The sequence below is a fragment of the Coralloluteibacterium stylophorae genome (genome assembly GCF_018122625.2).
GTDB classification, from domain to species: domain Bacteria; phylum Pseudomonadota; class Gammaproteobacteria; order Xanthomonadales; family Xanthomonadaceae; genus Coralloluteibacterium; species Coralloluteibacterium stylophorae.
In genome coordinates, this window is record NZ_JAGQFT020000007.1 from 1 (window position 1) to 57,141 (window position 57,141).

The 57,141-nt window shown below is 70.9% G+C and carries 47 protein-coding genes, 1 other RNA gene and 1 riboswitch (1 of these 49 only partly in view); of the genes, 11 read left to right on the top strand and 37 right to left on the bottom strand.

What is annotated here, in order from left to right; all coding sequences use genetic code 11:
* Positions 1-528 precede the first annotated feature (528 nt).
* Both KB893_RS11320 and KB893_RS11325 read right to left on the bottom strand, forming a co-directional pair.
* The gene (locus KB893_RS11320; RefSeq protein WP_338026935.1) at positions 529-3,588 is read right to left on the bottom strand and encodes a spermine/spermidine synthase domain-containing protein; all 3,060 of its coding nucleotides are present in this window, start codon (positions 3,586-3,588) and stop codon (positions 529-531) included.
* A 117-nt stretch (positions 3,589-3,705) separates the two neighbouring features.
* Positions 3,706-6,771 carry a fused MFS/spermidine synthase gene (locus tag KB893_RS11325; protein WP_213173718.1) on the bottom strand — a complete coding sequence of 1,022 codons (3,066 nt, stop codon included), beginning with the start codon at positions 6,769-6,771 and terminating at the stop codon, positions 3,706-3,708.
* 308 nt (positions 6,772-7,079) lie between these two features.
* Here KB893_RS11325 and KB893_RS11330 point away from each other — a divergent pair, with 308 nt between their 5' ends.
* From KB893_RS11330 to KB893_RS11340, 3 genes are all read left to right on the top strand, one after another.
* Entirely contained in the window at positions 7,080-7,511 is a 432-nt protein-coding gene (locus tag KB893_RS11330) for a pilin (protein ID WP_211927250.1), read from the top strand.
* Positions 7,512-7,592: 81 nt separating this feature from the next.
* Positions 7,593-7,997 carry a pilin gene (locus tag KB893_RS11335; RefSeq protein WP_211927251.1) on the top strand — a complete coding sequence of 135 codons (405 nt, stop codon included), beginning with the start codon at positions 7,593-7,595 and terminating at the stop codon, positions 7,995-7,997.
* The gene (locus tag KB893_RS11340; RefSeq protein ID WP_211927252.1) at positions 7,990-9,861 is read left to right on the top strand and encodes a hypothetical protein; all 1,872 of its coding nucleotides are present in this window, start codon (positions 7,990-7,992) and stop codon (positions 9,859-9,861) included. The genes KB893_RS11335 and KB893_RS11340 overlap by 8 nt, the downstream gene beginning before the upstream one ends.
* 495 nt (positions 9,862-10,356) lie before the next feature.
* Here KB893_RS11340 and KB893_RS11345 read toward each other — a convergent pair whose 3' ends face one another.
* From KB893_RS11345 to KB893_RS11355, 3 genes are all read right to left on the bottom strand, one after another.
* Positions 10,357-12,381, bottom strand: a complete 2,025-nt coding sequence (locus tag KB893_RS11345) for a glycosyltransferase (RefSeq protein ID WP_211927253.1) — start codon at positions 12,379-12,381, stop codon at positions 10,357-10,359.
* A gap of 1 nt (position 12,382) precedes the next feature.
* A complete protein-coding gene (locus tag KB893_RS11350) occupies positions 12,383-12,991 on the bottom strand; it encodes a class I SAM-dependent methyltransferase (RefSeq protein ID WP_246505621.1) in 609 nt (202 codons plus the stop codon).
* 92 nt (positions 12,992-13,083) lie between these two features.
* Positions 13,084-13,938, bottom strand: coding sequence for a glycosyltransferase family 2 protein (locus tag KB893_RS11355; protein WP_211927255.1), 855 nt, complete (start codon positions 13,936-13,938; stop codon positions 13,084-13,086).
* A gap of 281 nt (positions 13,939-14,219) precedes the next feature.
* On the opposite strand from KB893_RS11355, the gene pilB reads away from it, so the two are divergent.
* The 4 genes from pilB to coaE all read left to right on the top strand — a co-directional run bounded on the left by pilB (position 14,220) and on the right by coaE (position 19,146).
* Complete coding sequence (gene pilB, locus KB893_RS11360) at positions 14,220-15,947, top strand: type IV-A pilus assembly ATPase PilB (protein WP_213173719.1); 1,728 nt, start codon at positions 14,220-14,222, stop codon at positions 15,945-15,947.
* 410 nt (positions 15,948-16,357) lie between these two features.
* Positions 16,358-17,614, top strand: a complete 1,257-nt coding sequence (locus KB893_RS11365; RefSeq protein ID WP_211927445.1) for a type II secretion system F family protein — start codon at positions 16,358-16,360, stop codon at positions 17,612-17,614.
* An 8-nt stretch (positions 17,615-17,622) separates the two neighbouring features.
* Complete coding sequence (locus KB893_RS11370; RefSeq protein WP_377731268.1) at positions 17,623-18,489, top strand: prepilin peptidase; 867 nt, start codon at positions 17,623-17,625, stop codon at positions 18,487-18,489.
* A gap of 33 nt (positions 18,490-18,522) precedes the next feature.
* Positions 18,523-19,146 carry a dephospho-CoA kinase gene (gene coaE, locus KB893_RS11375; protein WP_211927446.1) on the top strand — a complete coding sequence of 208 codons (624 nt, stop codon included), beginning with the start codon at positions 18,523-18,525 and terminating at the stop codon, positions 19,144-19,146.
* Positions 19,147-19,936: 790 nt separating this feature from the next.
* On the opposite strand, the gene KB893_RS11380 is transcribed toward coaE, so the two are convergent.
* The 4 genes from KB893_RS11380 to KB893_RS11395 all read right to left on the bottom strand — a co-directional run bounded on the left by KB893_RS11380 (position 19,937) and on the right by KB893_RS11395 (position 25,368).
* Positions 19,937-20,230, bottom strand: coding sequence for a GIY-YIG nuclease family protein (locus tag KB893_RS11380; protein ID WP_211927447.1), 294 nt, complete (start codon positions 20,228-20,230; stop codon positions 19,937-19,939).
* A gap of 13 nt (positions 20,231-20,243) precedes the next feature.
* Positions 20,244-21,203 carry a Nudix family hydrolase gene (locus KB893_RS11385; RefSeq protein ID WP_211927448.1) on the bottom strand — a complete coding sequence of 320 codons (960 nt, stop codon included), beginning with the start codon at positions 21,201-21,203 and terminating at the stop codon, positions 20,244-20,246.
* 274 nt (positions 21,204-21,477) lie between these two features.
* Complete coding sequence (gene secA, locus KB893_RS11390; RefSeq protein ID WP_213173720.1) at positions 21,478-24,216, bottom strand: preprotein translocase subunit SecA; 2,739 nt, start codon at positions 24,214-24,216, stop codon at positions 21,478-21,480.
* Positions 24,217-24,438: 222 nt separating this feature from the next.
* A complete protein-coding gene (locus tag KB893_RS11395; RefSeq protein ID WP_213173721.1) occupies positions 24,439-25,368 on the bottom strand; it encodes a M23 family metallopeptidase in 930 nt (309 codons plus the stop codon).
* On the opposite strand from KB893_RS11395, the gene KB893_RS11400 reads away from it, so the two are divergent.
* Positions 25,355-25,837, top strand: a complete 483-nt coding sequence (locus tag KB893_RS11400; RefSeq protein ID WP_213173722.1) for a DciA family protein — start codon at positions 25,355-25,357, stop codon at positions 25,835-25,837. The two genes, KB893_RS11395 and KB893_RS11400, sit on opposite strands and share 14 nt — an antisense overlap.
* A 140-nt stretch (positions 25,838-25,977) precedes the next feature.
* Here the strand turns inward: KB893_RS11400 and lpxC are convergent, their stop codons facing one another.
* The 17 genes from lpxC to rsmI all read right to left on the bottom strand — a co-directional run bounded on the left by lpxC (position 25,978) and on the right by rsmI (position 44,671).
* On the bottom strand, positions 25,978-26,898 hold the full coding sequence (gene lpxC / locus KB893_RS11405; RefSeq protein ID WP_211927725.1) for a UDP-3-O-acyl-N-acetylglucosamine deacetylase: 921 nt from the start codon (positions 26,896-26,898) through the stop codon (positions 25,978-25,980).
* Between the two features lie 201 nt (positions 26,899-27,099).
* On the bottom strand, positions 27,100-28,332 hold the full coding sequence (gene ftsZ, locus KB893_RS11410) for a cell division protein FtsZ (RefSeq protein WP_211927726.1): 1,233 nt from the start codon (positions 28,330-28,332) through the stop codon (positions 27,100-27,102).
* A 125-nt stretch (positions 28,333-28,457) separates the two neighbouring features.
* Positions 28,458-29,693 (bottom strand): cell division protein FtsA, encoded by a 1,236-nt coding sequence (ftsA, locus tag KB893_RS11415; protein WP_211927727.1) that lies wholly within the window; start codon positions 29,691-29,693, stop codon positions 28,458-28,460.
* Entirely contained in the window at positions 29,690-30,493 is an 804-nt protein-coding gene (locus tag KB893_RS11420) for a cell division protein FtsQ/DivIB (RefSeq protein WP_211927728.1), read from the bottom strand. Before KB893_RS11420 ends, ftsA begins: the two co-directional genes overlap by 4 nt.
* 187 nt (positions 30,494-30,680) lie before the next feature.
* Entirely contained in the window at positions 30,681-31,640 is a 960-nt protein-coding gene (locus tag KB893_RS11425; protein WP_213173723.1) for a D-alanine--D-alanine ligase, read from the bottom strand.
* Complete coding sequence (gene murC, locus KB893_RS11430) at positions 31,637-33,067, bottom strand: UDP-N-acetylmuramate--L-alanine ligase (protein WP_211927017.1); 1,431 nt, start codon at positions 33,065-33,067, stop codon at positions 31,637-31,639. The genes KB893_RS11425 and murC overlap by 4 nt, the downstream gene beginning before the upstream one ends.
* Positions 33,064-34,143 (bottom strand): undecaprenyldiphospho-muramoylpentapeptide beta-N-acetylglucosaminyltransferase, encoded by a 1,080-nt coding sequence (murG, locus tag KB893_RS11435; protein ID WP_211927018.1) that lies wholly within the window; start codon positions 34,141-34,143, stop codon positions 33,064-33,066. The genes murC and murG overlap by 4 nt, the downstream gene beginning before the upstream one ends.
* Positions 34,140-35,420, bottom strand: a complete 1,281-nt coding sequence (ftsW, locus tag KB893_RS11440) for a putative lipid II flippase FtsW (protein ID WP_211927019.1) — start codon at positions 35,418-35,420, stop codon at positions 34,140-34,142. The genes murG and ftsW overlap by 4 nt, the downstream gene beginning before the upstream one ends.
* 2 nt (positions 35,421-35,422) lie before the next feature.
* Positions 35,423-36,505, bottom strand: coding sequence for a phospho-N-acetylmuramoyl-pentapeptide-transferase (gene mraY, locus KB893_RS11445; protein ID WP_211927020.1), 1,083 nt, complete (start codon positions 36,503-36,505; stop codon positions 35,423-35,425).
* Positions 36,495-37,877 (bottom strand): UDP-N-acetylmuramoyl-tripeptide--D-alanyl-D-alanine ligase, encoded by a 1,383-nt coding sequence (locus KB893_RS11450; protein WP_211927021.1) that lies wholly within the window; start codon positions 37,875-37,877, stop codon positions 36,495-36,497. The genes mraY and KB893_RS11450 overlap by 11 nt, the downstream gene beginning before the upstream one ends.
* Entirely contained in the window at positions 37,874-39,352 is a 1,479-nt protein-coding gene (locus KB893_RS11455; protein WP_211927026.1) for a UDP-N-acetylmuramoyl-L-alanyl-D-glutamate--2,6-diaminopimelate ligase, read from the bottom strand. The genes KB893_RS11450 and KB893_RS11455 overlap by 4 nt, the downstream gene beginning before the upstream one ends.
* Positions 39,353-39,363: 11 nt before the next feature.
* Positions 39,364-41,190, bottom strand: a complete 1,827-nt coding sequence (locus KB893_RS11460; RefSeq protein ID WP_377731265.1) for a peptidoglycan D,D-transpeptidase FtsI family protein — start codon at positions 41,188-41,190, stop codon at positions 39,364-39,366.
* A 32-nt stretch (positions 41,191-41,222) separates the two neighbouring features.
* Positions 41,223-41,492 carry a cell division protein FtsL gene (ftsL, locus tag KB893_RS11465; RefSeq protein WP_211927023.1) on the bottom strand — a complete coding sequence of 90 codons (270 nt, stop codon included), beginning with the start codon at positions 41,490-41,492 and terminating at the stop codon, positions 41,223-41,225.
* Positions 41,489-42,424 carry a 16S rRNA (cytosine(1402)-N(4))-methyltransferase RsmH gene (gene rsmH / locus KB893_RS11470; protein ID WP_246505614.1) on the bottom strand — a complete coding sequence of 312 codons (936 nt, stop codon included), beginning with the start codon at positions 42,422-42,424 and terminating at the stop codon, positions 41,489-41,491. The genes ftsL and rsmH overlap by 4 nt, the downstream gene beginning before the upstream one ends.
* Before the next feature lie 14 nt (positions 42,425-42,438).
* Complete coding sequence (gene mraZ, locus KB893_RS11475; RefSeq protein ID WP_211927025.1) at positions 42,439-42,885, bottom strand: division/cell wall cluster transcriptional repressor MraZ; 447 nt, start codon at positions 42,883-42,885, stop codon at positions 42,439-42,441.
* 364 nt (positions 42,886-43,249) lie between these two features.
* An RNA gene (gene rnpB / locus KB893_RS11480) (RNase P RNA component class A) lies at positions 43,250-43,605 on the bottom strand.
* A gap of 238 nt (positions 43,606-43,843) precedes the next feature.
* The gene (gene rsmI, locus KB893_RS11485) at positions 43,844-44,671 is read right to left on the bottom strand and encodes a 16S rRNA (cytidine(1402)-2'-O)-methyltransferase (RefSeq protein WP_213173724.1); all 828 of its coding nucleotides are present in this window, start codon (positions 44,669-44,671) and stop codon (positions 43,844-43,846) included.
* Between the two features lie 75 nt (positions 44,672-44,746).
* Between rsmI and KB893_RS11490 the strand changes: the two genes are divergently transcribed.
* The 3 genes from KB893_RS11490 to KB893_RS11500 are packed head-to-tail and all read left to right on the top strand — an operon-like array spanning position 44,747 to position 48,094.
* Entirely contained in the window at positions 44,747-46,336 is a 1,590-nt protein-coding gene (locus KB893_RS11490) for a penicillin-binding protein activator (protein ID WP_211927314.1), read from the top strand.
* On the top strand, positions 46,323-46,688 hold the full coding sequence (locus KB893_RS11495; RefSeq protein WP_211927313.1) for a YraN family protein: 366 nt from the start codon (positions 46,323-46,325) through the stop codon (positions 46,686-46,688). The genes KB893_RS11490 and KB893_RS11495 overlap by 14 nt, the downstream gene beginning before the upstream one ends.
* A gap of 14 nt (positions 46,689-46,702) precedes the next feature.
* Entirely contained in the window at positions 46,703-48,094 is a 1,392-nt protein-coding gene (locus KB893_RS11500) for an FAD-binding oxidoreductase (RefSeq protein ID WP_211927312.1), read from the top strand.
* On the opposite strand, the gene KB893_RS11505 is transcribed toward KB893_RS11500, so the two are convergent.
* The 11 genes from KB893_RS11505 to creD all read right to left on the bottom strand — a co-directional run.
* The gene (locus tag KB893_RS11505) at positions 48,095-48,610 is read right to left on the bottom strand and encodes a phosphatidylglycerophosphatase A family protein (RefSeq protein ID WP_211927311.1); all 516 of its coding nucleotides are present in this window, start codon (positions 48,608-48,610) and stop codon (positions 48,095-48,097) included. It lies immediately after the preceding gene.
* The gene (gene thiL / locus KB893_RS11510; RefSeq protein WP_211927310.1) at positions 48,607-49,587 is read right to left on the bottom strand and encodes a thiamine-phosphate kinase; all 981 of its coding nucleotides are present in this window, start codon (positions 49,585-49,587) and stop codon (positions 48,607-48,609) included. The genes KB893_RS11505 and thiL overlap by 4 nt, the downstream gene beginning before the upstream one ends.
* Positions 49,588-49,695: 108 nt before the next feature.
* The gene (gene nusB / locus KB893_RS11515; protein WP_211927309.1) at positions 49,696-50,151 is read right to left on the bottom strand and encodes a transcription antitermination factor NusB; all 456 of its coding nucleotides are present in this window, start codon (positions 50,149-50,151) and stop codon (positions 49,696-49,698) included.
* On the bottom strand, positions 50,148-50,642 hold the full coding sequence (ribH, locus tag KB893_RS11520; protein WP_211927308.1) for a 6,7-dimethyl-8-ribityllumazine synthase: 495 nt from the start codon (positions 50,640-50,642) through the stop codon (positions 50,148-50,150). Before ribH ends, nusB begins: the two co-directional genes overlap by 4 nt.
* Positions 50,643-50,819: 177 nt before the next feature.
* The gene (ribB, locus tag KB893_RS11525; protein WP_211927307.1) at positions 50,820-51,926 is read right to left on the bottom strand and encodes a 3,4-dihydroxy-2-butanone-4-phosphate synthase; all 1,107 of its coding nucleotides are present in this window, start codon (positions 51,924-51,926) and stop codon (positions 50,820-50,822) included.
* Positions 51,923-52,528, bottom strand: coding sequence for a riboflavin synthase (locus tag KB893_RS11530; protein WP_211927306.1), 606 nt, complete (start codon positions 52,526-52,528; stop codon positions 51,923-51,925). Before KB893_RS11530 ends, ribB begins: the two co-directional genes overlap by 4 nt.
* Positions 52,529-52,650: 122 nt before the next feature.
* Positions 52,651-52,799: riboswitch (FMN riboswitch) on the bottom strand.
* Positions 52,800-52,889: 90 nt separating this feature from the next.
* Positions 52,890-54,008 carry a bifunctional diaminohydroxyphosphoribosylaminopyrimidine deaminase/5-amino-6-(5-phosphoribosylamino)uracil reductase RibD gene (gene ribD / locus KB893_RS11535; RefSeq protein WP_213173725.1) on the bottom strand — a complete coding sequence of 373 codons (1,119 nt, stop codon included), beginning with the start codon at positions 54,006-54,008 and terminating at the stop codon, positions 52,890-52,892.
* Positions 54,009-54,212: 204 nt separating this feature from the next.
* A complete protein-coding gene (nrdR, locus tag KB893_RS11540; RefSeq protein WP_213173726.1) occupies positions 54,213-54,752 on the bottom strand; it encodes a transcriptional regulator NrdR in 540 nt (179 codons plus the stop codon).
* A gap of 45 nt (positions 54,753-54,797) precedes the next feature.
* A complete protein-coding gene (locus tag KB893_RS11545; protein WP_211928190.1) occupies positions 54,798-55,163 on the bottom strand; it encodes a four helix bundle protein in 366 nt (121 codons plus the stop codon).
* 78 nt (positions 55,164-55,241) lie between these two features.
* Positions 55,242-56,495: a serine hydroxymethyltransferase gene (glyA, locus tag KB893_RS11550; protein WP_211928192.1), complete on the bottom strand. Its 1,254-nt coding sequence runs from the start codon at positions 56,493-56,495 to the stop codon at positions 55,242-55,244.
* A gap of 88 nt (positions 56,496-56,583) precedes the next feature.
* Positions 56,584-57,141 carry the final stretch of a cell envelope integrity protein CreD gene (creD, locus tag KB893_RS11555; RefSeq protein ID WP_213173727.1) on the bottom strand. Its footprint extends 780 nt past the window's final position, so only the last 558 of its 1,338 coding nucleotides appear in the window; its start codon lies beyond the right edge, outside the window; the stop codon is at positions 56,584-56,586.

The following is a 57,141-nucleotide window of genomic DNA, read 5'->3' on the forward strand; positions in this document are numbered from 1 at the left end:
TGCGCCAAGCAGATCATCTGCGCCGCCATGCGCAGGCTGCTGCGCATCGTCTACGGCGTGCTCAAGTCAGGTCAGCCATTCGATCCTGCAAGAGCCGTTGCCAGGTAGGAGGCAAGACGGTATCTACACAAGGCCGAATCCCTAATCGTGGCTCTGTGGAGGGGCTTCAGCCCCGACTGCGCCTCCGCGCCAAGGCAAGCCTCGGTCGCGGCTGAAGCCGCTCCCACAAACGACGAGCCCTCTGTAGGAGCGGCTTCAGCCGCGACCGGGCCGCGCTCCCAGACGACGCTGGTCGCGGCTGAAGCCGCTCCTACACAAGGCCGGATCCCTGATCGCGGCCCTGTGGGAGGGGCTTCAGCCCCGACTGCGCCTCCGCGCCAAGGCAAGCCTTCGTCGCGGCTGAAGCCGCTCCTACAGGACGCCGAGACCCTCAGCCTCGACCGCCGTCCAGGTCCCGATTCCCTCTTCCCGCTTCACCACCACCGCTTCATCCACGCCCGTCGCGGCTGAAGCCACTCGCACAGGCGACTACGAGGCAGGCTGGGTCCCCGCCCACACGCGCAGCAGGTGGCGGACCATCCGCATCCGCTCGGACGCGGGAATGTCATTGCCGTGGATGCGCTGGAGCGTCTCCACCTCGCGCGGCGCGCCGCTGCCGATGGCGCCGAGCTGCGCGATCACCAGCGCCTGTTCGCGCGCGGCGGCAGGCAGGCCTGGCGGCAGCCGCAGCACGCGTTCGCCTGCCGTGTGCATGGCGCGAACGTCGCGCCGCGCCGCTGCCGCCCACATCGCCAGCAGCGCGCGCACGGCCTCCGGCTGCGCCTGCGCATCGATCCAGGTCGGGGCGAGCCATACGCCCTCGAGATCGTCCGCCGGCAGGTGGCCGATCGTCGCCGCCGCGCTCGCCGCGGCCAGGGCCGCCCAGCCGGTGACGTTGCGCACCGGCTCGCGCGAGAGTTCCAGCAGGCGCTCGGCATCGAGCGAGGCGCTGCCGGCGTGTCCGCCCGCGACCTCCGGCACCCGGCCGGTGCGCAGCAACGCCGCGACCCGCACCGCCGCATGGTGTGCCTGCACGAAGCGATGCCCCTGCAGCTCGACGATCCCGGCGCCGGCGCCGACCGGCACCCGGCCCTCCAGCACGTCGAGCACGGGCATCCCGTTGTCGACCAGGTTCTGGAAGGTGTCGGAGATGCTGCCGCGGAAGCGCGTCGCCGGCGCCTGCAGCGCCACGGTCGGGTGGAAGTCGCTGTGCGGCGGCGCACGCCAGGCGCGGACGAAGGTGCGCAGCACCTCGCCGCCGGCGATCCGCCGCAGCGCGACCTCCCCGCCGTTCCCCAGCCCCACGCGTTCGAGCTCGATCCGCGGCGGCCCGTCGGCCAGCCGGGCGTAGTCCGGCTCGCGGTGGGCGCCGGCGTGGGCGACCACGACCAGGTCGACATCGTTGGCCAGATAGAGCTCGGCGTCGGGGAAGGTCTCCAGCAGCGCCGCGAGCATGGTCGCGATCAGGCGGTCGTCGATCTCGTAGGCCTGCAGCCACTGCAGCAGCAGGCCGTCGGCGGCCAGGTGCGCGCGCAGGAAGCGGTAGAACTCCGCGGTGAACAGGCTCGCCACCCCGCTGACCCAGGGATTGGACGGCTCGGAGACGATCACGTCGTAGCGCCGGTTGCCTGCGGCGAAGAAGGTGCGCGCGTCCTCGAACACCACCTGCGAGCGCGGGTCCTGGTAGGCCCGCGCCACGCGCGCGCCGAACAGCCTCGCCGCGTCGAACACCACCGGCTCGATCTCGACCGTCTCCACCCGCCCCACGCGCGTGCTGCCGAGCAGCGTGTGCGTGGTCAGCCCGGAGCCCCAGCCGATCACGCCGACCGCCTCCGGCGCCGGATGCATCAGCAGCGGCAGGGTGCCGATCAGGGTCATGGTCAGTTCGTCGGTGCGCGGCGGCTGCGCGAGGTCGAGCACCATCGCCGCGTCGGACTTGCCGTTGGAGGTGATCGCCGCGGAATCGGCCTCGGCATTGCGGACGATGCCGACCGTCGCGGTCTTGCCGTCGCGCAGGAAGGCGACATCGGCGCTCTGGTGCAGGCTCGGCACGCCGCTGCGGAACACGCCCGAGACCTGCTCGCGCGGATCCGGGCGGCCGAACGCGAAGCTCGCCAGCGCCGCGGCGGCGACGATGCCGCAGGACAGCGCGACCCGGCGTATCGGCAGCACCGTCGGCGCACGCGCCAGCAGCCACACGCCGACCGCCGCGTCACCGAGCGCGGCCAGGCCGACGCCGACGCGCACGCCGACCAGCGGGATCAGCGCATGCACCATCAGCAGCACGCCGGCGATCGCACCGAGCGTGTTCGCCGCATAGATCCGCCCGATGCCGGACTCGCCCGCCCCGGCGCGCAGCAGCGCCATCGTGAACAGCGGCAGGGTCATGCCGGCGAAGAAGGCGGCGGGGAACATCACCGCCAGCGAGATCGCCGCGCTGCCGAGCGCATACAGCGCGTAGCCGGCATCGTCACGCGGCAGGCTGCGCACCAGCCAGCCGACCCACTCGAACGAACGCGCGAACAGCAGCACCGACAGCAGCGCGGCCAGGCCCATCCACAGCTGCGCGAAGCCGGCGACCACCAGCGCATCGCCGATCCGCCGCCCGCGCCGCCGCACCCACAGCCCGCCGAACGCCAGGCCCAGCAGGAATGCCGCCAGCATCAGCTCGAAGCTGTGCAACGTCGTGCCCAGCGCCTGGTTGAGCATGCGCACCCAGCCGATCTCGTAGACGAAGGAGAAGGCGCCGGACAGGAAGGCGGCCGCCAGCAGCAGGCGGCCAAGGGGCGCGGGTCCGGCTCCGCCGGCGCCCTGTCGCGCCCCTCCCCCTGCCCCATCATCCCAGCGCACGCCGGGATCCAGGACCTCACCCGAAGCCGAAGACGCCACCTCCGCACCCACGCCCGCCCCAGAGCCGCCAAGCGCCCCCGCACGCACCGCCCCGCCTTCCCACACCCGCGACACCCACCACGCCCCGCCCGCCACCAGCAGGTTGCACGCGCCCGCCACGACGACCGCGCCCGGCATGCCCACCGCCGGCAGCAGCACGAAGGTCGCCACCAGCGCCCCGCCGGCCGCCCCGATGCTGTTGGCGAAGTACAGCCCGCCCAGCACCCGCGCGTCCTCGGCCGGCGCCAGCCGCAGCACGCCCGCGCTCAGCAGCGGGAACGTCGCCCCCAGCAGCACGCAGGCCGGCAGGATCAGGAGCGCCCCGGACACCCATGGATACAGCCGCGCCAGCGCCCCGTCGCCGAGCGCCGGCAGCACCAGGTCCTGCGACAGCGCCGTATACCCCAGGAACAGCGGATGGAAGGCCAGCCCGAACAGCCCGATCAGCCCTTCGGCGACCGCGTAGGCCAGCAGCAGCCGACGCCAGCGCAGCCCGCGCCGGCCCACCGCCCACGCGCCCAGCGCCATCCCGCCCATGAAGATCGCCAGCACCAGGGTCTGCGCGTACGCCGCGTGCCCCAGCGTCAGCCCCAGGTAGTGCGACCACAGCGCCTGGTAGACGAGCCCCGCGAACCCGCTGAGCACGAACAGCCCCAGCACCGTCGCCCCGAACCTCCCCCGCCCCTGCCGCATCCCGCTCCCCACGGTCGACCCGAGCCGCGACCATACCGATGCGTCCGGTTCCGCGCCGCGTGCGGTGCAGCAGGTAGCCCTGATTCAGTGGGGCCCCAGTCTCCCTCTGCCTCCACCGGGGCTACAGCCGCCGTGACCGTTGGCGGCCCATGCCTGCAGGAACTGACGCACCGAACCGAGCTGCGAGCGCGGGATCCGAGCGCCATACTCCACCTCCAGTGCTGCAGCCAAATCGTTATGGTCGCTGGCTATCGCCCCAGTGATGGCGATCACGAGCATCTGCTCCCGCAACAGCCCCGGGATGCGGTCATCTTGCAACTGCAGCACGCGCTGGGCGTTGATCAACATCGCGCGTGCATTCCGCTCCGCAGCAGCTTGAAACGCCGCGAGGATTGCCGCCTTCTGTACCGAACCCTCCACGCGACGCCCCCACTCAGGCGAAAACCAGACGCTCTGCTGATCCTGCGGCAGCAGGTGACCGATCGTCGATTGAGCGATCGTAGCGACAGCCATAGACCACAAACGGAGGTCCTGATTTGGTTCAGATGGCCATGCTGCGCGGAGCATCGTGTTAACGGCAGCCGCGTCGGCCATCGAGCGCAGCTGCAATACCGCAGTTGCTGCGCCATCGTCAAACGATCGCGCGACCTCACGAGCGAGATGGTGCGCGTCTGCGAAAAGCCCGAATTCCGCGTCAGCGATCTGGTCGGTGATCGCCGGTGGGCTTCGACAGTCGATCATATCGAGCACGGGGAGTCCGCTCATGACCAATCGCTGGAACAGATCAGATGACCTCCCCACATATCGCGCCTGAGGCGCACCCAGGGCAACTTTTGGAAAGTAATCGGAGTGAATTGGCGCGTTGAACATGGAAACGAAGTTGCGCAGCAGAGTGCCCCCACCGATACGCCGCAGCTCCAATTCTTGAGGACTCCCCAACCCAACCCGCTCCAGCTCGCCGGCGAGCGCAGCTTCACTCCATACTTGCCGGTCCAGCCCTTGCCCCTCTCCTTTCCTGGCGAGTATGAGTAGATCCGCCTGGTTCGTGAGATAGATTTCCGAGTTCGGGAAGACCTCTATCAGCGCCGCAATCATAGTGGCAATCAGAGAGTCATCGATCTCATAGCTCTGCAGCCATTGCACGAGCACGCCGTCATCCTTCAGATGACCATTCAGAAAGCGGTAGAATTCGACGGTGAACAAGCTCGCGACTCCACTAACCCATGGATTCGACGGCTCCGAGATAATGGCGTCGTACCGCCTCGCCCCCGCTGCAAAGAACGTCCTGGCATCGTCGAAGTGAACACGCGATCTGCTGTCGATGTACGCGCGAAGGACGTTCCCGCCGAACATTTCAGCCCCTTCAAACATCGCCCGCTCGATTTCGACAGAATCCACGACTTGGGGCTTGCCGCTCCCGAGAAGCGTGTGAGTCGTTAGCCCTGAGCCCCACCCAATTACTGCAACCTCTTCTGGCGCAGGATGCTTCACGAGGGGCAGCAGGCCGGCCATGACCATTGTGACTTCGTCCGCCGTGGGCGCATCACTCAAGGGAGCGATCGACGCATCAGGTTTGCCATTGGTCGAGATGATTGTCATACCATCGCGACCGGTGACAGAGACCGTCGCCGTCTTCCCGTCCCTAAAGTAGAAGACTTCGGTTCCGGGAAGCGTCGCAACTCCAGTCCGAAAAACGCCCGAAGATTGTGCAAGCATGTCCGGGCGGCCCAGGACAAGACTGAGGAGTAATGCGACAGCCGCGATCACCCCGGCACCACCAAGCCTCACGTCGCCCCATCTGCTGAACGCGCTCCCCGTCGCTCGCAGGAGGAGGAGACCGATCACCGCATCCACCAGCGCCGCAAGCGTAACGGTCAAGTGGACGCCCATGGCGGGTATCAGCAGATGGACCGCAAGCATTACGCCCAAGATTCCCCCAACCGTATTTGCGGCATAGATGCGACCAATGGCTGATTCGCTTGAACCCGCTCGCAACAGCGCCATCGTGAACAGTGGTAGCGTCATGCCCGCAAAGAACGCAGCTGGAAACATCACAAGCAAGGAAAGGACCGCGCTTCCAAGGGAGAACAGCAAGTATCCCGATTCACTGCGCGCAAGGGCACCCATCATCCAGCCCACCCATTCGAAGCTTCGTGAGAAGACAGGGATGGAGATCAATGCAGCCACGCCCATGCACAGTTGAACCCAGCCCACGGCGCGCACGGCGTCGCCAATCCTCGCCGAGCGGCGACGCACCCACAGGCCACCGAACGCGAGACCGAAGACGAAGGCCGCAAGCATCAGTTCAAAGCTGTGGATCGTGGTACCCAATGCTTGGTTCAACAGGCGTACCCAGCCTATCTCATACACAAAGGATGCCGCTCCCGAGGCGAAGGTCGCTCCAATCATGCCGATACTAAGGCGACGCAGCGAGCTCGGATCGCGTGCGGACGCGGCAGTCGAGGACGAATCATTGCGCAAGCCCACAGCTGAACCGCGCACCTCCTCACTCTGCTCAAGAGCCCTGCCGAAAAACCAGGCAAACAGTGCAACCAACATATTGAGCAAGCCGGCGGTGAGGAGACTGCCCGGCATCCCGACCGCCGGAAGCAGGAGAAACGCTGCAAGTAAAACGCCGACAGACGCACCGAGGCTATTGGTAAAATAGAGACCTCCGAGCATCCTCCCATCGTCGCCTGGAATAGCGCGACGAAACCCGCCACTCATGAGCGGGAAGGTCGCACCCAGCAGAATGCTCTGCGGCATGATTAACAACGCGGCCGAAAACCACTGGTAGGCGTGAGCGAGGGAGAGACTGTCGATCATGGGCAAGACCGTCCGCTGAGACGAATCCACATAAGCCTCGAACACCGGATGGAACGCCACCCCCCCTAGGCCGATTAGCAGCTCAGCGATCGCATATGCTTTGATTAGCGACCGCAGGCGTGCGCCGTACCGACTCACCAGAGCAGCACCCACGGCCATGCCGCCCATGTAGATCGCTAGCACCAGCGTTTGCGCGTAGGCGGCGTGGCCGAGGACTAGCCCAAGGTAGTGAGACCACACCGCCTGATAGATCAGTCCTGCAGATCCAGACAGCAAGAACAGGCCGAGCAGCGCTCGTCCCAAGAAACGCGCATTAGATGTCATGGTCACTCCCCAAGTTGACGGGAGCTTAGCGAGCCGAGGAGCAGCGCGACATCCTCGGAAGTCAGGTTGCACGCTGACCACGATCGCAGCGGGCCGATATACCTGACACTCCAGGTCACTTTGTGACACAACACTCTCGCGTGGAGAGCGTGCTGACGTGACAGCTATCACAACCTGACCCAAACAGGAGCTTGGCACGGTTGTTGCTGCTACATTCCCGCACGTGCCCCTCGGCGCACGGCACCCGTCTCGGACGTCCGGCGTCGGGCACTGTTGAAAATCCTGTCCAACCCAATGGGGAACCACCTATGAACATCCAGAAGCGCACCGCGCAGAAGGGCTTCACCCTGATCGAGCTGATGATCGTCGTCGCGATCATCGCGATCCTGGCCGCCATCGCGCTGCCGGCATACCAGAACTACGTCGCCAAGTCGCAGGCGACTGCGGGGCTTGCCGACATCCGTGGCGGCGTGACCGCCTTCGAGGAAGGCATCCAGTCCGGCAAGACCGGCTCGCCGACCGTGACCGATATCGGCCTTGCGGCTAGCACCCCGCGCTGCGGCATTGCGACCACCGGCGCTTACACTGCAGCGAGCGGCCAGGTGATCACCTGCACGCTGAAGGGCAACCCCAACGTTGTCGGTAAGACCATCACCCTGACCCGCAACGCCAGCGGCCAGTGGATCTGCGCCAGCAACATCGCCAACGACAACCACAAGCCGAACAACTGCGGCGTCTAATCGCTCAGCCTGTTGAGCGGCACTTGGAAGCCCCGCTCGCGCGGGGCTTCTTCTTTAGGACCCGGTGGAGGATGAACTGCCATGCGCAGTCGCGGATTCACGCTGATCGAGCTGATGATCGTCGTCGCCATCATCGCCATCCTGGCCGCCATCGCCATGCCGGCCTACCAGACCTACGTGGTACGCAGCCAGGTGGCCGCCGGACTTGCCGACATCACCTCCGGAAAGGTGCTGTTCGAGTCACAGGTTGTCGCTAACAACGAGACCGTATTCACTGCGGCCAAGCTCGGACTGTCCTCGAGTACCCCGCGCTGCAGCGCGATCAACGTCGACGGCACGCCCACCGGCTACATCGAGTGCGTCCTGCGCGGCAATCCGTTGATCACGGGTGGCACGCTTCGCATCAGCCGCAACAGCTCCGGCACCTGGACCTGCACCGCGCCCTCGGGCGTTCCCGACCATTACAAGCCTGCCCACTGTGGATAAGGCTGCTCCGGAGGCGCGCACCCTGCCGAACAACTTGCTCAGGCGCTGGGCTGCTGCCCTGGCGCTCCTGCTGCTGACTGCTGCCGTCTACTGGCCGGGAATGAGCGGCGGATTCATCTTCGACGATCTGCCCAGCATCGTCGACAACGAACGGCTCCACATCGAGACGCTCGGACCGCAGGCGTTGGCGAGGGCCGCATCCTCTTTCGAGCCGGGCGGGCTGGGGCGCCCACTGGTCATGACCACGTTCGGCATCGACCACGCCATCGGTGGGCTCGATCCGCGGGGCTACAAAGTCTCCGGATTGCTGGTGCACCTGATCAATGGACTGCTGGTACTCGCCCTCAGCAGCCGCCTGTTGCGGATGGGCGGCATCGCCGCCTCACGTGGTGGGATGGCAGCCACAGCCGTGGCGCTCGTCTGGGCGACGCACCCGCTGCAGGTCTCGACGGTCCTGTACGTGGTGCAGCGCATGGAGACGCTGTCGCTCACGTTCGTGCTGGTCGCGCTGTTGGCCTACCTCCGCGGACGGGCGCAACAGATGCAGGGCTCGCGTGGCTGGCCGTGGCTGTTGGCCTGCGTCCCGCTCGTGGCCCTCGGCCTGGCCAGCAAGGAGACCGCGGCACTCTTCCCAGCATTCGCGCTCGGGCTGGAGCTGACGCTGTTGCGTTTCGGCGCCGCGTCACCCGCCACCGCTCGGAACTGGCGCTGGACGTACGCGGTTTTCACCGTCGGCGCGCTGGCGGCATTCGCCCTGCTCGTGGTCCCGCGCTATGCGAACCCCGACTCCTACTTCATCCGCGACTTCAACGCCGCCGAGCGCGTATTGACCCAGCTGCGCATCCTCCCGATGTATCTGGGCCAGATCCTGCTGCCGCTCCCGCAGACGCTCACCTTCTACTACGACGACTTCAGCCCCTCGCGTGGCCTGCTGCATCCGCTCACGACGGCACTCGGGGGGGCGCTTCTGCTTGGACTTTTCGGCGCTGCCCTCGCGCTGCGACGGCGCATGCCGCTGTTTGCGCTCGGCATCCTCTGGTTCTTCGCCGCCCATGCATTGACGAGCAGTGTGATTCCGCTCGAACTGGCGTTCGAGCACCGCAACTACTTCGCGCTGCTGGGCATCCTTCTGGCAGTCGCCGACCTGGTGCGGCGCATCCCGATGAAGGATGGGCCCGCACTGAAGTACGCCGCAGTCGGCGCGGTGGTTTGTGGGCTCTGCGTCCTCACCGCGATCCGCTCTGCCACCTGGGGAGACCCGTTCCTGCTCGCGACCGATCTCGCCGACCGCAATCCTAGCTCCGCAAGGGCCAGCAACGACCTTGCGGCCATTTACCAGCAGATGACCGACGGATATCCAAACTCGCCGTTCCAGGATTTCGCACTGCGTGAGTTCGAGCGGGGCGCCGGCCTGCCCGGATCGTCCATCGTCAGCGATCAAGGGCTGATTCTCACTGCCACCGCTGCTGGGCGCCCTGTTCCTGACGCTTGGTGGGAGCGCCTGATCCAGAAGCTGCGCCACGGCAGGATCACGCCCGAAACCAGCATGGCGCTGTTCGGACTCCTGGGCAACCGCTACCGCGGCGTGGAGCTGGACGACGAGCGCCTCACCGAGGCTTTCCTGACACTCTTCCAGCGCACCACGCTGCCTGCACATAGCTATGCGCAGTTCGGGGACTACCTGCTCAAGTACGCAGATGACCCGGCGCTTGCCGAGCGCATGTTCGCGAAGGCCGTGCGTGAGAGTGCAGACAATCCTGCATACGCACAGCAGGTGGTCGACGTTCTCGACCAGGAAGGCTACAGGGAGCAAGCTGCGCACGCTCGAGGTGTGGCGAACGAGGCCGGGATAGTCCTGCGCTAGAGGAGGAAATAACAGCGCACTCGGCCACTGCCCCACCTCGCTGGAGCTCGAGCTTGACTCTGGCCGAACCACTTCCTGAGCCGTAGCAGGCTCCTCTAAGCGGGATCTTGCCTTAGCACCATAGACGCCTATGTGCCGTCTGGCATCGGCATGCTATGCAGGCTCAATGGCCGGAACAGACGCAGCACCCGAGCAGTGCCTTCGCCAACTTACGGCAGTGCACCTTCGTGATTTGGCGCTATATCACCTGGAACTGCGCAACGACTTCCGCCGGAATCCGCGGAGCCTCTTCACCAACGGGGAGCGCCGGCTAGATCAACGCCGCCGGATCTTGAGGCGCCACTAGCGCCAGGGATGCCTTCAACAACGCAACCTGCTCAATCTCCTCGAGAACAGCACGCTGGCTATCACGACATCGCGAAGCGTCAGCCGCACCGCTCGTCACTCGTTGTGGAGGCCACTGAGGCATTGCGGGGGGCGACGTTGCCCTGCGTCCTAGAGAAGGCCGCTATCACCTACGCAGCTATCTACCAGGCCGCTCCACAGAAGGCGCCGCCGCTCATCTCCTAGATGCCGCTCGAAGAATCGCCTGCCCGCTTCGCCCAGACGTCTGACCGCTTCCTGATCCGCCGCCAGTTCCTCCAGCGACTGTGCCAAGGCTGCGGGGGTCGGATCGACCGCGACCAGCGGTGGTTCCGGCACGCCCTCCGGGAGTGAAAGCTCCCGCTGGGTCACTACCGGAAGACCGGCCGCGAGCGCCATGTACACCTTGAAGGGGAGGACACGCGACGCCTTGCCAGGTCCACCGAACACGCCCAGCGCGACATCGGCCTGCCGAAAATGTCGCGCCACGGCCTCGCCATCCTGCCAGTCGCGGATCCACCGGACTCGCCCATCCGGCAGTCGCGCGAGCACGGGCGCCAGCAGGTGGGCGTCCTGCCCGGTTCCCACGATCGTCCACTCGACCGCCGGATTCGAAGCCAGACGTTCGATGGCACCGGCCACCACGTCGATGCCATGGAGGGGGACGAGCGTACCCACGAACAGGACGCGCAGCGGCGCTCGCGCCCGGTGCGGGCGGACGAGCGCCAGCAACCTTCGCGCATCGATGGCGAGCGGCCATGCCATCACGCGCTCCGGATCGAGGCTGAAGAGCGCGATCATCCAGTCGCGATTGGCGCGGGTATCGACGATGACGCGCGTCGCGGTCCGCAGCGCCCTGCCTTCGCTGCGCCGAACCACACGGGCCAGCCAGCCCTCCTTCCCGCCGCGCCGTCTGTCGCGGAAGGCGGAGTCCCAGACCGAGATGTAGGCGTCGGCGATGACCGTCGGCCGGAAGCGACGCGGGACCCACGACAGCCACCAGAGGGCGAACACCGCCGGATACGGCACATAGCAGACGTGGCCGCCCGCTCCCAAACCCTCGATCGCGGCACGCAGACTGCCCGAGCCCAGGATCCACGCGAGCCCCAGCCGCTCGCGGAGCGGGCCACGGAACACGCGCCACAGGTGGATATCGACGGGCAACCACCGCACCCGGTCGCTCACCGCCACTCCGTCGATGCTACGCAGCGAGCGCAGCACACCCTCGGCATTGGGATAGCCGTCGCCTCGCAGGCCGACGCCGAGCGCCACCACCTCGACCGCGTTTGAGGTCTCATGCGCCTCCTCACGCCAGCCCGCGAAGCGGGCGCGTGCGCCGCCTGCCCTCCAGGCTCCGACCCCGGTCAGCACCACTTCGCTCGCCACGATCAGGAGTCGCGCGACCAGAGCGATCGCCAGGAGCCCCGGCAGATCCTGCAGCGCCGCGGCAAGCACGCTCTCCCTCACACCGACCCCCCCGGGCGTCACGAAAACCGCGACGCCGCTGGCCGTGCCGGCGAAGAGCCACCCAAGGAAGGTGCGCACGTCCGGCGGCGATGTCAGCATGAGGTAGCCTGCCGCGAACGGCAGCATCGCCAATGCGTACAGGAAGATGGCCGCTGCGATTGAGCGTGCACGGCGGGCGCGAGGAGGCGCCGGCACCAGCCAGGCAGCCACGACCGCGATGCCGGCCACCACTCCTGCCACGGCGACACCACCCAGCACGCCGCCCGCACCCGGCGCCAGCAGCGCCAGCGCGATCATCGACGCGCTGCCGAGTGACGCGGTCTGCTCGATCACGCCCGTCGCCAGCACCGCTGCCGGACGCACGCCCAGCCGGCTGAGCAGTGCACCGCGGGCGACGATGTGCCAGACGCTGCCCGGCACGTACTTGGTCAGCACGCTCGCAGCCCACGCCGCCGCGCCGTCGCCGACGCGTGCCTCGCCCGAGAAGCCCTGCAGGAGCGCGCCGAACGCGCATGCGTTCAACGCGCCGTGGCACAGGAACGCGGCGAACGCCAGGCCTGCGGCAGTCGGATCCAGCGTCCCCAGCCCCGCAAGCGCCTCGCTCCAGTCCACATCCATCGAAGCGAGGGCGACGATGACCGCAACGCCGCCGATGCCGTAGCCAAACGCAAGCCGCCGCAGCCTGCTCATGTCAGCGGTGCGGCGTCGCGAGGTCCCAGCGATGCAGGTACTGGAACGTCAGGAAGGGCCGGAATGGCCAGAAGTCCAGCAGCTTGGCGGCGGGCAGACTCCACGCCGCCGCCTCCAAGAGGCGCATGTTCCTGCGCTCGCGGCGCATCCGGAAGCCGCAGGAGGCGCCGAGGTCGAGGATGTCGCGTCGCGCGAAGAAGCGCAGGTGCGTGGCGTCATGGATTCCTCGCGTGCGCCGCGGCCAGGTTCCGAGAACCCCGAGGCTCCAGAACGTCGAGACGTGCCTCACGTTCGGAATGCTGGTGACCAGCTGCCCCGCCGGCGCCAACAGCTCGCGCAGCTCGTGCAGCGCCTTCCAGGGATCCTGCAGATGCTCGAGAACATCCGCACAGATGATGAGATCGAATCTGTCGTTCTCCAGATGTACCGACGCACGCTCCACAGGCGCCTCGATCACGGTGACGCCCTGAGCTCGTGCCAGCTCCGCCAGTGCGGCATCGGGCTCGACGCCGACAACCACCGCATCCGGGAACCGCTGCCGTAGCAACACGGCAGTTCCTCCGGCGCCGCAACCCACGTCCAGGACGCGGCGCGGCGGATGCTCGATCATCCTGATCACGTCGGGCCGTGCTCCGGAGTAGCCGCGCCGACGCCGCCGAAGCGCCGCCTGCCCCCCTCGCTGCGTGGATGCCGACGCCACCCTCAGTCCCTGGGCCGCACGTAGGTCAGGGCGGTGATCTGCTCGCTGATCAACCCGATGAGGAAAACGATCACGGCAGCACTGAAGAGCAGCGCGCTCATGTTCGTGAAGCGCTGGAACGCGACATAGGTATAGGCGTAGTAGCCCAGGCCCAGGCCGAAGAACGCCACGCTGGTCGGCACGAACAGCTTCAACGGCGAATACAGCGTGGCGATCTTGAAGATGATCAGCAGGAACCGGATGCCGTCGCGCATCGGGCGCAGGTGGCTGCGGCCGATGCGGCGGGCGACGACGATGGGCTCGTAGGCCACCGAGTAGGCGCTGCGGAAGAAGGCCATGGTGCTGGTGGTCGGATAGGAGAAGCCGTTCGGCAGCAGGTGCAGGAACTCCCTGAACTTGTCGGCCCGGACGGCGCGGAAGCCGGAGGTGAGGTCCATCACCCTGAAGCCGGTCATCCAGCTCGCCAGGCGGTTGTAGATCACGTTGGCGACGCCGCGGTGGGCGCTCGCCTGCCCTGCCCAGGCGCGGGCGCCGACGACCATGTCGTAGCCCTCCTCGAGGCGCGCCAGCAGACGCGGGATGGCCGCGGGGTCGTGCTGGCCGTCGGCATCCATGAACACCAGGATCTCGCCCCGGGCGGCGCGGGCGCCGCGCTTGATGGCCGCGCCGTTGCCCATCGAGTAGGGACTCGACAGCACCTTCGCGCCGGCGGCGCGCGCCACCTCCGCGGTGGCGTCGGTGGAGCCGTCGTCGACCACGATCAGCTCGGCATCCGGGATCAGTCCGTGCAGCGCCGGCAGGGTCTTGCGCAGCCCTTCCGCCTCGTTCTTGGCCGGCAGGATGATCGAAATCGACATGCGGTGCGGGTCCCCAGGTTCAGCCCGGAAGCGTAGCGGGGATGGGCGCAGCAAGTCTTGCGCCGCCTCACGCTGCGGGGCGAGACCCGGCCGGCGTCGCACTCCGGCAGCGATGGAACGACCGAAGCGCGACGCATTCTGACGCGCCGCGTCACCTCATGCGCCAGTGGCAGACCACGCCCGCACGGAACCGGCGGCACGACACTTGCTTCCGACACCTGTCATCGACGTCGTGGCGCTGCGGCGCCGCTACCATTGCACCGTCGCCCCGAGGAACACCCATGAACGCCGTCGCCACTGCCAACCTCGTCGGCATCACCGGCATCGTCCGCCGGCTGGTGCTCGACGGTGCCCTCAACGACGTCGACGCGCGCCAGGCCATGGAGCGCGCCAGCGCCGAGAAGAAGCCGGTCCACGTCTACCTGCAGGAGCACCGGCTGGCCACGCCGGTGCAGATCACCGCCGCCAACTCGATGGAGTTCGGCATCCCGCAGTTCGACGCCTCGGTGCTCGACTTCAACCAGGCGGCGGTCAAGCTGGTCAGCGAGGAGCTGATCCAGAAGCACCAGGTGCTGCCGCTGTTCAAGCGCGGCAACCGCCTGTTCGTGGCCACGTCGGACCCGACCAACAGCCGTGCGCTGGACGAGATCAAGTTCGCCGCCAACGCCTCGGTCGAGCCGATCCTCGTCGACGAGGAGAGCCTCAAGCGTGCCATCGACCAGGGGCTGGCCGCGGCCGACCAGATCGGCTCGGAATTCGACGACGAGTCGATGGACGGCCTGGAGGCGGTCGGCGCCGACGGCGAGGCCGCCGACAGCGGCAGCGTCGACGCCACCAAGGGCGACGACACGCCGGTCGTGCGCTTCGTCAACAAGATGCTGGTCGACGCGATCAAGCGCGGCGCCTCGGACATCCACTTCGAGCCCTACGAGACCGAGTACCGGGTGCGCTTCCGCATCGACGGCGTGCTCAAGATCGTGGCCAAGGCGCCGGTGGCGCTGAACACGCGCCTGGCCGCGCGCCTCAAGGTGATGGCCTCGCTCGACATCGCCGAGAAGCGCGTGCCGCAGGACGGCCGCATCAAGCTCAAGCTGTCCAAGACCAAGGAAATGGACTACCGCGTCAGCACGCTGCCGACCCTGTTCGGCGAGAAGATCGTGCTGCGCCTGCTGGATTCCAGCTCCGCCAAGCTCGGCATCGACAAGCTCGGCTACGAGGACGACCAGAAGCAGCTCTACCTCAACGCGCTGTCGAAGCCCTACGGCATGATCCTGGTGACCGGCCCGACCGGCTCGGGCAAGACCGTGTCGCTCTACACCGGCCTGAACATCCTCAACACCGAGGGGCGGAACATCTCCACGGCGGAGGATCCGGTCGAAATCCGCGTGCCGGGCATCAACCAGGTCCAGCAGAACACCAAGCGCGGCATGACCTTCGCGGCGGCCCTGCGCAGCTTCCTGCGCCAGGACCCGGACGTGATCATGGTCGGCGAAATCCGCGACATCGAAACCGCCGAGATCGCGATCAAGGCCGCGCAGACCGGCCACCTGGTGCTGTCGACCCTGCACACCAACGACGCGCCGCAGACCATCTCCCGCCTGATGAACATGGGCGTGGCGCCCTACAACATCACCTCGTCGGTGAGCCTGGTCATCGCCCAGCGCCTGGCGCGACGCCTGTGCACGCAGTGCAAGCGCCCGGTGAACCTGCCGGACAACGCGCTGCTGGCGGAAGGGTTCACCCCGGACGAGATCGCGCAGGGCATCACCATCTACGAGGCCGTCGGCTGCAGCGACTGCACCGAGGGCTACAAGGGCCGCGTCGGCGTCTATCAGGTGATGCCGATGAGCGAGGAGATCCAGAAGATCGTGCTGGCCGGCGGCAACGCCATGGCCATCGCCGAGGCCGCGGAAGCCGCCGGCGTGCCCGACCTGCGCAAGTCGGCGCTGAAGAAGGTCAAGGACGGACTGACCAGCCTGGCCGAGATCAACCGCGTCACCAAGGACTGATCGCCTGAGTTCCCTCTCCCCTCGCGGGAGAGGGTTGGGGTGAGGGGGCGCGGCGACAGCCGCGGGCTGTGGCTCGGCTGGCGAGGTCGGCGCGCTGCGCGCCTCCCCCCATCCCAGCCTTCCCCCGCAAGGGGGGAAGGGGCTTGAAGCGGTGAAACGGGAGGGTCGGCGGATGGGCGCGAGCACGGGCGGCGTCAAATCGGTGACGCCAATCGCTTGCCCGCCAACCCGGGCAGGTTAGACTCGCGCAATCGTGCCCGGGTAGCGGGCAGGGGAGCGGGCGTCGGGCTGGGGAAGGGCCGGCGGCCGGGAGAGCGGCGATCGGCGCCACGTGCCGGCGCGGCATGGGGATGTCGACCTACGCAGTACCACCGGCCGCTCGCGGCCAACCGGGACACCAGGATCATCTAATGGCAACGATCGCCGCTGGCCGCAAGCCTGCCACTACGCCGCGTGAGAATCCGCTCAGCGATTTCGTCTGGACCGGCGTCGACAAGCGCGGCACCGTCATCAAGGGCGAGACGCAGAGCAAGTCGGTCAACCTCGTCAAGGCGGAGCTCCGGCGCCAGGGCATCACGCCGCGTGTCGTCAAGGCCAAGCCCAAGCCGCTGTTCGGCAAGGCCGGCAAGTCGATCAAGCCGCAGGACATCGCGATCTTCAGTCGGCAGCTCGCGACGATGATGCAGTCGGGCGTGCCGATGGTGCAGGCCCTCGACATCCTCGCATCCGGTCAGAAGAACCCCCGCATCGCTACGCTCATCGGCAGCATCCGCGACGAGGTCTCCGGAGGCTCGGCCCTGTCGGAGGCGCTGTCGAAGCACCCTCTCTACTTCGACGACCTGTACCAGAACCTCGTGCGTTCAGGCGAGGGCGCGGGCGTGCTGGACACCGTGCTCGACACGATCGCCACCTACAAGGAGCGCATCGAGGCGCTGAAGGGCAAGATCAAGAAGGCGCTGTTCTACCCTGCGGCAGTGATGGCAGTGGCCATCCTGGTGTCCTGCATCCTGCTGATCTTCGTGATCCCGCAGTTCCAGTCCGTCTTCCAGGGGTTCGGTGCGGACCTGCCCGCGTTCACTCAGATGCTGGTCAACCTGTCGGAGTGGATGCAGTCCTACTGGTGGCTGCTGCTCCTGGTTGTCGCCGGTTCCATCTTCGGCCTGATCGCCGCCAAGAAGCGATCCCGCAAGTTCGCCCAGTTCCTCGATCGGATGGTGCTCAAGATCCCGGTGATCGGACAGATCATGCATCAGTCCGCGATCGCGAGATTCGCGCGCACGCTGGGTATCACCTTCCGCGCCGGTGTTCCGCTGGTCGAGGCCCTGGAAACCGTCTCCGGCGCCACCGGCAACATCGTCTACGAGAACGCGGTCAGGCGCATCCGGGAAGACGTCGCCGTCGGCTATCCCGTCAACATGGCGATGAAGCAGGTCAACCTGTTCCCGCACATGGTGGTGCAGATGACCGCCATCGGCGAGGAGGCCGGCGCGCTGGATACGATGCTGTTCAAGGTGGCGGAGTTCTACGAGCAGGAGGTCAACAACGCCGTCGACGCCCTGACCAGCCTGCTCGAGCCGCTGATCATGGTCGTCATTGGCGTGGTCGTCGGCAGCATGGTGGTCGGCATGTACCTCCCGATCTTCAAGCTTGCCGCAGCAGTGGGTTGACCGTGTTGCTGCAGGTATTGGTCGCCTCCCCGGCGCTGGCTCTCGCCAGCGCCTTTGTTTTGGGCCTGCTGGTCGGCAGCTTCCTCAACGTGGTGATCCTGCGGCTGCCGCCACGGATGGAATGGCAGTGGCGCCGCGACAGCCGCGAGATGCTGGAGCTGCCTGCGGTCGACGAGCCGGAGCCGCCGGGCGTGGTGGTGCGGCGCTCGCACGATCCGCACACCGGGGCGCAGCTCGCCTGGTGGGAGAACATCCCGCTCGTGAGCTGGGCGCTGCTGCGCGGGCGTTCGCGCCACAGCGGGCAGCGGATCTCGCTGCAGTATCCCGCGGTCGAGCTCCTGACCGGCCTGCTGTTCGCCGCCTGCATCTGGCACTTCGGGCCGACGCTGCAGGGCGTGGGGGCGCTCGCCTTCACCGGCCTGCTGGTGGCGATGTCCGGTATCGACCTGCGCACCACCCTGCTGCCCGACCAGCTCACCTATCCCCTGCTCTGGCTCGGCCTGCTGGCCGCGGCCTTCGGCGTCTACGAGGTGACGCCGGTCGCGGCCATCGCCGGCGCGGCCGTGGGCTACCTGGCGCTGTGGTCAGTGTACTGGGGCTTCAAGCTCCTCACCGGCAAGGAGGGCATGGGCTACGGCGATTTCAAGCTGCTGGCCGCGCTGGGCGCCTGGTGCGGCGTCGGCAGCCTGCTGCCGATCATCCTGATCTCCTCGGTGGTGGGCGCAGTCGTCGGCAGCCTGTGGCTGGCCTTGCGCGGACGCGACCGCGCCACGCCGATCCCCTTCGGCCCCTACCTCGCCATCGCCGGGTGGATCCAGTTCCTGTTCGGCGACGCGATAACGGCTGCCTACCTGCGGCTGGTGGGGCTGGCTTGACCCGGTACGGCATGCTCGGGCGTAGTGTCGGACATGGCTGATTTCGTGGTGGGCGTGACCGGGGGCGTGGCGTCGGGAAAGTCCGAGGTCACGCGGCGGTTCGAGGCGCGGGGCGTGCACGTGACCGACGCCGACGTGGTCGCGCGACGCCTGGTCGAGCCCGGCGCCGAGGCGCTGGCGGCGGTCGTCGATCGCTTCGGGCCGGACCTCCTCACCGGCGAGGGGCATCTCGACCGTGCGGCGCTGCGCACCCTGATCTTCCATGACGCCGAGGCCAAGGCCGGGCTGGAGGCGATCCTGCACCCGCGCATCCGCGCCGCGCTGGAAGCGGAGTGCCGGGCCGCACCGGGACCGTACGCAATGGCCGCGATCCCCCTGCTCGCCGAGGGCGGCGGGCGGACGACCTACCCGTGGCTCGACCGCATCCTCGTCGTCGATACGCCGGAGGACGTCCAGATCGCGCGGCTGATGCGTCGCGACGGCGTCGACCGCGACTTGGCCGGACGCATGCTCGCCGCCCAGGCGACGCGCGCCGAGCGGCTCGCGCTGGCGGACGATGTCGTCGCCAACGCCGGGCCGGTCGATGCGCTGGATGCGGAGGTGGCCGCGCTGCATGCCCGATATGTCGCGCTGTCGAAGGATGCCCGCCGGAGCTGAGGTGCAGGGCCGGTTCGCCGAGGGGGGTTGCAGGGCGGTCCGCTCATACCGCCCCTGCCTCCAGGCCACGGCGTACGTCCTGCCGTCCTGCCTCGCTCCGCACCTCGTGACGCCCACTCCGTCATCCCCGGGAAGGCTGGGATCCAGTGTCGGAGTGTTGCCCTGCGCACCTGGATCCCGACTTGCGTCGGGATGACGGTAGGAGGTGGGTGCGCAGGATCGGGCGGCGGCGCATTGCGCGGCGGCGGTGCACTGCGCGGCGGTGGTGCATCGCGCGGCGGCGGCGCCCACCACTCCGTCATCCCAGCGAAGGCTGGGATCCAGTGTCGGAGTGATGCCCTGCGCACCTGGATCCCGACTTCCGTCGGGATGACGGTAGGAGGGCGGTGCGCAGGATCGGGCGACGGTGCACCGCGCGGCGGTTGCGCCCCGCACTCCGTCATCCCAGCGAAGGCTGGGATCCAGTGTCGGAGTGATGCCCTGCGCACCTGGATCCCGACTTCCGTCGGGATGACGGTAGGAGGTGGGTGCGCAGGATCGAGCGGCGGTGCACTTCGCGGCGGCGGCGCATTGCGCGGCGGCGGTGCACTGCGCGGCGGTGGTGCATCGCGCGGCGGCGGCGCCCACCACTCCGTCATCCCAGCGAAGGCTGGGATCCAGTGTCGGAGTGATGCCCTGCGCACCTGGATCCCGACTTCCGTCGGGATGACGGTAGGAGGGCGGTGCGCAGGATCGGGCGGCGGGGCGTTGCGTGGCGGCGCCTCCCTCCCGTCGCTCACCGCGCAGGCGCTCAGCCCAGCAGGTCCGGGTACAGATCCCGCCACTGTGGGTTCGTGCGCTCGATCAGCGCCAGCTTCCACGCGCGGCGCCACGCCTTGAGCGCCTTCTCGCGCGCGATGGCGCTGGGCATGTCCGGATGCAGTTCGTACCAGACCAGGGCGTGCACGCCATAGCGGCGGGTGAAGCCGTCGACCGCGTTGCTGCGGTGCTCGTGGATCCGCGCGATGGGACGGCTGGTCACGCCGATGTAAGGCGTGCCGTTGCGGCGGCTGGCAAGCATGTAGACGCAGGGCTGGCGGTCCATGCCGGCCGCCGGCTCAGCCGGGCCAGAGTCCGCGGATGGCGGCGATGCCCTGTGCGCCGTGGCGGCGGGCTTCGGCGAGGTCCGCGGGAGCGAGACCGCCGAGGGCCCAGATCGGCAGGCTGACGCGTTCGCGCAGGCGTGCGAAGGCGCCCCAGCCCAGCGGCGTCGCCTGGGGATGGCTCGCCGTCGCCTGCACCGGCCCGAGCACGGCAGCGTCGCAGCCGAGGGCCTCGGCGCGCGCCAGTTCGGTCGCGTCGTGGCAGGAGGCGATCACCGGTTGCGTGGCCGGTAACGGGCGGCTGGCCAGCTCGGCCAGCTGCGCCGCACGCAGATGCACGCCGACGCCCAGGGCGCGCGCCAGCGCGATGTCCGCATTGACCAGCAGACGCACGCCGGCGCGGAGGCAGAGCGCGCGCAGGTCGAAGGCGAGGCGCTCGTGCGAGGCGGCATCGAGACCACGGTGGCGCAGCTGCACGCAGCATGGCGCGCGTGCCAGCGCCTCGCGCACGCCGGCGAGGATGGCCGCCGGCTCGATCTCCGGAGTGATCAGGTAGGTCGCAGGCCCGGTCAGCGCGCCGATGACAGGGATGTCCGCCGGCGGAGTCGGGTAGCCGGCGAGCTTGTCCGGCGGGGTCCAGGCGATCGCCTGCTTCTCCAGCGCACGCACCCTGCCCTGCCACTCGGGCACCTCGTAGACGTCGAGCAGGATGCGCTTGCCGGGATAGGCGTGCGGCACCCGGATCAGCGGTGTACTGGCCGGGCCGATCTCGATGCCGATCTCCTCGCGCAGCTCGCGCGCCAGCGCCTCGTGCGGGGTCTCGCCGCGCTCCACCTTGCCGCCCGGAAACTCCCAGGCGCCGGCGAAGTCGCGCCCCTCGGTGCGGCGGGTGAGCAGGATGCGGCCGCGCGCATCGCGCAGCACGGCGGCGACCACGTGGACGGGAGGGCGCGCCGGGTCGGGATCGAGGGACATCGGTCCTGGAGGTGGAAGTGCCGGGGCAGTGTAGCGGCCGATGCGGGGCGGCCGGCAAGGTCGCCGGTCGTCCCCTGTAGGAGGGGCTTCAGCCACGACCGGGGCGGAGGTCTGCGGCCGGGCCGTCGGGGCTGAAGCCCCTCCCACAGGGGTTCGACACAGATGCTCACCACACAAGCTGGTCGCGGCTGAAGCCGCTCCTACGGAGCTTGCAGGGGTCTGGAACGACGACGGCGCCCGTGGGCGCCGTCGTGGCGTGCAGGAACCGGGCGGATCACTCCAGCCGGCCGTGGCACTGCTTGTACTTCTTCCCGGAACCGCAGGGACACGGATCGTTGCGACCGACCTTGGGCGCCTCGCGCTGGACCGGACGCGGCGGACGCGGGATCTCGCCATCGGCCTGCATCTCGGCGACTTCCTCCTGCGAGCCGTAGCCGCCGGCGTCGGCGTGCTGGAACTCCATCGCGCGCGCCTGCGCGAGCTGGCGCTGGCGCTCGGCCTCCTCCAGGCGCTGGACCTCGTCCTCGCTGCGCACCCGGACCCGGGCGAGGATGGTCACCACCTCGCGCTTGACCCGGTCGAGCATCTCCGAGAACAGCTCGAAGGCCTCGCGCTTGAACTCCTGCTTGGGCTGCTTCTGCGCATAGCCGCGGAGGTGGATGCCCTGGCGCAGGTAGTCCATGCGCGCGAGGTGCTCCTTCCAGGCCTGGTCGAGCACGGTCAGCATCACGTGCTTTTCCAGCGCGCGCATCATCTCGGGCCCGACCTGCTGCTCCTTGTCGGAGAAATGTTGGGCGGTGGCCTCGTCGACGAGCCGCGCGATGCCCTGCGCGTCGAGCTCCTCGTGCTCGCGCACCTGGGTCTGCAGGTCGATCTGGATGCCGTAGTCGTCGGCGAGCGTGCGCTCGAGCCCGGCGATGTCCCACTGCTCGCGGATGCTGTTGGCCGGCGCGTGCAGCTGCACGAGGTCGGCTACCACGTCGGCGCGGATCGCACCGACCGCCTCGCTGATCGACTCCGCCTCGAGCAGCTCGTCGCGCTGCTGGTAGATGACCTTGCGCTGGTCGTTGTTGACGTCGTCGAAGTCGAGCAGGTTCTTGCGGATGTCGAAATTGTGCGCCTCGACCTTCTTCTGCGCCTTCTCGATCTGCCGGGTGACCAGCTTGTCCTCGATGACGTCGTCCTCCTTCATGCCCATCATCCGCATCGCCTTCTGCACCCAGTCGGCGGCGAAGATGCGCATCAGGTTGTCGTCGAGCGACAGGTAGAAGCGCGAGGAGCCCGGGTCGCCCTGGCGGCCGGAACGACCGCGCAGCTGGTTGTCGATGCGGCGGGATTCGTGGCGCTCGGTGCCGATGATGTGCAGTCCGCCGGCCTCCTTGACCGCGTCGTGGCGGCGCTTCCATTCGGTCCTGATGCGGAAGCGCTCGTCCTCGCCGGCCTCTTCGCCCAGCGCGGCTAGCTCGGCCTCGAGGCTGCCGCCGAGCACGATGTCGGTGCCGCGGCCGGCCATGTTGGTGGCGATGGTCACCGCCTTGGGGCGGCCGGCCTGGGCGATGATGATCGCCTCGCGCTCGTGCTGCTTGGCGTTGAGCACCTCGTGCGGGATCTTCGCCTTCTTCAGTTCGGCGGCCAGCAGTTCGGAGGTCTCGATCGAGGTGGTGCCGACCAGCACCGGCTGGCCGCGCTCGTGGCAGCCCTTGATGTCCTCGACCACCGCCTGGAACTTGTACTGGCGGCTGAGGAACACCTGGTCGGGATGGTCCTTGCGGACCATCGGCCGGTGGGTCGGGATCACCACCACCTCCAGCCCGTAGATCGACTGGAACTCGTAGGCCTCGGTGTCCGCCGTACCGGTCATGCCGGCCAGCTTCCTGTACATGCGGAACAGGTTCTGGAAGGTCACCGAGGCCAGGGTCTGGTTCTCGCGCTGGATCGGCACGCCTTCCTTCGCCTCGACCGCCTGGTGGAGGCCGTCGGACCAGCGCCGCCCGGCCAGGGTGCGGCCGGTGAACTCGTCGACGATCACCACCTCGCCGTCGCGCACGATGTAGTCGACGTCGCGCTGGTACAGCGCGTGCGCCCGCAGCGCCGCGTTGAGGTGGTGCACGACGGCGATGTTGTTGCCGTCGTAGAGCCCGTCGTCCTCGCCGATGATGCCGGCGCGGCGCAGCAGCGCCTCGACGTTCTCCATGCCCTGCTCGGACAGGTGCGCCTGCTTGGACTTCTCGTCGACCCAGTAGTCGCCCTCGCCTTCCTCCGATTCCTGGCGGACCAGCTCGGGGACGATGCGGTTGACCTTGACGTAGAGGTCGGGCGATTCGTCGGCGGGGCCGGAGATGATCAGCGGCGTGCGCGCCTCGTCGATCAGGATCGAGTCGACCTCGTCGACGATCGCGTAGTTCAGCCCGCGCTGGTAGCGCTCGTTCTTCGACAGCGCCATGTTGTCGCGCAGGTAGTCGAAGCCGAACTCGTTGTTGGTGCCGTAGGTGATGTCGGCCGCGTACGCGGCCTTCTTGTCGCCATGCGGCATGCCCGGAAACACCACGCCCACCGACAGGCCCAGCCAGTTGTAGAGGCGGCCCATCTGCGCGGCGTCGCGGCGCGCGAGGTAGTCGTTGACCGTGACCACGTGCACGCCGTCGCCGGCGAGCGCGTTGAGGTAGACCGGCAGCGTGCCGACGAGGGTCTTGCCCTCGCCGGTGCGCATCTCGGCGATCTTGCCCTCGTGCAGCACCATGCCGCCGACCATCTGCACGTCGTAGTGGCGCATGCCGAGCACGCGCCTGGAGGCCTCGCGCACCGTGGCGAAGGCTTCGGGCAGCAGCGCGTCGAGCGTCTCTCCGTTGGCGATGCGCCCCCTGAACTCCTCGGTCTTGGCCTGCAGCGCAGCGTCGTCGAGCTTCTCGAACTCCGGCTCCAGGGCGTTGATCCTGGCGACCGACTTGTTGAACTGCTTGACCAGCCGCTCGTTGCGGCTGCCGAAGACGCGGGTGAGGACGCTATTGAGCATGTCGGATCGCTGAAGTCGAGGAGGGCGCGGCGCGGCGCGGCGCGCAGCCGCCGGGGCGGGCGCATCGCGCAGCGGGTCTCGCGGAGGCGGCCGGGGCCGCGCGCGAACGGAGAAGTCTAACGTGGGGGCGCCGGAGGTCCTATCAACGCCCCGCCCGGCGCTCCCGGCCCCGAACGCAGCACGGCCCGCCGAGGCGGGCCGTGGCCGGGGCGGGCGTACGGATCAACCGCGGGAACTGCGGCGTCCGACCTTGCCCTGCAGGTACTTGAGCGGATCGACGGGGCGACCGTTGGCGTGCACCTCGAGGTGCACGTGGTTGCCGGTCGAGCGGCCGGTCGAGCCGACCTTGGCCAGCACGTCGCCGGCGCGCACCAGGTCGCCCACCTTCACCAGGTTGCGGCTGTTGTGGCCGTAGAGCGTGGTGTAGCCGTTGCCGTGGTCGACCTCGACGACGTTGCCGTAGCCGCTGCGACGGCCGACGAAGCTGACCACGCCTTCGGCGACGGCGAGCACGTCGGAGTTGTAGGGGCTGGCGAAATCCACGCCCATGTGCCGCGAGAGGCCGCCGCCGAACGGGTCGGCGCGACCGCCGAAGCCGGAGGAGATGTAGCCGCGCGCCACGGGCCAGCGACTGGGCATCTGGTTCTGGGCGAGGTCGCGGTCCACCAGCAGCGTCTCGAGCAGGTCGAGCTGCGAGCCGGAGGCCGAGAGTTCGCCCGACAGCGCATCGAGCTGGCCGAGCAGCTCGTCCCTGGCGATCGCGCGCTGCGGCGCCTCGGCGCCGCCCTGGCCGCTGGGTTCGGTGAAGTCGAACTCACCGTCGTCGATCTTGCCGATCCGGGTCAGGCGCTCGCCGAGCGCGTTGAGGCGGTTCGCCTGCGCCTGCAGCTCGCCGACCCGTGCGGCCAGTGCGTTGACCTCGCGCTGCGCCGCGTTCTGCGCATCCGCCAGCTCGGCCTGCTGCGCGTCGATCCGCGCCTGCATCTCGGCCACGCGCCGCGCCTGCGCGCCGCCCTGCACCAGCATCCCGAGGCCGACCCCGAGCCCCAACAGCAGCGCGAGCGCGCCGCCTGCGGCGATCTGCACGCGCCGCTCGCCCAGCGAGAACTTCTTGGGCGTCCTGAAGCGTTTCGATACGATGATGAAGTTCATTATGTCCAGACAGTCCGCACATCGTGGTGTCCCGCCGCCCGCGACACCGGCCGCACCGCGCCGGCCGCTGGACGCGGCTGGCGGGACGGAACTCGGGCCGCTGATCGCGCGCGCCCGTGAACTGGACGAACTCGATCGACGACTGCGTGGTTGCCTGCCCACTCCCCTGGCGGACCATTGCCGGCTGGGCAACGTCCGCGACGACAGGCTCGTGTTCCTCGTCACCTCGGCAACATGGAGCACAACTCTGAGGCTGCATGCCGACGAGATCCTCTCGGCGGCGCAGGCGCTCGGCCTACCGGGCCGCATACTGGCCGTGAAGATCGTGTCGAAGCAACCCGTTGACGTTAAGCAAAAACCGTGCTTGCCACTTTCGGGATTCGCGCGCGAGTCGCTCAAGGCGGCGGCGGCAGGTGTGTCCGACCCGGGGCTCAAGGCACAGCTCCTGAAGCTGTCCGAGGTGCCCTGACGCGGGTCGTGCCCGCTCGGGTGGTGCCAGGCGCCCGTGGGTGGTGGGGCGCCGTGGTCGGGGCAGTCTAGAGGATCGCCCAACGAAAAACCGGCGCTCGCGGCGCCGGTTCCTCGTGAAGATTCAGTGCAGCGACAGGCTCAGATGGCCTGCGCCGGATGCGCGTAGGAAATCGGCGCCACCGCCGCGGCGTCCTCGAAGGTCACCTCTTCCCAGGCGCTGCGGTCGGCCAGGAGGGCGCGCAGCAGCTGGTTGTTGAGGCCATGGCCGGACTTGTGCCCGTAGAAGGCGCCGATCAGGCTGCGCCCCATCAGGTACAGGTCGCCGACCGCATCGAGGATCTTGTGCTTGACGAACTCGTCCTCGTAGCGGAGGCCGTCCTCGTTGAGCACGCGGTAGTCGTCGAGCACGATCGCGTTGTCCATCGAGCCGCCGAGCGCCAGGTTGCGTTCGCGCAGGAACTCGATGTCCTTCATGAAACCGAAGGTGCGTGCGCGGCTGACTTCCTTGATGAAGGAGGTCGTGGAGAAGTTGATCTCGGCCTGCGAGGTCGACTTGGTGAACACCGGATGCGCGAAGTCGATCGACAGGCCCACCTTGAAGCCGTCGAACGGTTCGAAGCGTGCCCACTTGTCCTCGTTCTCGTCGCGGACCTCGATCGGCTTGAGGATGCGGGCGAAGCGCTTGGGCGCCTTCTGCTCCTCGATCCCGGCCGACTGCAGCAGGAACACGAACGGGCCCGCCGAGCCGTCCATGATCGGCACCTCGGCCGTGGACAGGTCGACATAGGCGTTGTCGATGCCGAGGCCGGCCATGGCCGACATCAGGTGCTCGATGGTCATCACCCGCACGCCGTCCTGGACCAACGCGGTGCACAGGCTGGTGTAGCCGACGAGGTCGGCGCGACCGGGAATCTCCACCGGCGGATCGAAATCGGTGCGGCGGAAGACGATGCCGGTGTCCGGGGCGGCCGGGCGCAGGGTCATGAAGACCTTCTCGCCGCTGTGCAGGCCCACGCCGGTCGCGCGGATCGTGTTCTTGAGGGTGCGTTGTCTGACCATGGAGTGCGCTCTCCGCATCGGAGCGTCAGCAAGAACGCGATGTTAACACGCGCTCGACTGAACCTCCGCGAAAACGCCGGGATTGCCCGCATCAGCAGAACAATCCCGGAAGCATTCTCAGCTGGCATCGCCGGCTGGTGGGCCGGATGTTACAAAAGAGTTAACGCCACCGCCACAGTGGTGTCACCCGTTTCCAAGCGTTCAGTCGGCCTGACGACGCAGGAACGCCGGAATGTCGAGATAGGCGTGCTTGCTGTCCTCGCCCGACGCCGCCGGGGCGGGCGATGCGGCCGGCGCCGCCGGGGCCTCGGCGCGGGCACGCAGGCCCATGTGCGGCGGCTGCTGCCCGGCCACGGCGTTGGCCATGTTCATGTTCGGGTACTCCACCGCCCCGGTGGTGGCGTTGCGGACCAGCTTGACCTGGGCGCGCTGCGGCTCCTTCTCCGGCGTGCGCACCGGCTGCCGCGCGACGTTGCGGTTGAGGCCGGTGGCGACCACGGTGACGCGCACCTCGTCCTGCATGTCCGGGTCGAGCACGGTGCCGATCACCACGGTCGCGTCCTCGGCGGCGAACTCCTCCACCGTGCGGCCGACCTCGTCGAACTCGGCCATGGTGAAGTCGGGACCGGCGGTGATGTTGACCAGGATGCCGTTGGCGCCCTGCAGGTTGACGTCGTCGAGCAGCGGGTTCTGGATCGCGGCCTCGGCGGCGGCCTGGGCGCGGTCGTCGCCGCGGGCCGAGCCGGTGCCCATCATCGCCAGGCCCATCTCGCTCATCACCGTGCGCACGTCGGCGAAGTCGACGTTGATCAGGCCCGGGCGCACGATCAGGTCGGCAATGCCCTGCACCGCACCCTGCAGCACGTCGTTGGCGGCGCGGAAGGCCTGGATCATGGTGGCGTTGCGGCCGAGCACGGTGATCAGCTTCTCGTTCGGCACCGTGATCAGCGAATCGCAGTGCTGCGACAGCTCCTCGATGCCCTTGAGCGCCACCTGCATGCGGCGGCGGCCCTCGAACGGGAACGGCTTGGTCACCACCGCGACGGTGAGGATGCCCATCTCCTTGGCGAGCTGGGCCACCACCGGCGCCGCGCCGGTGCCGGTGCCGCCGCCCATGCCGGCGGTGATGAACACCATGTCGGCGCCGGTCAGCGCCTCGATCAGGCGCTCGCGATCCTCGAGAGCGGCCTGGCGGCCGACCTCGGGATTGGCGCCCGCGCCCAGGCCCTTGGTGACGTGGGCGCCGAGCTGCAGCTGCAGCTTGGAGCCGTTGCTCTTGATCGCCTGCGAATCGGTGTTGGCGGTGATGAACTCGACGCCCTCGATCGCGCTGTTGACCATGTGCGCGACCGCGTTGCCGCCGCCGCCGCCGACGCCGATGACCTTGATCACCGCGTTGGGGGCGATGTGTTCGACCAGTTCGAAATGTGCCATGTGGATGTCCTCCGGAGACTTTGATGCCGATGAATGCCGAATGCGTTGCCGTCGTTGTTTTCGTATGTGCCGCTGGGTCCCTCTCCACGCGCGCCAGGTGACGCCGCGCGCGTGCGCATCGCGAACTAGAACTCCCCGCGATACCAATTCCTGAGCTTGTTCCAGAGCGTCCCGGCGCGACCGGTGGGCACCACCGGCCGCCGCGGATGCTCGATCTGCGATCCCCACAGCAGCAGGCCGACGCCGGTGGCGTGCACCGGGTTTCCCACCACTTCCCCAAGCCCGCTGACGTGCTGCGGGATGCCGACGCGAACCGGCATGTGCAGCATCTCCTCGGCGAGCTCGACCACGCCCTCCATCTTCGAGGCGCCGCCGGTGAGCACGAGGCCGGCGCGCACCAGCTCCTCGAAGCCGGAGCGGCGCAGTTCCGCCTGCACCATCTCGAAGATCTCCTCGTAGCGGTTCTGCACCGCCTCGGCCAGCGCCTGGCGGGCCAGGCGCCGCGGCGCACGGTCGCCCACGCTCGGCACCTGGATCGACTCCTCGGCGGTCGCCAGCTGCGCCAGCGCACAGGCGTAGCGGACCTTGATCTGTTCCGCCTCCGGGGTCGGGGTACGCAGCAGGTGGGCGATGTCGTTGGTGACCTGGTCGCCGGCGATCGGCAGCGAGGCCGAGTGCCGGATCGCGCCCTGCACGAACACCGCGATGTCGGTGGTGCCGGCGCCGATGTCGACCAGCACCACGCCCAGCTCCTTCTCGTCGGCGGTCAGCACCGCGGTCGACGAGGCCAGCGAAGCCAGGATCAGGTCGTCCACCTGCAGGCCGCAGCGCTGCACGCACTTGGTCACGTTCTGGGAGGCGCTCAACGCGCCGGTCACCAGGTGCGCGCGCACCTCCAGGCGCACGCCCGACATGCCGACCGGATTGCGGATGCCCTCCTGCGAGTTGTCGACGATGTACTCCTGCGCGAGCGCGTGGATGATCTTCTGGTCGGCCGGGATCGCCACCGCCTTGGCCGCGTCGAGCACGCGGTCGAGGTCGGCCCAGGTCACCTCGCCGTCGCGGATCGGCACGATGCCCGGCGAGTTACGGCACTGGGTGTGGCCGCCCGACATCGAGGCGTAGACCGAGCGGATCTCGCAGCCGGCCATCAGCTCGGCCTCCTCGATCGCGCGCTGGATCGACTGCACTGTCGACTCGATGTCGACCACCACGCCGCGCTTGAGCCCGCGCGACTCGTGGCTGCCGATGCCGATGACCTCGATCGGGTTGCCGGGCGAGTACTCGCCCACCAGCGCCACCACCTTGGAGGTGCCGATATCCAGTCCGACGATCAGCGACTTGTCGCCCTTGCGGTTCATGTGCGTGCCTGTGCGTGCATGGGAGTCCCGGGCCGCGTGCGGGCGGCGACGCGCGGGGACGGATCGAGCGCGGCGCCGGCGGCACCGGGCGCCTCGGGTTCGGCATCGCCCCAAACGAGGGCGAAGCCGTTGGTGTAGCGGAGGTCGGCGCGCAGCAGCGGGCGTCGTTCGGCGGCCACCACGTGCGGCAGCAGCCTGGCGAAGCGGGTCATGCGCGCCTCGGGCTCGGTGCGCCCGAGCACCACCTCGGTGCCGCCGTCGAGGGCGAGCGTCCAGCTGCCGCGCGCGCTGAGGTCGACGCGCTCCAGGCGCCGGCCGCTGCCGGCGAACAGCGGCGCCGCGGCCTTGAACAGGCCGACCACCTCGGCCACGCGCGACTGCGGGCCGTGCAGCTGCGGCAGGCCGTCGGGAATCGCGCTGTCGCCCGGGGTGGCGAACAGCCGCCCCTGTTCGGACAGCAGCTGGTCCTCGCCCCAGCGCGCGAACGGCCGGTGCTCGCTGATGGCAACTTCCAGCACGTCCGGCCAGCGCTTGCGCACCGCGACGGTCTCGACCCAGGGCAGGCCCGCCACCGCGACCCGCACCTCGAGCGGATCCACGCCGAAGAAGCCGCCGTCGGCGTGCGGCAGCACCGCGCCGCGCACCTGCTCCTCGCTGACCCGCTCGAACGCGCCGGTGACCAGCAGCCGCCGCATCGGCCAGCGGTCGCCCGCGATCCAGCCGTTGAGCACCGCCACGATGGGCAGGGCCACGAGCGCGATCGCGAGCGTCCAGGCGACGAGGCGGACGAGGGCGTTCATGGCTGGGCCTCGGGCGGAGAGGCGGGAATCGGGAATCGGGAATCGGGACCCGAGGCGCTGCACCGGCTCACCGCGCGCGGCGATACGGCCGCGCCGACGCGTGAGGTCGGAGCGAACTCCTGGGTGTCCACGCGGGCCAGCAGGTCCCGGTTCCCGACTCCCGATTCCCGCGGCATCGACCCGAGGTTCACGTCCGCACCTCCCCGGTCAGCGCGGTCTCCAGCACCGCCCAGCACAGATCCTCGAACCCGATGCCGACCGCGCGCGCGGCCTTGGGTACCAGGGAGTGGCTGGTCATGCCCGGCGCGGTGTTGACCTCGAGCAGCCAGTCGCGGCCGTCGCGATCGCGCATGATGTCGACCCGCCCCCAGCCGCTGCAGCCGGCGGCGCGGAAGGCGGCGAGCGCGAGCTCGCGCATCGAGGCTTCCGCGGCGCCGTCGAGGCCGGGGCAGAGATAGGTGGTGTCCTCCGCCACGTACTTGGCGTGGTAGTCGTAGTAGGCGCCGGCGGGGACGATGCGGATGCTCGGCAGCGCGGCGTCGCCGAGGATGCCGACGGTGTATTCGCCGGCATCGGCGCCGTCGGTCTCGATCAGCTGTTCCATCAGCAGCTCGCCGGGGTAGCGCGCGGCCAGCGCCATCGCTTCGTCGAGGTCGGCATCGTCGAACACGCGGCTGACGCCGACGCTGGAGCCCTCGCAGGCCGGCTTGACGATCACCGGCAGGCCGAGCTCGCGCGCAGCGGCGTGGACGTCGTCGCCCGGCGCCAGGCGCACGTAGCGCGGCGTGCGCAGGCCCAGCGCCAGCCACACCTGCTTGGTGCGGATCTTGTCCATCGACAGCGCCGAGCCGAGCACGCCGGAGCCGGTGTAGGGCACGCCGAGCGCGTCGAGCAGGCCCTGCAGCACGCCGTCCTCGCCGCCGCCGTGGCTGCCGTGCAGCACGTTGAAGACGCGGTCGACGCGCCCGGCACGGATCGCCTCGATCAGCGCCGGCACGCCGTCGACGGCGTGCGCGTCGATGCCGCGCGCCTGCAGCGCGGCCAGCACGTTGCGGCCGGAGTCGAGCGACACCTCGCGCTCGCTGGAGGTCCCGCCCATCAGCACCGCGACGCGGCCGAAGGCGCGGGGGTCGGTGACGCGGCTCATGCCCTGGCTCCCTTGAATCCGGTGGTGGCCAGTTCCGCGGCGACCTGGCCGATGTCGCCCGCGCCCATCACCAGCAGGAGGTCGCCGTCGGCGAGCACGTCGGGCAGCAGCGCCGGCAGCTCGGCGGCGGGGCCGACCAGCACCGGATCGAGGCGCCCGCGCGAGCGGATCGCGCGCGCCAGCGCCTTGGCGTCGGCATTGGCGATCGGCGCCTCGCCGGCGGGATAGACGTCGGTCAGCACCACCGCGTCGGCGCTGGAGAGCACCGCGGCGAAGTCGTCGAGCAGGTCGCGGGTGCGCGAATAGCGGTGCGGCTGGAAGGCCACCACCAGGCGCCGGTCCGGCCAGCCGCCGCGCGCGGCGGCGAACACCGCGGCCAGTTCGCGCGGATGGTGGCCGTAGTCGTCGACGACCAGCGCGCTGCCACGGCCGAAGGCGATCTCGCCCAGCGCGTTGAAGCGCCGGCCCACGCCCTGGAAACCCTCCAGCGCCCGCGCGATCGCGGCGGCGTCGACGCCGAGCTGCCAGCCGATCGCGGCCGCGGCCAGTGCGTTGAGCACGTTGTGGCGGCCCGGCATGTTGAGGGTGACGTCGACGCACTCCGACTCCGGCAGGCACAGCCGGAAGCGGGTGCGGCCGCCTTCCGGCGAGACGTGCTCGGCGCGGACGTCGGCGACGTCGGCCAGGCCGTAGGTCATCATGTGCCGCGGCATCGCCGCGGCCAGCTCGGCGACCTCCGGGTCGTCGATGCACAGCACCGCCAGGCCGTAGAACGGCAGCCGGTGCAGGAATTCGGAGAAGGCCGCACGCACCCGGCCGAAGTCGCCGCCGTAGTTCTCGAGGTGGTCGGCATCGATGTTGGTGACCACCGCGATCAGCGGGTTCAGGCGCAGGAAGCTGCCGTCGCTCTCGTCGGCCTCGGCCACCAACCACTGTCCGGTGCCCAGGCGCGCGTTGGCGCCGGCCGACAGCAGCTGACCGCCGATGACGAAGGTCGGGTCGATGCCGCCTTCCGAGAGCACGCTGGCGATCAGGCTGGTGGTCGTGGTCTTGCCGTGGGTGCCGGCCACCGCGATGCCGCGGCGGAACCGCATCAGCTCGGCCAGCATCTCCGCGCGCGGCACCACCGGGATGCGCTGCGTGCGTGCAGCGATGAGCTCCGGGTTGTCCTGGCGGATCGCGCTGGAGATCACCACCACGTCGGCGTCGCCCAGGTGCTCCGGCGCGTGGCCGCGCTCGACCCGCGCACCCAGCGATGCGAGGCGCCGGGTCACCCGGTTGTCGGCCATGTCCGAACCCGAGACCACGTAGCCCAGGGTGCACAGCACCTCGGCGATGCCGCTCATGCCGGCGCCGCCGATGCCGATGAAGTGCACGCGCGAATGCGCGCGGGCGAGATCGCCGGTCTGCTGCAGGCGCCGGTTCATGCGCTCGCCTCCGCCAGCACGACGTCGGCCACGGCGTCGGCGGCATCGGGCCGCGCGAGCGCGCGCGCAGCATTGGCCATGCGCCGGGCGATCGCGCGGTCGGCCAGCAGCTCCGCCAGCGTGCCGGCCAGCCGGGTCTCGAAGTTCTCGCCCTGCGGCAGCAGCCGTGCCGCGCCGCGCTCGACCAGGTATTCGGCGTTCCGGGTCTGGTGGTCGTCGACCGCGGCCGGGAACGGCACCAGCACGCTGCCGACGCCGGCGGCGCACAGCTCGGCCAGGGTCAGCGCGCCGGCGCGGCAGACGACCAGGTCGGCCCAGGCATAGGCCGCGGCCATGTCGGCAATGAAGGGCTCGACCGCGGCCGGCACGTCCGCCTCCGCGTACGCCGAACGCGCCTCGTCGGCAAGCTTCTCGCCGCACTGGTGGCGCACCTCGACCTCGACCCGCGCACCCAGCGCCGCCAGCGCGCGTGGCACGCCGGTGTTGAGCGCGCGCGCGCCCTGGCTGCCGCCGAGCACGAGCAGCCGCAGGCGCCCGTCGCGGGTGGCGAAGCGTTCGGCCGGCGGCGCGATCGCGGCGATCTCGGCACGCACCGGATTGCCCACCGGCTCTTCCTTCACCGCGCCGCCGAAGCTGTCGGGGAACCCGGTCAGCACGCGCCGGGCCAGGCGCGACAGGGTGCGGTTGGTGACGCCGGGCGCGCGGTTCTGTTCGTGCACGACGAGCGGCCGGCGCAGCAGCCACGCGGCCAGGCCGCCGGGGCCGGCCGCGAAGCCGCCGAAGCTGATCACCGCGCGCGGGCGCCGCGCGCGCAGCAGCGCGAGCGCCTGCGCCAGCGCACGACCGAGCTTCAGCGGTGCGGCGACGAGCGTCGCCGCGCCCTTGCCGCGGATGCCGCCGATGGCCAGCGTCTCGATCTCGATGCCGCGCGTCGGGACCAGCCGCGTCTCCATGCCGCCGGCCGCGCCGAGCCACAGCACCGGCACGCCGCGGGCCTGCAGGGCCTGGGCGACCGCCAGTCCCGGGAAGATGTGGCCGCCGGTGCCGCCGGCGAGGATCAGCACGGGACCGCTCATGCGCCACCTCCCCACACCGGCGCGACGCGCGCGCGGCCGGTGCGCAGCGGCACCGGCGGCTGCGCGTCGGCCTCGTCCGCGGGCGCCGCGTCCTCGACCACGGCCTCGCCGCGCCGCAGCGCGACCTGGCGCGCGGCGCGCTCGACCTCGTAGCTCACCCGCAGCAGCAGGCCGATCGCCACGCAGGTCATCAGCACGCTGGAGCCGCCGGAGGAGATCAGCGGCAGGGTCAGGCCCTTGGTCGGCAGCAGGCCGAGGTTGACCCCGATCGACACGAAGCTCTGCAGGCTCAGGCAGGTAGCCACGCCGAAGGCGACGTAGGCCGAGAACAGCCGGCGCATCTCGATCGCGCGCAGGCCGATCGCGAACGCGCGCCAGGTCAGCAGCGCGAACAGCCCCACGACCAGCACCACGCCGGCGAAGCCGAGCTCCTCGGCGATCACCGCCATGATGAAGTCGGTGTGCGCCTCCGGCAGGTAGAACAGCTTCTGCACGCTGGCGCCCAGACCCACGCCGAACCACTCGCCGCGGCCGACCGCGATCAGCGCCTGGGTGAGCTGAAAGCCGTCGCGGAACGGGTCTTCCCAGGGATTGAGGAACGAGGTCAGGCGGCGCACGCGGTAGGGCTCGGCCACCGCCACCAGCGCGATCGCCGGGATCGCCACCAGCACCGGCGCGAACAGGCGCGGGATGCTCGCCCCGCCCAGCAGCAGCATGCAGCCGGCCACGCACACCAGCAGCATCGCCGAGCCGAAGTCCGGCTGCGCCAGCAGCAGCACGACCATGGCGCCGGCCACGCCCAGCGGCTTCAGCACCGCGACCCAGCGCCGCTGCAGCGCATCGCGGTAGCGCACCAGGTAGCTCGACAGCCACACGATGAACAGGATCTTGGTCGCCTCGACGGTCTGGAAGTTGGAGATGCCGAGGTCGATCCAGCGCCGCGCGCCGTTGACCGTCTTGCCCAGGCCCGGCATGAACACCACCAGCAGCGCGAGGAAGCCGAGCAGCAGCGCGAGGTGCGCGTTCTGCTCGATCACCTTGAGCTCGGTGCGCATCACGATCGCGGCCAGCACCAGCCCGCCCGCCAGGAACACCAGATGGCGGACGAAGAAGTAGAACGGCCCCACGTCGAGGCCCTCGGCGATCGCGATCGAGCTGGAGCCGACCATGACCACGCCGAGGCTCGCGATCGCCAGCACGATCGCGACCAGCGCGGGGTCGAAGCGGCCGCGGATCTCGTCGGCGCGCATGGCCTGGTTGGCGGCGGCGTCGTGCATCGTCAGCGCACCTTCAACGTGGCCAGGCCGACCAGCACCAGCACCACGGTGATGATCCAGAAGCGGACGATCACGCGCGGCTCGGGCCAGCCCTTGAGTTCGAAGTGGTGGTGGATCGGCGCCATCCGGAAGATGCGCTTGCCGGTGAGCTTGAAGCTCGCCACCTGGGCCATGACCGACAGCGTCTCGATCACGAAGATGCCGCCCATGACCACCAGCACCAGCTCCTGGCGCACGATCACCGCCACGCAGCCGATCGCGGCACCGAGCGCGAGCGCGCCGATGTCGCCCATGAACACCTGCGCCGGATAGGTGTTGAACCACAGGAAGCCCAGCCCCGCACCGGCGATGGCGGCGCAGAAGATGGCGAGCTCGCCCGCGCCCGGCACCTGCGGGATCTGCAGGTAGACCGAGAACTCGGCATGGCCGGAGGCGTAGGCGAACACCCCCAGCGCGCCGGCGACCAGCACGCTGGGCATGATCGCCAGCCCGTCGAGGCCGTCGGTGAGGTTGACCGCGTTGGAGAAGCCGACGATCCAGAAGTAGGCGATGGCGATCAGGCCGGCGCCGAGCGGGAACACCGCGTCCTTGAGCAGCGGCAGGAAGAACTGGGTGTTGGACGGCGCGTCGGCCGAGAGGAACAGGAACACGCCGGCGGCCAGGCCGAACACCGACTGCAGCGCGTACTTGGTGCGCGAGCGCAGGCCGTTCGGATCGCGCTTGGCGAGCTTGATCCAGTCGTCGAGCCAGCCGATCGCGCCGAAGGCGACCAGCACCGCCAGCACCACCCACACGTAGCGGTTGCGCAGGTCGGCCCAGAGCAGGGTCGACAGCGTCACCGCCAGCAGGATCAGGGCACCGCCCATGGTCGGCGTGCCGGCCTTGGAGAAGTGGCTCTGCGGCCCGTCGCTGCGGATCGGCTGGCCGCCCTTGATCAGCGCGAGCCTGCGGATCAGCGCGGGGCCGAGCAGCAGCGCCAGCGCCAGCGAGGTCAGCGCACCCAGGATGGCGCGCAGCGTGATGTAGCCGAAGACGCTGAAGAAGTTCTCCAGTCCCTGCAGCCAGCGCGCCAGCTCAAGCAGCATGCGCGGAGTCCTCCTTCGTCGCCGCCGGCAGCAGCGCCGCGACCACCCTGTCCATCGCGGCCGAGCGCGATCCCTTGACCAGCACGCGGGTGCCGGCCGCTGCGCCGTCGAGTTCGGCGCGCAGCGCCTCGATCAGCGCCGCGTGCGTGTCGAACTGCCGGGCGCCGGCGCCGAACGCGGCGACGGTGTTCCGGTTCAGCGGTCCCAGTGCGAAGAGCCGCGCGATGCCGCGCTCGCGGGCGCGGGTGCCGACGTCGGCGTGCAGGCGCGCTTCGTCCGCGCCCAGCTCCTTCATCTCGCCCAGCACCAGCCAGGCCTCGCCACCGGCGGCGGCGAGGGTGTCGATGGCGGCGGCGACCGAGCCGGGATTGGCGTTGTAGCTGTCGTCGATCAGCACCACGCCGCCGGCGAGCGCGTGCGCCACCTGGCGCCCGGCCACCGCCGGCGCGGCGGCGAGACCGTCGCGCACCGCGTCCAGGCCGGCGCCGAGGCCGAGCGCGCAGGCCGCGGCGGCCAGCGCGTTGCGCACGTTGTGGCGGCCGGCGAACGGCAGCGCGACGTCGATCGCGCCCTCGGGCGCATGCAGGCGGAAGCGGCTGCCGGCCGCGTCGGCGACGATGTCCGAGGCGGTCACGGCGGCGCTGGCCTCGAGGCCCACGTCGAGCACCCGGCGGTCGCCGGCGAGCTCGCGGAAGTACGGCGCGAAGGCGTCGTCGGCATTGATCACCGCCACGCCGTCCTCCGGCAGCGCACGGTAAATCGCGCCCTTGGTCTCGGCCACGCCGAGCAGCGAGCCCATGCGCTCCAGGTGCGCCGGCGCGACGTTGTTGACCAGGGCGACGTGCGGCCGCGCGACGGCGGTGAGGTAGGCGATGTCGCCGGGCTTGCCCGCGCCCATCTCGTAGACGGCGAAGTCGGCGTCCTCGGGCGCGTCGAGCACCGCCAGCGGCAGGCCGATCTCGTTGTTGCGGTTGCCGGGATTGGCGTAGGCGCGGCCGGCGCGGGCGAGGATGGCGCCGAGCATGGTCTTGACCGTGGTCTTGCCGTTGCTGCCGGTGATCGCCGCCACCCGCGTCGTGCGCGCGGCCTGGATCCCGGCGGCGATGCCCGCGAGCGCGCGCTCGGCATCGGCGACCAGCAGCTGCGGCAGGGCGGCGTCGACCTCGCGCTCGACCAGCGCGGCCGCGGCGCCCGCGTCGGCGGCGGCGGGCACGAAGTCGTGGCCGTCGACGCGCTCCCCGCGCAGCGCCACGAACAGGGCGCCTGAGGCCACCGCGCGCGAATCGATCGCGACCGCGTCGATCGCGACGTCGGCGCCGACGATCCGGCCGTCGCACCAGGCGGCGAGCTGCGCGAGCTGCACGCGCCTCATGCCCCGGCCTCCAGCGCGCCGCGCGCGACCGCGGCATCGTCGAAGGGATGCAGCACGCCGCCGATGTCCTGGTAGGTCTCGTGGCCCTTGCCGGCGACCAGCACGGCGTCGCCCTCGCCCGCATGGGCGATGGCGCGGGCGATGGCGCGCGCACGGTCGCGGTCGACGTGGACATCGCCGCCACGGGCGAAGCCGGCGAGGATCTCGGCGACGATGGCGTCGCCGTCCTCGCGGCGCGGGTTGTCGTCGGTCACGACCACCTGGTCGGCCAGCGCCTCGGCCACCGCGGCCATCTGCGGCCGCTTGCCGCGATCGCGCTCGCCGCCGCAGCCGAACACGCACACCAGGCGTCCGGCGGTGTGGGCGCGCAGGCTGACCAGCGACTGTTCGAGCGCATCGGGGGTGTGCGCGTAGTCGACCACCACCAGCGGCCGGCCCGGCACCGGCGCCAGGCGCTGCATGCGGCCCGGCACCGGGGCCAGCTGTGCGAGCGCCGCGGCGACGCGCGCCAGCGGCCAGTCGAGCGCGAGCAGCACGCCGGCCACGGCCAGCAGGTTGTCGACGTTGAAGCGGCCGAGCAGCGGCGAGCGCACCGGATGCGCGGCGTCGCCAAAGGCGAGGCGGAACGCGAGCCCCTCGCCGGTGGTGTCCACGTCGGTCGCACGCAGCACGGCCTGCTCCTCGCCGCGGCTGCTCACGCCGATGCGGCGCACCGGTCCCGGCAGGTCGGCATAGAGGCTGCGCCCGTAGGAATCGTCGAGGTTGATCACCGCCGCGCGCAGGCCCGGCCAGCGAAACAGCTGGGCCTTGGCCGCGCCGTAGCTCTGCATGTCGCCGTGGTAGTCGAGGTGGTCGCGACTGAGGTTGGTGAACACGGCCACGCGGAAGGCGACGGCGTCGACCCGGCCCTGCACCAGGGCGTGCGAGCTCACCTCCATCGCCACCGCCTGCGCGCCCTCGGCGCGCATCGAGGCCAGCAGGCGGTGCACCGCGATCACGTCGGGCGTGGTGCGTTCGCCGGCCTGCAGGCGGCCGTGCAGGCCGGCGCCGAGCGTGCCGATGCTGCCGGCGCGCGCCTCCGGCACATCCAGCGCCTGCGCCAGCATCTGCACCGTCGAGGTCTTGCCGTTGGTGCCGGTCACGCCGACCACGTCCATCGCCTGCGACGGCGCGTCGTAGAAGCGGCTGGCGATGGCGCCGAGGTGGCGGCCCAGGGCCGGCACGGCCACCGCGTTCGGCAGGGCGTCGATGGCGCCGTCGGCCGGGGCCGGCGGCTCGAACAGGATCGCCGCGGCGCCGGCGTCCAGCGCCGCCTGCGCGAAGCGCAGCCCGTGCGTGGTGGCGCCGGCGAGCGCGACGAAGGCGTCGCCCGCGGCGAGCGCGCGCGAATCCAGGTTCAGCCCGCGCACGTCGGCGTCGACCGCGGCCAGGGTACCGGCGCTGGCATAGCCCTCGAGCAGGGTGCGCAGCGGCATCGGCGGCGCGCTCACGGCGTGCCCCCGGCGCGGATGGCGGGCGCGGCCAGGCGCAGCGGCGCGCCCTCGCGCGCATCGGCCAGCGGCTGCGGCGCGGGGCCGTCGTCGAGCGTTTCCGCGGCCGGCACCGGCGCGTCCGGCTCCACCGCAAGCCACTGCTCGACCGCATCCGGCGGCACGTCCATCAGCCGCAGCGCGCCGTCCATGACCTCGTGGAACACCGGCGCGGCGACCAGGCCGCCGTAGTAGACCGACGGATCGGGATCGTTGACCACGACCACCATCGCGAAGCGCGGATCGGAGGCCGGGACCAGGCCGGCGAACAGCGAGTTGTAGCGCTTCTCGTAGCCGCCGCCGCTGGCCTTGCGCGCGGTGCCGGTCTTGCCGGCGACGCGGTAGCCGGAGACGTTGGCGCGGCCGGCGCCGCCCTCGGGACCGGTCACCGTCTCGAGCATCTTCACCAGCTCGGCCGCCAGCTCGGGCGCCATCACCTGGGTGCCCTCGCCGCCGCCGCCCTTGACGAAGGTCGGCGTGTGCATGCGGCCGTGGTTGCCGACCGCGGCGTAGGCCTGGGCGAGCTGCAGCGGCGTCACCGAGATGCCGTAGCCGTAGGCGATGGTCGCGCGCTCGACCGGGCCCCAGGTGCGCGGGTTGCTCAGCACTCCGGCCGCCTCGCCGGGGAAGCCGCTGCCGGTGATCTGGCCGAAGCCGAGCCGGTGCAGCATGTCGTACTGCAGCTCCGGCGTGAGCACCTCCAGCGCCAGGTGGGTGGCACCGACGTTCGACGACTTGGTGAGGATGTGGGTGACGTCGATCCGCCCGAAGTTGCGGATGTCGCGGACGGTCGCGTTGGCCACCCGCATCCAGCCGGGGCTGGTCTCGAGCATGGTGCCGGGCGTGATCCTGCCGGTCTCCAGCGCCGCGGCCACCGTCACCGTCTTCATCACCGAGCCGGGCTCCATCAGGTCGGTGACCGCGCGGTTGCGCCGCGAACCCGGCACGCTGGGCGCGCGCAGGTTCGGGTTGTAGGACGGCAGGTTGGCCATCGCCAGGATCTCGCCGGTGCGCACGTCGAGCACCACCGCCGAGCCGGAGCGCGCGCCGTGCTCGCTGATGGTGCGGCCGAGTGCGCGGTAGGCGAGGTACTGGATGCGCCGGTCGATCGACAGCATCAGCTCGCGGCCGGGTTCGGCCGGCTGCACCAGGTCGACGTTCTCGACGAACTTGCCGCGGCGGTCGCGGATCACGCGCTTGGAGCCGGGCTTGCCGGTCAGCCATTCGTCGAAGGCCAGCTCCAGGCCTTCCTGGCCGCGATCGTCGATGTTGGTGGTGCCGAGGATGTGCGAGACGACCTCGCCCAGCGGGTAGAAGCGGCGGAACTCGCGCTGCGCGAACACGCCCGGCACGCCGAGGCCGACGATGGCCTGGGCGTCGTCGGGGTTCATGTGCCGGCGCAGGTAGACGAACTCGCGTTCGCGGCGCGACTCGATGCGCTCGCGCAGGGTCGCGAGCTCCACGCCCAGCGCCTGCGCCAGTTCGGCGTAGCGGTCCGGATGCTGGACCAGCTCCTGCGGGTTGGCCCACACCGACTCGACCGGCGACGACACCGCCAGCGGCTCGCCGTTGCGGTCGGTGATCATGCCGCGCGAGGTGGCGATCGGGATCTCGCGCAGGAAGCGCGCGTCGCCCTGGCGCTGGTAGAAGTCGTTGTCGATGAGCTGCAGGTCGATCGCACGCACCAGCAGGGCGGTGGAGCACAGCGCCAGCGCGCCGACCACCATCGCCACCCGGCGGCGGGCGTCGAAGCCGGCGCCCTGGCGCGCACCGGAACGGCGCACCTCGCCCTCCCGCAGCTTGCGTGCCGAGCCCCTCATCGCTTGATCACCACGATGTCGGCGCCCTCGGGGAAGCGCATGTCGAGCCGCTCCGCCGCGATCTGCTCGATGCGGTGGGTGTCGGCCCAGGTGGCCTGCTCGAGCTGCAGGCGGCCGAACTCGATGTCGAGTTCGTCGCGCTCGTTCTCGAGCGTGGACAGTTCGATGAAGCGCTGACGATGCTCGTGGCGCGCATAGGTCACCGCCACCGCGCTGGCGACGGTCGCCAGCAGCAGCACCACGAAGCCGAACACGCGGAAGCTCATGCCGCCGCCTCCAGCCGCTCGGCCACGCGCAGCACGGCGCTGCGCGCACGCGGGTTGGCGCGGGTCTCGGCCGCGTCGGCGCGCTGCGCGCCGCCGATCGCGCGCAGGCTCGGCACGAAGGTCTCCACCGCCGGCATGCGCCGGTTCGCCGGCGGCGCCTTGGCGCGCGCGTTGATGAACTGCTTGACGATGCGGTCCTCCAGCGAATGGAAGCTGATCACCGCCAGCCGTCCGCCGACCCTGAGCCGCGAGACGGCGCCCGCGAGCCCGGCCTCGAGGTCGGCGAGCTCGCGGTTGATGTGGATGCGGATGGCCTGGAAGCTGCGCGTGGCCGGGTGCAGCCCGTTGTCGCGGCGGCCGACGATGGCGGCGATGAGCTCGGCGAGCTCGCCGGTGCGCCCGAGCGGCGCCTCGGCGCGGCGGGCGACGATGGCGCGGGCGATGCGCCGGCTCATGCGCTCCTCGCCGTAGGTCCAGAGCACGTCCGCGATCTCGGCCTCGTCCGCGCGCGCCAGCCACGCCGCCGCGCTCTCGCCGGAGTCCGGGTCCATGCGCATGTCGAGCGGACCGTCCTTGCCGAAGCTGAAGCCGCGGCGGGCCTCGTCGAGCTGCGGCGAGGACACGCCGAGGTCGAAAAGGACCCCATCGAGCCCGTCGGCGGTGGCATCCCAGGCGGCGAGGTCGGCGAAGCTGCCGCGGTACAGGGCCACGCGCGGATCGCGCGCCAGCCCGTCGCGCGCCACGGCGATGGCGTCCGGGTCCTTGTCCATCAGCAGCAGCCGCCCTCCCTCGCCGAGGCGCTCCAGCACGCCGCGTGCGTGCCCGCCGCGCCCGAAGGTCCCGTCCAGGTACCGGCCCTCCGGGCGGATGCACAGGGCGTCGAGCACCTGCGCGTACATCACCGGGAGATGGCTCGGGGTCGTGGTCCCCATGGCCGTCATGCCCGTTACAGCCTGAGCTCGAGCATGTCGTCGCTGATCTCGTCTTCGCCGATCGTGCGACGGATCTGCGCGAGATGCGCCTGCTCGCTCCACAGCTCGAACTTGTTGCCCATCCCGAGCAGGACGGCCTTCTTCTCGATGCCGGCGGCGTTGCGGTGGCTGGCCGGCAGCAGCACGCGACCGTTGCCGTCCGGCTCGATCGGGGTGGCCGCGCCGACCAGCTTCAGCTGCATGTTGCGGTGGGTGGCCTTGACGCTCGGCAGGCGCATGACCTGGTCGCGCACCGCCTCCCACTCGGCCTGCGGGAACAGCCACAGGCAGCCGTGCTCGAAGGGGTTGTAGGTCACGACCAGACGGTTGCCACAGTCGCGCGCCACGACCTCCCGGTGGGCGGTGGGAATCGCCAGACGACCCTTGTCGTCGATGGTGATGGCGGTCTCGCCCTGGAACATCTGCGCGCTGGTGCCTTGGTTCGCCGAGGACCGCGTCGGTGTGACGCGGCACAAAAAACCACAAAAAACCCGAAATTCCCTCGGGAACCCACCTTAGTCTCAGCCCCTGAGACTGTCAACAGGATTCGGGGGTGGAATCGCTTTGGCGATCAAAGGCTTGCGCCGAACTTGATACTCAGGCTTAAGAAGTCGTCGGTAAGCTCTGATTTAACTCGGCGAGCGCGGGATGAAGCCGCTTCAGGGAAGTGATTCCCAAGTGAATTCAGGCGGCTACGGCGGCCTGCCATGCGCGCCCGGGCGCGCGCGGCAGCGCTGCGCGTGCCGTGGCGCAGTCCGGAGTCGGGCGCGGAGATCGGGGAAGAAGTGGCGGAGCCGGCCTGTAAGCCGGGTTCTGTCGTGGACGATCATTCCTCTAGGCGCGGCGTCGCCGCCGCGCTCGAGCGACCTACCCGGACCCGACGCGGGCAACGTCATGAGGTCCCTATTCGGTCTTGCTCCGGGTGGGGTTTGCCGTGCCCCGCGGCGTTGGCCCCGCGGGCGGTGCGCTCTTACCGCACCGTTTCACCCTTGCCTGTGCCCCGTTCGGTGGCCATCGGCGGTCTGTTCTCTGTTGCACTTTCCGTCGGCTCGCGCCGCCCAGGCGTTACCTGGCACCCTGCCCTGTGGAGCCCGGACTTTCCTCGGCATCCCGAAGGATGACGCGATCGCCCGGCCGACTCCGCCGGGCGGGATTGTGGCATGGGTGGCGGGGTGGAGCGGGAAGGGGGAGTCGGGAATCGGGAATGGAAGGTGGACGGCGGACCTGCCGCGGCATCCCCGCCCCCGAGGTCGGCAAGGCCATCAGTCCTCGAGCACCACCCATTCCCGCTTCCCGCTTCCCGCTTCCCGCTTCCCGCTTCCCGCTTCCCGCTTCCCGCTTCCCGATTCCTGCTTCCCGCCCCACCCGCCCCGCTCCACCTCACCCCCCGTACAACCCCTTCCTCGGGGCCCCGGTGATCTCCGCCGCGAGGCGGGCGGCCTGCGACGGGGGGAGGTGGGCGGCGAGGAGGGCATAGACGCGACGACCCTCGGCCAGCGCGGCGGCGGCGTCCTCGCCGGCGCCCTGCACGACCACCACGAACTCGCCGCGACGCTGGTCGGGATCCGCCGCCACGCGCGCGGCGAGCGCGGCGAGCGGACCGTCGAGCACGGTCTCGAACAGCTTGGTCAGCTCGCGCGCGAGCGCCGCCGGCCGCTCGCCGCCGAGGGTCGCCACCATGTCGGCCAGCGCGGCCTCGATCCGGTGCGCCGACTCGTAGAACACCAGGGTCCGCGGCTCCCCCGCCAGCGCCTGCAGGCGCGCGCGGCGCGCCGATTCCTTGGCCGGCAGGAAGCCCTCGAAGCAGAAGCGGTCGCTGGGGATCCCGGCCACCGACAGTGCCGCGACCGCGGCGCAGGCGCCCGGCACCGGGCTCACGCGCACACCGGCCGCGCGCGCCGCGCGCACCAGTACGAAGCCGGGATCGCTCACCAGTGGCGTGCCGGCGTCGCTGACCAGCGCCAGCGACTCGCCGCCAAGCAGCCGCGCGACCAGGCCCTCGGCCTGCGCCAGCTCGTTGTGCTCGTGCAGGGCGAGCAGCGGCCGCTCGACGCCGACGTGCTGCAGCAGCTTGCGGGTATGGCGGGTGTCCTCGGCGCAGATCGCATCGACCGCCGCGAGGACCGTCAGCGCGCGCGCGCCGATGTCCTCCAGGTTGCCGATCGGCGTGGCGACGACGTGCAGGACGCCGGGCTGCTGCTGACTCATGAGGGTACTCACCCGGTGCTGGCGAAGGGTCCGGGTATCATCGCAGCCCTTCACCACGTCGCGGACCGTCCCTGGATGAATCGCCTCATCGCGCTGTGCGCCCTCCTGTTCGTCACCGGATGCGCCTCGGTCATGGTCGACCGTGGCGGCGGCACGCGACGCGCCGCCTCGCCCGAACGCGCCGCCGAGCAGCTGGACCGGGCCCAGGCCGCCTCGGCGCTGGGCGAGGCCGAGACCGCGCTGGCCAGCCTCGAGGTCCCGGCGGAGCAGGTGCCCGAGGCGCTGCGCGCGCGCTGGCACCCGCTGCGCGCCGACCTGCTCGAGCGCACCGGCGACGATTTCGGCGCCGCTTCGGAACTCGCCTGGGCCGCGCCGACGCTTGCGGCGGCCGACCGCGCCGGCAACGCGCAGCGCATCGCGGCCCTGCTCGGCCGCCTGCCGGACCACGAGCTCGCCAGCCGCACCAGTGCGCTGCCGCCGGGCCACCCGCTCTACGACGCCGCCGCGCGCGCCATGATGCGGCGCGGGCTGACGCCGCCGCGCGCGATCGAGGGCGGCGTGGTCGCCGGCGCCGACACCAGCGCGTGGCCGCCGGCCGACCCCGACGGCTACCGGCCGCCGGAGCGCGTCGCCGTGCTGCTGCCGCTGAGCGGCGACCTCGCCGCCGCCGGCGAGGCCGTGCGCGACGGCTACCTGACCGCGCTCTACGGCGAGCACCGCCGCGTGCCCGCGGTGCGCTTCTACGACAGCGAGGTGGGCGGCGCCGGCGAGGCCTATGCGCAGGCGGTGGCCGAGGGCGCGCAGCTCGTGGTCGGCCCGCTGGCGCAGGAGGAGGTCGCCGCGCTGTTCGCGCGCGCGCCGCAGGTCCCGCTGCTGGCGCTCAACCGGGTCGACACGCCGCCACCGCCGGGCAGCGTCAGCTTCTCGCTCGCGCCGGAGGACGAGGGCGTCGCCGTGGCCGAACGCCTGCTCCAGCGCGGCCTGCGCCGGGTGCTGGTGATCGTCGGCGGCGACGACCATGCGCGCCGCAGCGCCGGCGCGTTCCGCCAGCGCCTCGCCCAGCAGGGCGGCGAGATCGTCGACGAGATCGCACTGACCACGCCCGGCCCCGACTACACCCCGATGCTGGTAGCGAGCCCGGCGATGGGCGGCTTCGACGCCGTGTTCCTGGCCATGCGCGCGCCGCAGGCGCGGCTGCTGGTCCCGCAGCTCACCGCATCCGGGCTCGGCGGGCGGCCGATGCTGGCGACCTCGCTGATCCTCTCCGGCGGCGGCAATCCGCAGCAGGACCGCGAACTCGACGGCGTCGAGTATCCGGAGCTGCCCTGGGCCCTGCTGCCGCAGCCCGGCCTGCCCGACGCGGCGAGCCTGGGCGACCGCCTGCCCTCGGCGCGCGGCAATGCGCTGCGCCTGTTCGCCTTCGGCGTCGACGCCTGGAAGCTCACCGCCTACCTCGACATGCTCGCCGGCAGCAGCGAGAGCGGGATCAACGGCGCCACCGGCGAACTCGGCCTCGACGCCTTCGGCAACGTCACCCGCACTCCGGCCTGGGCGATGTTCAGCGGCGGCCGCACGCGCCCGGCGCTGGACGGCGCGCTGATCCCCGAGCCGGTGCAGCCGGTCGGCGTGGAGGAGATCGGCGGCGACGGCGGTGCCTTCGACTGACGGCGCCGCCTGGGAGGCCTGCGCCCGCCGCCACCTCGAGCGCGCCGGCCTGCGGACGCTGGCTGCCAACGTCCGCTTCCGCGGCGGCGAGATCGACCTGGTGATGCGCGACGGCGCGGCGCTGGTCTTCGTCGAGGTCCGCTACCGCAGCCATGCCGGCTACGGCGGCGGCGCGATCTCGGTGGACGCGCGCAAGCAGCGCAAGCTCGCGCTCGCCGCCCAGCTCTACCTCGCCGGCGAACCGCGCCTGCAGGCCCTGCCCTGCCGCTTCGACGTGGTGGCCCTCGCCGGCACCCCGGCCGCGCCGCAGGTCGAGTGGATCCGCGACGCCTTCCGCCTCGACGACCTGTGACCGCCACTCCCGCCATGCGCGACCCGCTCCCGCCCGGCCTGCTGCGCCGGCTCGCCGCCTGCCTCGGCGGCGATGCGCTGCTGACCGATCCCGCCGAGCGCCTGGCCTACGGTTTCGACAACTCGCGCCGGCAGGCGATGCCGGATGCGGTGGCCCTGCCCACCGCCGACGCGCAGGTGCTCGAACTGGTCCGTGCCTGCCGCGCGCACCGCGTGCCGATCGTCGCCCGCGGCCGCGGCACCAACACCACCGGCGCGACGGTGCCGGTCGCCGGCGGCGTGGTGGTGTCGTTCGAGCGCATGGACCGCATCCGCGCGATCCGCCCCGACGACCGCCTCGCCCTGGTCGAACCCGGCGTGCTCAACGCCGACCTGCAGGTCGCCGCCGGCGCACACGGTTTCTTCTGGCCGCCCGACCCGACCTCGGCGCCCTACTGCAGCGTCGGCGGCAACCTCGCCTGCAACGCCGGCGGCCCGCGCGCGGTGAAGTACGGCGCGGCGCGCGACAACGTCCTCGGCCTGCGCGCGGTGACCGGCGCCGGCGAGCTGGTGCGCTGCGGCGCGCCGACCACCAAGGGCGCGACCGGCTACGACTTCACCCGTTTCATCGTCGGCTCCGAGGGCACCCTGGCGCTGGTCGTCGAGGCCACCCTCAGGCTGGTGCCGAAGCCGGCCGCCACCCGCAGCCTGCGCGCGCTCTACACCGACGTCGCCGCGGCCGCCGCCGCGGTCGCGCGGCTGATGGCGCAGCCGGTGGCGCCGTCGATGCTGGAGTTCATGGACGGCGACTGCGTGCGCCTGGCGCGCGAGGTCGGCGGCGCCGACATCCCCGAGGCCGGCGCGCTGCTGATGATCGAGGCCGACGGCGACGCCGACACCATCGCGCACGCCGTCGCGGCGCTGTCGCGTGCGGCGACCGGACCGGGACTCCTCGCGCTCGACGTCGCCCCCGACGCCGCCGCGCGCGAGGCGCTGTGGTCGGCACGGCGGAAGCTGTCGCCGGCCCTGCGCACGCTGGCGCCGGGCAAGATCAACGAGGACGTGGTGGTGCCGGTGTCGCGCATCCCGGCGCTGGTCGACGGGGTGCGCGCGCTGTCGGCGGAATTCGCGCTGCCGGTGCTGGCCTTCGGCCACGCCGGCAACGGCAACCTGCACGTCAACATCCTCTACCACCCGGAGGACGCGGCCGAGTCGCAACGCGCGATCGCGTGCATGCACCGCGTGTTCGACCTGGTGATCGCGCTCGACGGCATCCTCTCCGGCGAGCACGGCATCGGCCTGGTCAAGCGCGACTTCCTGCCGCGCGCGATCGACCCGGCGACGCTGGCGCTGATGCGCGCGGTCAAGGCCACCTTCGATCCCGACGGCATCCTCAACCCGGGCAAGGTGCTGCCGGCGGCGGACTGACTACAGCGGCAGGACGCGCGCGGCGAGCTGCAGCACCAGCAGCGCGAACACGCCGGCCAGCGCGTCGTCGAACATCGCGCCGAAGCCGCCCTTGATGCGGCGGTCGGCCCACGACACCGGCCACGGCTTGAGCACGTCGAACAGGCGGAACACCAGCAGCCCGGCCAGCATCCACGCCCAGCCCGCCGGCGCCGCCGCGAGCGTGATCCACATGCCGACGAACTCGTCGAGCACGACCACGCCCGGATCCTGCACGCCGGTGCGGCGGATCACCCAGCGCGCCGCCCAGCAGCCGAAGGCGAAGAAGGCGGCGAGCACCGCCACGTAGGCCGGCAGCGGCAGTTCGCGCAGGAACAGCCAGGGCGCGAGCGCGGCGATGCTGCCGACGGTGCCCGGCGCGCGCGGCGCCAGGCCGACGCCGAGGCCGGTGGCGAGCCAGCCGGCAGGGTGCTTCAGCAGGATCGGCGCGCGCAGCAGGCTGCGGTCCTGGCCGGTCGAGGTGGCGGGCTGGCTCATGGGCGGAAGTGGTCGAAGCCGGCGTGCGGCGAAGCGGCGTAGTGTCCATGCGGATCGCGCACGGCGACACCCCCACCCGCCACCACGCGGCCGATCCGCGTCGCCGCCACGCCCGTCGGCGCCAGCGCGGCATGCACGGCCGCGTCGGCATCGGCGGGGGCGGTGAAGCACAGTTCGTAGTCGTCGCCGCCGGTGAACTGGTGGCGCAGGCGCACGGCGGGCGCCAGGGCGGCCAGCGCCGCCGGGACCGGCAGCGCCCCGGCGTCGATCTCGGCGCCGACGCCGCTGGCGGCGGCGATGTGGCCCAGATCCGCCAGCAGCCCGTCGGAGACGTCGAGGCAGGCGCTGGCGAGGCCGCGCAGCGCGCGCCCGGCGGCGATCCGCGGCAGCGGGCGCTGCAGGCGCACGAGGAGATGCGCGCGCCCGTCCGCATCCGTCGCTTCGGCCGGCCGGCCCTCGCGCTCCGCGCGCAGCAGGGCCAGGCCCGCCGCCGCCTCGCCGGGAGCACCGGTGATCCATACCGCATCGCCTCTGCGCGCACCGTCGCGGCGCAGCGCGGTGCCGGCTTCGACCAGGCCGTGCGCGGTGACGTTGATCGACAGCGGCCCGCGCGTGGTGTCGCCGCCGACGAGGGCGACCTCGTGCTCGCGCGCGAGCGTGGCGAAGCCGTCGACGAAGGCGTCGAGCCAGGCGGGGTCCGCCGCGGGCAGCGACAGCGCCAGCGTGCACCAGGCCGGTCGCGCGCCCATGGCGGCGAGGTCCGAGAGGTTCACCGCCAGCGCCTTCCAGCCCAGGTCGAACGGCGGCACGTCATCGAAGAAGTGCACGCCGGCGTTGAGCGTGTCGCTGGTGACTGCGAGCTCGTGTCCGGAAGGCACGCGCAGCAGCGCGGCGTCGTCGCCGATGCCCAGTACCACGTCCGCGCGCGTGCCGGCGCGAGCGCGGATGCGGGCGATGAGGTCGAATTCGGAGAGCATCGAGGGCGCCGTAGGAGCGGCTTCAGCCGCGACCGTGGTGGAGCGCTCCATGCTGGCACGCCGCGCTGGACGCGGCAGCCCGCGGCCGAAGCCGCTCCTGCACCGGGATCAGCGGCGCCGCGCGGAGGCCTCGGCCGCGCGCCATTCCAGCGCCGCGCGGTCGAGCACGCCGTTGACGTAGGTATGGCCGTGCTCGGCACCGAAGCGCTTGACGCTCTCGATCGCCTCGTTGATCACCACCCGGTAGGGCACGTCGATGCGGTGCTGCATCTCGTAGGCGGCGATGCGCAGCGCGGCGCGCTCGATCGGGTCCACCTGGTCGAGTGGGCGGTCGAGGAAGCGGACGAGCCCTGCGTCGAGGTCGCCGCAGTGGGTGACCACGCCGCGCACCAGGTCCTCGAAGTACTCGAGATCGGCGATCTGCATGTCCTGCTCGTGGCGGAACTGCTCGAGGACCTGCACCACCGGCGTGTCCGAGATCTGCCAGGCGTAGACCGCCTGCAGCGCACGGCGACGGGCGCGCGAGCGCGCGGCGGGATCCAGGCCTTCGGGACGTCGGTTCATGCAGGGATGCTCGTGGAAGAGGAGAACAGCGCGGCGAGTTCGAGCGCGGCCAGCGCCGCCTCCTCGCCCTTGTTGCCGTGACTGCCGCCGGCGCGGGCCTCGGCGTCGGCGCGGCGCTCGACCGCCAGCACGCCGTTGGCGACCGGCAGGCGATGCTCGATCGCCACCCGCATCAGCCCGCGCGCGCACTCGTCGGCGACGTGCTCGTAGTGGCGGGTGTCGCCGCGGATCACGCAGCCCAGGGCCACCAGCCCGGCCCAGCCGCCGTCCTGGGCCAGGCGCGCCGCCGCGATCGGCAGCTCCCAGGCGCCCGGCACGCGGATCACCGCGACCGCCGCATCCTCGACCCCGCGGCCGCGCAGCGCACGCAGCGCGCCCTCGACCAGCGGCTCCACGATCTCCGGGTTCCAGCGCGTGGCGAGGATCGCGAAGCGGGCGCCGGCGGGGGCGCGCAGCTCGGCGGCGGCGGTGAAGGCGGAAGCGTGGGACATGGGGGGCGGGAGTTTACGGGATCGGGTCCGATGAGTGAGAGACGAGGAGTGCGGAGCGAAGGAACGGGCCCGGGCTCCGGGCTCTGAGTTCTGGGCTCTGGACTCCGGGCTTGGGGCTAGGGCCGGGACTCGGCGCTCGCACCTGTTCCCTGTTCCCTCTTCCCCAGACCCTGAGCCCTAACTCGTCCCGCACTCCACGTACTCCACCACCTCCAGCCCGAAGCCGGCCAGGCCGATCTGGCGGCGTGGGGTGCCGAGCACGCGCAGGCGGCCGAGGCCGAGGTCGGCGAGGATCTGCGCCCCGGCGCCGTTGCGGCGCCACTGGCCGGCATCGCGGCGATCGGCTGTGGTCGGCTCGGCGCGCAGGCGCGACAGCAGCGCCTCGGCATCGCGCTGCGCGGACAGCACCACCATCACGCCCCGCCCTTCGGCGTCGATCGCGCGCAGGGCATCGGTGGCGGCCACGCCGAAGTCGTCGCGCCGCCAGTGCAGCAGGTCGGCCAGCGGGTTCTCGACCTGGACGCGCACCAGCGTCGGCGTCGCGGCATCGACCTCGCCGCGCACCAGGGCGAAGTGCAGCTCGTGGGCGATGCGGTCGCGGTAGGTCAGCAGCCGGAATCCGCCAAACTCGGTGTCGATGGCGCGCTCGTCGATGCGCTCGACGGTGTGCTCGGTGCTGAGCCGGTACGCGATCAGGTCCTCGATCGAGCCCATCTTCAGCCCGTGCTCGCGGGCGAAGGCCTCCAGCTGCGGGCGCCGCGCCATGGTGCCGTCGGGATTGAGCACCTCGACCAGCACGCCGGCCGGCTCCATCCCCGCGAGCATCGCCAGGTCGACGCTGGCCTCCGTGTGCCCGGCGCGGCTGAGCACGCCGCCGGGGTGCGCCAGCAGCGGGAAGATGTGGCCGGGCTGGACCAGGTCGGACGGTTTCGCGTCCGCGCGCACGGCCGTGCGCACGGTATGGGCGCGGTCGTAGGCGGAAATGCCGGTGGTGACGCCTTCGGCCGCTTCGATCGAGACGGTGAAGGCGGTCTGGTACTGCGCGGTGTTGTCGCGGACCATCGGCGCCAGCCCGAGCTGGCCGCAGCGCTCGCGGGTCAGCGCCAGGCACACCAGCCCGCGCGCGTGGGTGACCATGAAGTTGATGTCCTGCGGACGCACCAGCTCCGCGGCCATGATCAGGTCGCCCTCGTTCTCGCGGTCCTCGTCGTCGACGATGACCACCATGCGCCCGGCGCGGATCTCCTCCAGCAGCTCGGGCACGGGCGCGAAGGACGTGCTCATGCCCCGCCCTCCCGCGTCGCCAGCAGGCGCTCGGCGTAGCGCGCCATGAGGTCGACCTCGAGGTTCACCCGCGCGCCGACGGCGGTCTCGCCGAAGGCGGTGTGGGCGAGCGTGTGCGGCACCAGGTTGACCTCGAAGCCGGCGTCGTCGACTGCGTTCACGGTAAGGCTGACGCCGTCCACGCAGATCGAGCCCTTCTCCGCGACGTAGCGCAGGAGCGCGCGCGGCGCGGCGAAGCGCCAGCGCTGCGAGCGCGCGTCGACGTTCACCGCCGCCACCGTGCCGGTGCCGTCGACATGGCCGGCGACCACGTGCCCGCCGAAGCGGGTGGTCGGCAGCATCGCGCGCTCGAGGTTGACCGCCGTGCCCTCGGCCAGCGCATCCAGGGTGGTGCGGGTCAGGGTCTCCACCGACACGTCGGCGACGAAGGACTCGGCGTCGTGCCCGACCACGGTCAGGCAGACGCCGTTGACCGCGATGCTCTCGCCCAGCGCCACGTCGGCGAACGGCAGCGTGCCGACCGCCACGACCAGGCGCAGGTCGCCGCCGCGCGGCTCGCGCCGGCGGATGCGGCCGACGCCCTCGATGATGCCGGTGAACATCAGGATGCCCTCCCCGTCGGGAAGCGGCGCAGGTGCGGAAGCGGACGCGACATGCCAAAGGTCTCCATGCGACGCGCACAGGGCATGCCCGCACGCGCGGACCCACGGGTCGGCGGCATGCGCGGCGTCTTCTTCATTCCGGACTGTGACCGTCGGCTCCGGAGTTCGACCGGATCTGCTGACCCCGCGCCGTGGCGGCGCGGGCGCTCGCGGGCTCGTCGCAGTGCGACCTACCGCCGGTGGGGACTTCCACCCCGCCCTGAAGACGCGATTCCCGAGGCCACCACGGCCACGGGGGCGCGCAGGCTAGCACGCGGGCCTCCTCCGCCGCCGCGCCGGGCGGCGAAACGCTCCGGTGCGTTCAGGCGCCCCGCGGGCGCAGCAGCAGGCGCAGGTCGGTGCCGACCTGGCGCGTCTCGACCGTCTCCAGGCCGATGCGTCCGGCCATGGTCTCGGGCGTGATGCCGCCGAACAGCGGCCGCCCGCGCTCGCCCAGCAGCAGCGGCGCGACGTAGAGCAGCACCTCGTCGACCAGGCCCGCACGCAGCAGCGCACCGGCCAGGGTCGGCCCGGACTCGACCTGGACCTCGTTGATGCCGCGCCGGGCCAGCAGCGCCAGCGCCGCCTCCAGCCCGACCCTGCCGTCGTCGCAGGGCACGGCGATGTGCTCGACCCTGGCGCCGCCGTGGCGGTCGGGCACGTCCTCGCCCTGCAGCAGCCAGGTCGGCGCGGCGGCGTCGTTGAGCACCGCGGCGCCCGCCGGCGTGCGTCCGCGCGAGTCCAGCACCACGCGCACCGGCGCGGCCAGGCCGCCCTCGTCGATCTCCTCCTGCGGCAGGCGTGCGGTCAGGCGCGGGTCGTCGGCGATCACCGTCCCGACGCCGGTGACCAGCGCACCGGCGCGCGCACGCCAGCGCTGCACGTCGGTGCGCGCTGCGGGCCCGGTGATCCACTTGGATTCGCCCGACGCCAGCGCGGTGCGCCCGTCCAGGCTCATCGCGAGCTTGACCCGCAGCCACGGCCGGCCGCGCTCGACGCGCGCGAAGAAGCCGCGGTTGAGTGCCCGCGCCTCGGCCTGCAGCAGGCCGGCGTCGACCTCCAGCCCGGCCGCGCGCATGCGCTCGATGCCGTGGCCGGCTTCCTGGAAGGGATCGCCGGTGGCCATCACCACCCGCCGCACGCCGGCGGCGACCAGCGCCTCCGAGCACGGCGGGGTGCGTCCGTGCAGGCTGCAGGGTTCGAGGGTGACGTAGGCGGTGGCGCCGCGCGCCGCCTCGCCCGCCTCGCGCAGCGCATGCACCTCGGCATGCGGCTCGCCGGCCCGGCGGTGCCAGCCGCGGCCGACCACCTCGCCGTCGCGCGCGATCACGCAGCCGACCATGGGGTTGGGACGCGTGCTGTAGGCGCCGCGCGCGGCCAGGCGCAGGGCCTCGGCCATCAGCGCGTGTTCGGTGGCGTCGAAGGGGGATGCGGTGGGCATCGGGGGATTGTGGCAGGGGGTGGGGCGGGAGGGCGAAGGCGAAGGTGGGAATCGGGAATGGAGGGCGCGGTTCCCGGCCTCGGGCGGAGACCCTGTGGGCGGGGCTTCAGCCCCGACCGCGGCCGCACGGCCGCGGGACGCCGGGATGGCGGGCGGGTCGGAGCTGAAGCCCCTCCCACAGGGCATTCGCGCCGAAAGCCGTGCTCAGGACGAGCGACGACGCGGCGTCGGCGGCGCCACCGGCGGGGCGACCTCGTCGAGCAGCGACAGCTGCGAGGCCGGGCCGGGGGGCAGGTCGCGCTCGAGCTTCTCGATCTCCTCGCGGAACGCCTGCACGTCCTCGAAGCGCCGGTAGACCGAAGCGAAGCGGACGTAGGCGACCTGGTCGAGTTTCTTCAGCTCGCGCATGACCAGCTCGCCGACCTGGCGCGAGGGCACCTCGCGGTCGGCGAGCTTGCGCAGATCGTTGACCACCTCGCGCACCGCGGTGTCGACCGCGTCCGCCGCCACCGGACGCTTCTGCAGGGCCCGTTCGAAGCTCACCCTGAGCTTGCGCTCGTCGAAGGCCTCGCGCCGCTCGCCGCTCTTGACGATCGCCGGCAGCTTGAGCTCGGCCGTCTCGTAGGTGTTGAACCGCTCCCCGCACTGCGGGCACTCCCGCCGCCGCCGCACGCTCAGGCCCTCGTCGGTCAGCCGCGAGTCGATGACCCGGGTGTCCTCGTGCTGGCAGAAGGGGCAGTGCATGGGCGGAGCCGGGAGTCGGGACTGGGGAATCGGGAATGGTGGGGATTATGCGGTCTTGGAGGCCAGGGCTCGTCGCAGACCGGTGAGGAGCATGCCGACCGTGCGCGCCTGCGCGAGGATGGCGTCGATCTCGTGCCGGGGCAGAAGATCCAGGCGTCCTGCGAGGAGCGCCTGGGTCTGCACCTCCGACAGCGAGCCGCGAGCCATGGAGAGGAACCGCAGATAATCGGCAGTCGACGCTCTGCCGTTGCCCTCGGCGATGCAGGACGGCACCGACACCGCCGCCTTGCGGATCTGCATCGACAGCCCGAAGCGCTCGTCCGCCGGCAGCAGGGGCGCTACCGCGTACACCATCTCGGCCAGCCGCATCGCCTCTTCCCACACCCGCAGCTCGCGAAAATCCTGTGCCATCCCACCCTCCGTGGCGTGGCCTCCCCCGCTCGTCAGACCCTCACGGGTCCCGATTCCCGGTTTCCTGTTCCCACCCTTTCACCCATACACCCGCAACCGCCCGCACTGCGCCACCACCTTGTCCCGCACCGCCGCGAGGACGGCCTCGTCCTCTGGTGCGTCCAGCACGTCGCAGATCCAGTTGGCGAGGTCGATGCAGTCGGCCTCGAGGTAGCCGCGGGTGGTGACGGCCGGGGTGCCCAGGCGCAGGCCGGACGTCACGAAGGGCTTCTGCGGGTCGTTGGGGACGCTGTTCTTGTTGACGGTGATGTGCGCGCGGCCCAGCGCCTCCTCGGCCTTCTTGCCGGTGATGCCCTTGCCGATCATGTCGACCAGCATGAGGTGGTTGTCGGTGCCGCCGGAGACGATCTTGTAGCCGCGCTCGACGATGGTCCGCGCCATGGCCTGCGCGTTCTTCACCACCTGCGCCTGGTAGGCCTTGAACTCCGGCTCCAGCGCTTCCTTGAAGGCCACCGCCTTGGCCGCGATGACGTGCATCAGCGGGCCGCCCTGGATGCCGGGGAACACGATCGACTGCAGCTTCTTGGTCAGCTCCTCGTCCGCGCCCTTCGCCAGGATGATGCCGCCGCGCGGGCCGCGCAGGGTCTTGTGGGTGGTCGAGGTGACCACGTGCGCATGTGCCATCGGGCTCGGGTAGACGCCGGCGGCGACCAGGCCGGCGACGTGCGCCATGTCGACGAAGAGGTAGGCGCCGACCTTGTCGGCGATGGCGCGGAAGCGCGCCCAGTCGACCACCCGCGAATAGGCGCTGAAGCCGGCGACCACCATCTTCGGCCTGTGCTCGAGGGCGAGGCGCTCGACCTCGTCGTAGTCGATCAGGCCCTGGTCGTCGACGCCGTACTGGACGGCATTGAACAGCTTGCCGGAGGCGTTGACCTTGGCGCCGTGGGTCAGGTGCCCGCCGTGGGCCAGGGACATGCCGAGGATGGTGTCGCCCGGCTGCAGCAGGGCGAAGTACACCGCCTGGTTGGCCTGCGAGCCCGAATGCGGCTGCACGTTGGCGTAGTCCGCGCCGAAGAGCTGCTTGAGGCGGTCGATCGCCAGCTGCTCGGCGACGTCGACGTACTCGCAGCCGCCGTAGTAGCGCTTGCCCGGATAGCCTTCGGCGTACTTGTTGGTCAGCGCGCTGCCCTGCGCCTCCATGACCCGGGGGCTGGCGTAGTTCTCGGACGCGATCAGCTCGACGTGGTCCTCCTGGCGACGACGCTCGTCGGCGATGGCCTGGGCCAGTTCCGGGTCGTAGCCCTCGATCCGCATGCTGCTGGGGAACATCCGCGCCTCGCAAAGTCCGGGGAAAGACGCGGAAGTTTAGACCCGGCGCGGGGTTGCGGCCATGCCGCGGCCCGCGCCGGATCGCCGGTCAGGCCGCCGCGCCAGCGCCGAAGCGGCTCCAGTCGAGCCGCCGGGTGGCGAACATCACCGCCGCCAGCAGCGCGAACAGGGCGACGCTGCCGACCAGCAGCGCATACGTCTCCGAGCGCAGCAGGCCGTACAGCAGGCCATACAGGAGCGCCAGCAACAGGGCGAAGCCGACGCCCCGGCGCCGGCCACCGAGGACGCCGCCCATGTAGCTGGCGACCAGGCCGATGCAGGCCAGCGCCGCGAGCAGGTACGCGGGACCGAAGCCGATGTGCTCGGAGAGCGCCAGCAGCAGCAGGAAGAACAGCCCCAGGGCCAGGCCGGTCAGCCCGTACTGCACCGGGTGCACCGCCACCCCGCGCAGCGCCTCGACGAGGAACACCGCGCCGAACACCAGCACCAGGAACAGCAGGCCGAACTTCATCGCGCGGTCGGTCATCAGGTAGCGGTCCACCGGATCGACCAGGCGCAGCCCGAACGTCGTTTCCTCCAGCCCGAAGCAGCCGTCGGCACCCGCGCCGGCGCAGCGTCCCAGCACCTGCTGCGCATTGCTCGCCAG

Excerpts from the sequence above, each read along its gene's own strand:
- KB893_RS11345 (WP_211927253.1), bottom strand. The coding sequence starts at position 12,381 with ATGAGCAGGCTGCGGCGGCTTGCGTTTGGCTACGGCATCGGCGGCGTT.
- ribD (WP_213173725.1), bottom strand. The coding sequence starts at position 54,008 with ATGCCCACCGCATCCCCCTTCGACGCCACCGAACACGCGCTGATGGCC.
- mraZ (WP_211927025.1), bottom strand. The coding sequence starts at position 42,885 with ATGTTCCAGGGCGAGACCGCCATCACCATCGACGACAAGGGTCGTCTG.
- KB893_RS11365 (WP_211927445.1), top strand. The coding sequence starts at position 16,358 with ATGGCAACGATCGCCGCTGGCCGCAAGCCTGCCACTACGCCGCGTGAG.
- KB893_RS11335 (WP_211927251.1), top strand. The coding sequence starts at position 7,593 with ATGCGCAGTCGCGGATTCACGCTGATCGAGCTGATGATCGTCGTCGCC.
- KB893_RS11420 (WP_211927728.1), bottom strand. The coding sequence starts at position 30,493 with ATGAACGCCCTCGTCCGCCTCGTCGCCTGGACGCTCGCGATCGCGCTC.
- murC (WP_211927017.1), bottom strand. The coding sequence starts at position 33,067 with ATGAACCGGCGCCTGCAGCAGACCGGCGATCTCGCCCGCGCGCATTCG.
- rsmH (WP_246505614.1), bottom strand. The coding sequence starts at position 42,424 with ATGGGGACCACGACCCCGAGCCATCTCCCGGTGATGTACGCGCAGGTG.
- KB893_RS11490 (WP_211927314.1), top strand. The coding sequence starts at position 44,747 with ATGAATCGCCTCATCGCGCTGTGCGCCCTCCTGTTCGTCACCGGATGC.
- rsmI (WP_213173724.1), bottom strand. The coding sequence starts at position 44,671 with ATGAGTCAGCAGCAGCCCGGCGTCCTGCACGTCGTCGCCACGCCGATC.
- thiL (WP_211927310.1), bottom strand. The coding sequence starts at position 49,587 with ATGCTCTCCGAATTCGACCTCATCGCCCGCATCCGCGCTCGCGCCGGC.
- ftsA (WP_211927727.1), bottom strand. The coding sequence starts at position 29,693 with ATGAACCGCAAGGGCGACAAGTCGCTGATCGTCGGACTGGATATCGGC.
- ftsL (WP_211927023.1), bottom strand. The coding sequence starts at position 41,492 with ATGAGCTTCCGCGTGTTCGGCTTCGTGGTGCTGCTGCTGGCGACCGTC.
- KB893_RS11530 (WP_211927306.1), bottom strand. The coding sequence starts at position 52,528 with ATGTTCACCGGCATCATCGAGGGCGTCGGCCGCATCCGCCGGCGCGAG.
- KB893_RS11500 (WP_211927312.1), top strand. The coding sequence starts at position 46,703 with ATGCGCGACCCGCTCCCGCCCGGCCTGCTGCGCCGGCTCGCCGCCTGC.
- lpxC (WP_211927725.1), bottom strand. The coding sequence starts at position 26,898 with ATGGTCAGACAACGCACCCTCAAGAACACGATCCGCGCGACCGGCGTG.
- KB893_RS11380 (WP_211927447.1), bottom strand. The coding sequence starts at position 20,230 with ATGGACCGCCAGCCCTGCGTCTACATGCTTGCCAGCCGCCGCAACGGC.
- KB893_RS11455 (WP_211927026.1), bottom strand. The coding sequence starts at position 39,352 with ATGCCGCTGCGCACCCTGCTCGAGGGCTATGCCAGCGCCGGTACCCTG.
- coaE (WP_211927446.1), top strand. The coding sequence starts at position 18,523 with ATGGCTGATTTCGTGGTGGGCGTGACCGGGGGCGTGGCGTCGGGAAAG.
- mraY (WP_211927020.1), bottom strand. The coding sequence starts at position 36,505 with ATGCTGCTTGAGCTGGCGCGCTGGCTGCAGGGACTGGAGAACTTCTTC.
- ftsZ (WP_211927726.1), bottom strand. The coding sequence starts at position 28,332 with ATGGCACATTTCGAACTGGTCGAACACATCGCCCCCAACGCGGTGATC.
- secA (WP_213173720.1), bottom strand. The coding sequence starts at position 24,216 with ATGCTCAATAGCGTCCTCACCCGCGTCTTCGGCAGCCGCAACGAGCGG.
- KB893_RS11350 (WP_246505621.1), bottom strand. The coding sequence starts at position 12,991 with ATGATCGAGCATCCGCCGCGCCGCGTCCTGGACGTGGGTTGCGGCGCC.
- KB893_RS11330 (WP_211927250.1), top strand. The coding sequence starts at position 7,080 with ATGAACATCCAGAAGCGCACCGCGCAGAAGGGCTTCACCCTGATCGAG.
- KB893_RS11545 (WP_211928190.1), bottom strand. The coding sequence starts at position 55,163 with ATGGCACAGGATTTTCGCGAGCTGCGGGTGTGGGAAGAGGCGATGCGG.
- KB893_RS11385 (WP_211927448.1), bottom strand. The coding sequence starts at position 21,203 with ATGTCCCTCGATCCCGACCCGGCGCGCCCTCCCGTCCACGTGGTCGCC.
- glyA (WP_211928192.1), bottom strand. The coding sequence starts at position 56,495 with ATGTTCCCCAGCAGCATGCGGATCGAGGGCTACGACCCGGAACTGGCC.
- murG (WP_211927018.1), bottom strand. The coding sequence starts at position 34,143 with ATGAGCGGTCCCGTGCTGATCCTCGCCGGCGGCACCGGCGGCCACATC.
- KB893_RS11395 (WP_213173721.1), bottom strand. The coding sequence starts at position 25,368 with ATGAACTTCATCATCGTATCGAAACGCTTCAGGACGCCCAAGAAGTTC.
- nrdR (WP_213173726.1), bottom strand. The coding sequence starts at position 54,752 with ATGCACTGCCCCTTCTGCCAGCACGAGGACACCCGGGTCATCGACTCG.
- KB893_RS11400 (WP_213173722.1), top strand. The coding sequence starts at position 25,355 with ATGATGAAGTTCATTATGTCCAGACAGTCCGCACATCGTGGTGTCCCG.
- KB893_RS11450 (WP_211927021.1), bottom strand. The coding sequence starts at position 37,877 with ATGAGGCGCGTGCAGCTCGCGCAGCTCGCCGCCTGGTGCGACGGCCGG.
- KB893_RS11325 (WP_213173718.1), bottom strand. The coding sequence starts at position 6,771 with ATGACATCTAATGCGCGTTTCTTGGGACGAGCGCTGCTCGGCCTGTTC.
- ftsW (WP_211927019.1), bottom strand. The coding sequence starts at position 35,420 with ATGCACGACGCCGCCGCCAACCAGGCCATGCGCGCCGACGAGATCCGC.
- nusB (WP_211927309.1), bottom strand. The coding sequence starts at position 50,151 with ATGAACCGACGTCCCGAAGGCCTGGATCCCGCCGCGCGCTCGCGCGCC.
- ribB (WP_211927307.1), bottom strand. The coding sequence starts at position 51,926 with ATGAGCACGTCCTTCGCGCCCGTGCCCGAGCTGCTGGAGGAGATCCGC.
- KB893_RS11425 (WP_213173723.1), bottom strand. The coding sequence starts at position 31,640 with ATGAGCCGCGTCACCGACCCCCGCGCCTTCGGCCGCGTCGCGGTGCTG.
- KB893_RS11505 (WP_211927311.1), bottom strand. The coding sequence starts at position 48,610 with ATGAGCCAGCCCGCCACCTCGACCGGCCAGGACCGCAGCCTGCTGCGC.
- pilB (WP_213173719.1), top strand. The coding sequence starts at position 14,220 with ATGAACGCCGTCGCCACTGCCAACCTCGTCGGCATCACCGGCATCGTC.
- ribH (WP_211927308.1), bottom strand. The coding sequence starts at position 50,642 with ATGTCCCACGCTTCCGCCTTCACCGCCGCCGCCGAGCTGCGCGCCCCC.
- KB893_RS11355 (WP_211927255.1), bottom strand. The coding sequence starts at position 13,938 with ATGTCGATTTCGATCATCCTGCCGGCCAAGAACGAGGCGGAAGGGCTG.